Source organism: Xanthomonas sp. D-99 (genome assembly GCF_017746145.1).
Classification (GTDB): Bacteria; Pseudomonadota; Gammaproteobacteria; order Xanthomonadales; family Xanthomonadaceae; genus Xanthomonas; species Xanthomonas cissicola.
On sequence record NZ_JAGHWU010000024.1, the window covers coordinates 1 to 57671 of the forward strand.

Genomic DNA, 57671 nt, shown 5'->3' on the forward strand with positions numbered 1-57671 from the left:
CCGGCCGCGCGCGCGGCATCGGTCGTCATCGGCGATGTGCGCTCTTCAGCTGCGAAGGGTGTGATGTTTTCAGAGACGATCGGCGCCACCATCCCGCGCGCGGTCACGCGCCCGAACCGTGGCAAAGCGTGGTCAGCGCGTTGGCATCGATGATGCCGGTCGCTTCGCGTGCCGCAGCGCCCAGCAGCGTGCGCTGCATGTCGCCCTTGGCGGGCACGCTTTCGATACACCGCAGTTCGTCGTTGCGTCCGTACAGGCGCAATTCGTGCACCTGCCTGGCCACGGCGGCGTCCTTGGGCTGCAGGGTCAGCTGCCAGGCCTGTGGCTGGCCCTGCCCACTGACGCGGTAGTGCTGCTCCAGCAGCGCGCGGTCGCCGGACAGCAACGCGCCGAAACCGGACTTCAAGCCAGCCAGCTCGGGCACCCGGCTCAACGAGAAACGGCGTGGCGACTTGCCTTCGCGTTCCAGCACGCCTTCGTCGCCGGTCAGCGTGGTGGTTTCGCGGTATGGCGCACTGACCTCGCGCACCAGCGTCTGCGCGTCCGGGCGACGGTAGTGGCCCTCCACGCGCAACGGCGTCTTCAGCAAGGCCGAGCCGCGCAATTCGACGAAGTCGGTGCTGACCGGTGCGGGGCGCGCCAGGCGCTGCAGCACCCGCCCGACGTCCAGCGTCTCAGGCGGTGCGGCGCATAGCGGTGCGGCGCTGAACAGCAGTATCAGCATCCACGGCAGGGTGCGGCACATCGGCATGGTGGGTGTTCCAGAAATCGTAGAAGTTGAACCAGTTGTACGGCGCGTAGCAGGTGTAATGTTCCAGCCTGGCAGCGTAATCGCGCATGAGTACCGCCAGCACCGGGGCGCGCTGACGACGCGGCACGTCCAGGCCTTCGCTGAAGGTTTCGAACGCCAGCTCGTAGTGATTGCCGCCGTGATACAGGCCGAACGCCAGTACCACCGGCACCTTGAGCGCCGCGGCGATCAGCCACGGCGAGGTCGGGAACATCGCATTGCGGCCAAGGAACATCGCCGGCAGCGCCGGGTCGCCTTCGCTCGGGCGATCGATCAGCAGCGCCACCAGCGCACCGGCATCGGTGGCTTCCTTGATCGCCATGACGATCGAGGTCGCATCCATGCCGGCGTCGATGATGTTGGCGGCCAGCTGCGGGTTGAGCGCCCCCAGCAGGTCGGTCATGGCGCGGTTGTGCGCCTTGTCCAGCACCACCTTGACCTGCACGTCCGGGCGCTCGGTGGCCAGCACGCGCAGCGCATCGAAGCTGCCCAGGTGCGAGCCGAAGATCAGCACGCCGCGGCCGCGATCCATTTGCGTGTGCAGTTGATCCAGGCCGGTGATGTCCACGCGGAAGCGCTGCATCTGCCCGCACAGCATGTACACCCGGTCCAGGATGGTCGAGGCGAAGGTATGGATGTGCCGCGCCACATCGCGCAGCGAAGCCGGGCGGCCCAGCACCCGCGCCAGATAGGCACGCGAGGCGGCGCGCTCCGGGCCACGCACCAGCAGGAAGTACAGCGTGATCGGATACAGCAGCGCACGCCCCACCGCACGCCCGGCGTGCCGTGCAATGCCGCGGATCAGCCACAACGCAAAGCGCCCGCCACCTTCCGGACGCTGTTTCCAATGCTTGCTCATGGCGCTGCCTCGGCCACCAGTTCGCCGCTGACCAGCAACGCCTCGGCGCGCTGCACGCGGAAGCGCCAGCGCGGGCCATCGCCTTCCAGCGTGACCGAGGCGGTCTGGCCGGGCAGCAACGGCTGCACGAACTTCACCTGCGGCAGGCGCATGGCCGCGCGCGGACCATGCAGGGCTTCCACTGCCTGCAGCACATGGTCGAGCACGACCACGCCAGGCACCACGGGATGGCCCGGGAAATGTCCGGGCAGGCAGGGATGATCATGCGGCACAACGAAATCCATAAGCGTGGAACTCAGATCCTGGGTTGAAGCATTGCAGCCACGGCCTTGTGTGCCTGCTCGGTCAATTGTTGGCGATCCGGCGCATCCGGCCCGGTCACCGCGATCGGCGCACCGATCCGCACGCGAATGATGCCCGGCCTCACCCTGAACAGGCCATCGACCGGCAAGACCTTGCCGCAGCCATCCAGCGCCACTGGAACCACCTGCACACCAGCATCGATAGCGGCCTGCAGTAGTCCGGCCTTGAATGGCAACAATGCGCCGGTACGGCTGCGCGTGCCTTCGGGAAACAGACACAACTGTTTGCCCTCGCGCAGCAGTGCGGCAGCCTGGCGCCGCACCAGCGCCCCGGCCCTGCGGCTGTCGCGGTCCAGAAACAGCATGCCGGCGGCATGCGCATACCAGTTCACGAACGGCACCTTGCGCATTTCTTGCTTGAGCAAAAAGCGCAGCGGTACCGGCAAGGCATGGAACAGCGCACAGATGTCGATGATCGACTGGTGGTTGCTCACGAACAGATAGTTCTTGGACCAATCCACCCGCTCGCGCCCTTCCACGATGACGGTGGCGCCCGCACCACGGAACAGCACCGGCGACCACATCCAGCTGCCCATGCGCAGCAGACGGTCGGCATCGCGGGTGATCGCCAGCACGACCAATGCATAGACGATTCCGCCAGCGGTAAAGGCCAGCGTGAACGCCAATTGCAACAGGTTGAACACAGCCCACGCCAGGCGCGACGGCATCCTTGCCAACGGCATTTTTGTCTTGTCCCCGAAAATATGCACGTCCGTCGCTGCCCCAGGCCACGCACTCAGCGCAGCAGATCGCGCCAGAAATCCGGCCCGAGCCGCGCCATCTGACGCAAGAAGTCTGGCAGATTACGATAGGGGCGCTGTGGAAACCAGCGACCGCGCAATAGATATTCCCCAACGAAGAAGCCGCCAATCACCCCATAGGCGAGCAGATTGGCGAACAACGAGGCGCGCGCGTCGCTGATCGGCAGCGGCGAGGCATGACCCAGCTGCGCGAGCACGCCGCTGGGCTCGGCGCACAGCCCCAGCACCAGATTGGCCAGGGTCAGGCCGCACAGCAGCAGCGCCCAGGCCAGCGTGAGGCGGCGCGTGTAGCGGCGTTGTTCGGGCGTGATCGGCATGCCGGCCTGGCCGTACAGGCCTTCGACAATGCGCGTGATCAGCGGCGTGCGCCCGGCCCGCAGGCTGCGCCCGAAAAACCAGGCCACCCACCCGGTAAACACCACCGGCGGCGCCGCCAGCACCAACATCGCATACGGCGAATGCCACAGCGCGCCCAGCCCGGCAAGCAGCAGCAGCGCCAACGCCCAGGCCCAGGGCCGGCGCGCAACCATCGGTTCGATCAACACCATCAGCACCAGCAAACCACCGGCGATGACGGCCAATTCCGGGCGGTGACTGGCATTGGCCCAATGCGCCAGCGGCGAATACGCCACCGCCAGCAGAACGCCCAGCCCCAGCACCCACGCGGGTGCGTCGGGGGATGGCGCAGTTGGCAGATCAGACGGTCTTGTTGGCTTGGACATGCGCCGACAGTGCGCGCAGCGACGCGAAGATGCGACGGTTTTCGTCGTTGTCCGAGCGCAGCTGGAAGCCGTAGCGCTTGCTGATCGCCAGCGCCAGTTCCAGTGCGTCGATCGAGTCCAGCCCCAGCCCGGTATTGAACAACGGCGCCTCCGGATCGATGTCGGCGGGTTGGACGTCTTCCAGGTTCAGACTTTCGACCAGGAGTTCGGCCAGTTCACGTTCGGCAGCGGTTTGCGAGGACATCCAGGATTTCCACAGGTCAGGGTCGGGCAACAAGAGTGAGAACAAGCAAGAGCAGCGCGGGCGACCATCGGCAGGCATGGGCGTCGCGTCGGGCCGTAGTGTACGTTGCCGCCGCTGCCAATCCGAGCATCTGCCGCGCGGCTGGCCGGTGCCTGCCTGCTGCCGTCGTTCTTCACATATGGATCGGCGGGCCACAGCTGGCCGGGCCGCCGGGCAGGCTATCATGACTGCATGACGCTCGCCCGCCGCAGGTTCGTTCCAGGATGACTTCCACCGCTGTTCGCCTCACCCCGACCGCCATGCCGGCAGCCGGGCCGGCTCCCGGACCGGAGTGTCCGGATGTCCTGATCGTCGGCGGCGGCCCGGCTGGCTGCACCGCGGCCATCGCACTTGCCGAGCTCGGTTGGTCCGTTACCCTGCTTGAGAAGGCGCAGCACCCGCGCTTTCATATCGGCGAATCCTTGCTGCCGATGAACATGCCGATTCTTGAACGCCTCGGCGTGCTGGAAGACGTGCGTGCCATCGGCGTGCTGAAGCGTGGGGCGGATTTTCCCAACGACAGCGGCGGCTACAACACGTTCCGTTTTTCGCACGCGCTCGATGCCAAGGCCGATTTCGCCTTCCAGGTGCCGCGTGCGCAATTCGACCATGTGCTGTTCCAACGTGCGCGTGCGATGGGCGTGGATGCACGCGAGCAGGTCTGCGTGGAGCAGGTCGCCTTCGACGGCGAGCACCCGGTGCTGCAGGCACGCACGACAGATGGTGGCGTGCAGCAGTTCCGCCCGCGCTATCTGCTCGATGCCAGCGGCCGCGACACCTTTCTGGGCAACCGCCTCAAGCTCAAACGCGCCAATGCAACGCATCAGTCGGCCGCCTTGTTCAGCCATTTCCGCGGCGTGGCACGACGCCCGGGCGAAGATGCCGGCAACATCAGCATCTACCGGCATGCGCATGGCTGGATGTGGCTGATTCCGCTGCCGGAGGACATCATGAGCGTGGGCGCGGTCTGCTACCCGGACTACATGAAGACCCGCCAGGGCGACAGCGAGGGCTTCTTGATGCGCACGCTGGCGCTCAATGCCGAACTCAACGCGCGCATGCTCGGCGCCGAGCGCGTGGCGCCGGTGCATGCCACCGGCAATTACGCCTACGAATGCACGCGCATGGCCGGGCCGCGCTGGTTGATGCTGGGCGATGCCTACACCTTCGTCGACCCGATGTTCTCCTCTGGCGTGTTCCTGGCCATGCACGGCGCCGAACGTGGCGCAGCGATGGTGGATGCGGCACTGCGCGCACCGCAGTCGGAGGCGAAACTGCAGCGCGCGCTGCAGCGCGAACTGACGCGCGGCGTGGATGAATTCAAGTGGTTCATCTACCGCTTCACCTCGCCCACCATGCGCGCCTTGTTCGCGCAGCCGCAAAACACCTGGCAGGTGGAACAGGCGGTGGTCGCGATGCTGGCCGGCGACGTGTTCGATGCCCCCAAAGTCCGCATCCGCCTGCGCGCCTTTCGCGCCTTGTACGCACTCACCACCTTGTCGATGATGCCGCGCGCCTGGCAGTCGTGGCGCCATCGCCGGCGTCAGGCCAAGCTCGGCTTCGACGGCGACACCTTGCAACGCGACACGCAACAACGAGACGCTCAATGACCGCTTCCCAGGCCCAGACCACGCACGCCGTGCGCCATCCCCGGCTGCAGGTCGACTATGTCGACCAGACCGACCCTGCCGTGCTGCTGACCGATCCGCAGGTGCTGGCCGTGTTCGGCTTCGGCGATGCGGCGCCGCGCCTGCACGACTCGCGCTATCTGCGCGTGCCGCTGCAGCCGTACCAGGCCAGCGTGCTGGAAGTGTGGCGCACCGATGCGCCGGTGAGCAGCGGCCGCGATGGCAACATCGCCTGGTCCAGCGATGGGCACCTGCAGTTCGGCGTGATCGAGATCGACGAGCAGGATGTCGATATCGAAGAAGCCGCCGCCAGGGCGTATGCGGAAATCACCGCCTTCGTCAGCAACAGCCAGACGCCACGGTTGCTGCGGATCTGGAATTACCTGGACGCCATCACCCTGGGTAGCGGCGACCGCGAACGTTACCGGCAGTTCTGCGTTGGCCGTGCACGCGGGTTGGGCGCATTCGACACCGCGCAGTTACCGGCCGCCACCGCCGTGGGCCGTTGCGATGCCGAGCGCATCATCCAGATCTACTGGCTGGCCGCCGCCAATGCCGGCACGCCGCTGGAAAACCCGCGTCAGGTCAGTGCCTACCACTACCCGCGTCAGTACGGTCCGCAGTCACCGAGTTTCGCCCGTGCCATGCTGCCGCCGGCCGGCAGCGACATGCCGTTGCTGCTGTCAGGCACCGCTGCCGTGGTCGGCCACGCCTCGATGCACACCGGCCAATTGCTGGCGCAGCTGGAAGAAACCTTCGCCAACTTCGACGCCCTGCTCGGCGCCGCGCGTCAGCAGGCACCTGCGTTACCCGCGCAGTTCGGCGCCGGCACCCGCCTGAAGGTCTATGTACGCGAGCGCGAGGACCTGCCCAGGGTTGCGCAGGCACTGGACGCCCGCTTCGGCGATGCGGTCCCGCGCCTGCTGCTGCACGCGGTGATCTGCCGCGATGAGCTGGCGGTGGAGATCGATGGGGTGCATGGGTGATGCCACCTGCCGCGGAGGCCATCTGCGGCGATCGCTTGAGCAGTGCCAACGGATGGCGCGATGCGGGCGACGTGACGCAGGCACTCCTGCGCTGTGCGTGTTCAACACCGCTTGTCGAAAGCGTTAGACAGCCGCTGACAAATGCCGGCACACCGCTGCTTCTAAGCTGGCCTCTCAGCATTGCGCGCAGAGGCCGACCATGTTGTTGCTTGCGATCGTATTGGCGGCGTCCGTTCCAGCCGCCCCCCAATTGCTAGTCGGCCAGTCGTTCGAAACCTTCGCGACGCAGACCGACAGCCTGTGCCCTGGCAGACAGGCCAGGTCGGTCACGCCCGGCGATCTGGATTTTGCGCAAGAAACCTTTGAAGCGCAGTTGCGCCCACGCACCCGCACACGGCTGGAGGCGGCGAATACTGCGGCAACTCGCTGCGCCGACCGCAATGGCCTGAGCTGCCAGGTGGAAGCAACGCTCGAAGCCCTGCAGCAAACGCGCTTGCTGGCACGTTTTTCGCGCTATGTCTGCAGCCATCCATCGCCAAGCTGATCCTGACAGAGGCAGCGCCCGACGACGCGCGCACGCGGCTGTTCACGCTCAGCCGTTGAGCAATCCCAGCACCACATCGCGCGGCAGCTTGCCGGTTTCGTTGCGCGGCAGGGCGGCGAGTTTGCGCAGGCGGCGCGGCAGGAACACCGGGTCCACGCTGACGCGCAGTGCGGCCAGCACCTGCGCTTCGTCGAGGGTGGGGGCGACCACCAGCGCGGCGATCCGCCCGACCGCCTGGCCGGGATCGGGCGCGAGCTGCACGATGGTCCCGTCGATGACACCGGGAATGGCGAGCAGGCGCCGGGTGAGATCGGCCAGCGATGCGCGTTTTCCGGCGATTTCCAGCAGGTCGGCCTGGCGGCCGCGCACCTGGAAGCGGCCGTCGTCGGCCACGTCCATCATGTCGGCCAGCAGCACCGGCGTGGCCAGATGCGGCGCATGCACCAGCGTGCCCGCAGCCTGGGTTTCCAGGCGCACGCCGGGCAAGGGCGTCCACGCCGCTTCCAGCGCCGTACGGCGCACGGCGAACACGCAGGTTTCGGTGGAGCCGAACATCTCGCGCACCTCGCCGCCGAAACGCGCTTCGGCGGCAGCGGCGATCTCCGGCGCCAGCGGCGCGGTGGCCGACACGATACCGGCCAGCGGCGGCAGCGCCACGCCGGATTCGACCAACGCACGCAGATGCACCGGCGTGGTCACCAAGACACGCGGCGCGGGAATATCGGCCAGCGCACGTGCCACATCGTCCGGGAAGAACGGGCGCCCTGCGTGCACTGCCAGCGTGGTCACCATCGGCAGCAGCACCGACAACTCCATGCCGTACATGTGCTGCGGCGGCACCGTGGCGACCACGTGCGGGACGGCATCGGTGTGCGTCCACAGGCTTTGCAGCGCGACCAGATCCTGGCGCGTGCTGGTCAAAAAACTGCCCCATGTCTTGGGGTTGGGTTGCGGGCTGCCCGTGCTGCCGGAGGTGAAACCGATCGCCACCAGCGCATCGTCGGCCAGCTGCGGAATCGGACCCTGGGCCTGCGGCAACTCGGCCGGCAGCTGCCAATACCGCGGCGGCGCCAGCTCCAGCGTCAGATCGCCCAGACAATAGGTATCGGCGTAACGCGCCTGCACTTCGCCCACGACCGCCGGCGCGCGCGAAGACGGCAGCAGCGAGACCTGCCCGCGCAGCGCACACGCATAGAACGCCACCATGAAACGGTAGCGGTCTTCGCACAGATTCACCGCATGGCTGCCCTCGGGCAGCTGCTGCGCCAGGCCGTGCACGTGTGCGATGAAGGTCGCCAGATCGACCGACTGCCCCGCGCGCCAGGCCAGCGGACGGGCGGGCGCACCAACAGCCATCGGATGGGAAACAGCGGGAGCAGGCAGGCTGGACATGGAAACCGACGGTCGCAAAAGCGCGCTAGCTTGGCCGCCACCTGCGCTGCTGGCAAGTCGGGGGTTTTCCTCTGCGGCACGCGGAGTTGATCGCCACCAGGGCGTGGCATGTGGGGACGGGCAAGTTGCGTGTACCGCGCGCCTTGTGCGGCACGGCAACCATCCTCTCTGCGCTCGGCGGGTCTTCACCCGTGTTTGCTTGCGCTGGGCGTTGCGATATGCCGGTGGCTGCAGGTGTGGATGGCAGTCGTGCGGCGCGGCGGCGCAGGTGGGTTTTCCACGCGAGATTTTCGCTACGCTCGTCTGCGCTTGTCAGTCGCGCGCGGCTTTACCGGTGCCGTGGAGTTGAAGTATTCATTTTGCTGTCGCGTCCTACCTTGCTGCGCTTGCTCTGCAACTGCATGCCTTGCGCAGCGCTCGATCATGGTCGCGCCCGCTCATCGCGCGCTAGCAGATGCGATCGGAGGCTGCATGCAGCCACGCACGCATGACCTGTGGCCCAAGCCTGCTGCGCAGGCGAACTGCTAGGCTTGCGCGCTCTCCTTTGCGTCCCGCCGTGTCCGATGCCTAGATTGTTGCCGTTGACCCTTCTGCTGGTGGCCACCGCTGCACATGCACAGTCCGCCGCCCCGCTCACCATCGAACAGGCGATGGCCGACCCGGACTGGATCGGGCCGGCGGTGGACCAGGCCTGGTGGCAATGGGACGGCAAACAGGTGCAATACCTGCTCAAGCGCGATGGCAGCCCGGTGCGCGACACCTATCGCCAGGGCACCGGCGGTGGCACTGCCGAACGTGTGGCAGACACCGCACGCGCCGGCCTGGATGCGGCAAACCCCAGTTACGATGCCACCCGCCAGCGCATGCTGTTCGCACGTAACGGCGACATCTTCCTGCGCGATCTGCGCACAGGTGCACTGACCCAGCTGACCCGCAGCAACGAGATCGAATCGCGTCCGCAGTTCGCCAGCGACGGCGGTGCGATCTGGCGCGCGGGCAACAACTGGTACCACTGGCGTGCCGATGGCGGCACCGCGCAGGTGGCGGTGGTCAAGGCCGAGCGCGACCCCAACGCCGCCCCCAAGGCCGATGTGCTGCGCGAGCAGCAACTGGCGACGCTGGCCACCTTGCGCCGCGACAAGGAGCAACGCGACGCGCTACGCACGCAGGAAGATGCCTGGCGCCGCGCCGATGCCACGCGTGCGGCAGCGCCGGTGTATCTGGGCGATGAGGTGGAGATCGTCGACAGCGCGTTGTCGCCGGACGGCCGCCATCTGCTGGTGGTCACACAGGCCAAGAGCGCCGACGAAGGTCAGGCCGGCAAGATGCCCAAATACGTGACCGAATCCGGTTACGAAGAATTCCAGGAAGTGCGTACACGTGTCGGCCGCAATGCACCGGCAGCGCATGCGCTGTGGCTGGTGGATGTCGGCGCGGGCACGGCCAAAACGCTGTCTTTCGACCCACTGCCAGGCATTTCCACCGACCCGCTGGCCGCATTGCGCAAGACGGCCAAGCGCGACGCCCTCAAGGGTAACCGCGCGGTGCGTGTGGAAAGCGATGGCGACGGCAGCGGCCCGGCCGTGCATTGGAGCGATGACGGCCGTAACGTGGCGGTGGAAATTCGCGCGGTGGACAACAAGGACCGCTGGATCGCCAGCGTGGACCTGGACAACGCCAGGCTGCAGCCACGTCACCGCCTCAGCGATAGCGCCTGGATCAATTGGGACTTCAACGATTTCGGATGGCTGCCCGACAATCGCACGCTGTGGCTGCTGTCGGAAGAATCCGGCTATTCGCAGCTGTACACCGTGGAAGGCGACGGCAAGCCGCGTCAGCGCACGCGCGGCAAGTGGGAAGTGTCGATGCCGGTGCCCAGCGCCGATGGCAGCGGCATGTTCTTCCTGTGCAATCAGAAATGGCCGGGCGATTACGAAGTCTGCAAGCTCGATCTGCGCAACGATCAACTCACCGAGATCACTGCGTTGAACGGCGTGGAAGGCTACAGCCTGTCGCCCAACGGGCAGCAGTTGCTGGTGCGCTACTCCGGCAGTTATCTGCCGACGCAACTGGCGGTGGTGCCGGCCGCAGGTGGCCAGGCCACCGTGCTCACCGACACGCGCACGCCGGCCTTCAAGGCGCAGCCGTGGATTGCGCCGCAGTACGTGCAGGTGCCTTCCAAACATGGTGCCGGCACGGTGTGGGGCAAGTATTACGGCCCCAAGACGCCGGAGCCGGGCAAGCAGTATCCGATCGTGATGTTCGTGCACGGCGCCGGGTATCTGCAGAATGTCTCCGAACGCTACACCCCGTATTTCCGCGAGCAGATGTTCCACAACCTGCTGGTGCAGCAGGGCTACATCGTGCTGGACCTGGACTATCGCGCCTCCGAAGGCTACGGCCGCGATTGGCGCACGGCGATCTATCGCAACATGGGCCACCCCGAGCTGGAAGATTATCTGGATGGCCTGGACTGGCTGGTCGCCACCAAGCAGGGCGATCGCGCACGCGTCGGCATCTATGGCGGCTCGTACGGCGGCTTCATGACCTACATGGCGCTGTTCCGCAGCCCTGGCACGTTCAAGGCCGGGGCGGCGCTGCGTCCGGTCGGCGACTGGATGCAGTACAACCACGAGTACACCTCCAACATCCTCAACACGCCCGAGCTCGATCCGGAGGCCTACAAGACGTCCTCGCCGATCAACTACGCCCAGGGCTTGCGCGACCATCTGCTCATCGCGCACGGCATGATCGACGACAACGTGTTCTTCAAGGATTCGGTGGACATGACGCAGAAGTTGATGGAGCTGCACAAGGACAACTGGCAGGTGGCGCCTTATCCACTGGAACGCCACGGCTTTACGCGTGCCGATTCATGGCTGGACGAGTACAAGCGCATCCTCAAACTGTTCAACGAGCAGGTGAAACCCTAAAGCCGGCGAAACTGCGCGTGTCTGTCCCTGGATGAAAGCGGACGACACGCGCAGGGCTCGTGCTTTGCGCGTGTTGCACACAGACGTCGGGGTCAGGCCAGCTCGCAGTCACGATCCGCCCCGACCAACGGCGCACAACGTTCCTGATGCAGCCATCCGCAGCGACGACGCTGCGAGCGGGATCGACAACGCAGCACGTGCGCAGGCACACCACACCGGCGCGTCGGTTGGTTCGCACTCACCTGTTGCTACGCAAGTGGCTCTAAGCTTGGCGCAGGACCGGTAACGCGCCATCGCTGCGCGCGCGTTGCTGCACCGGTCCGCCGCATGACCGGTGCGCCGCCGGCATGATGGCGCTTCCACTCACCACGGGCGCGGGGAAGGAAGAAGCGATGGGCCTGTGGGACCGTTTGTTTGGACGCAAGAGCACTGCGGCAAACACGCCGCGCACAGCACCGACGGCAGCGCCTGCCGCTGCCGCAGACGCCTCGGAAGCGGGGGCCGAGATCGACCCCGCACTGCAGCCGTCGCTAAGCGCGTTTCAGCGCGGCGACCATGTCGGCGCCTACAACGCTGCGCAGACCCAGCTCCACCTTGGCGCCGATGCGCAGCGCCTGTGCGCGCTGTCGTTGAGCGCGCTGGACCGCTATCGCGAAGCCTATCCGTACTGGCTGGCGCTGTACGAGCTGGAGCCCAGCGCACACAACGCACTGCAGTTGGCAACCACCTCGGTGATGTGCAACGAGATCGCGCAGGGCGAGCAGTGGTTGCTGACCTTCGACGATCTCAACGCGCAGGAGCGGTCCACCTCGCCCGCGACCGCGCGTACCAGCTTCCTCACCGCGCTCACCCGCGCCGGCCATGGGGCGCACGCGCTGCCGCATCTGGAATGGTTGCGCGAGGCATACGCCGGCATGTCCATCACCGACAGCCACTTCCTGTACGTGCGCGGGCTGCCGTTTCTCGAAGCCTTTCTTGAGCGCAGCACGCCGCTGTTGCGCCAATGCCTGCCAGCCGATGCAGTGCCCGAGTGGTACGCGCAACTGCAACCGGCGCTGGATCCCCCCGGGCAGGCGATGGTGGCTGCCCACATCGCATCGCTGCAATGAGCACCGTCCAGCCAGCATCGGCGCGGCAGCGCGGTGGCTTCGTCACTCCGTTGGCGTGGGTTTCCCTGTTGCTGGGGGTGGTCAGCGTGCTGGCCAATCTGGTGCAGATCGCAATGATCGCACTGACGCCAGGTGCGGCATCGCTAGGGCTGCCCGCAGGCATCACCCTGCCCCACTCCTGGCAATGGCTGATCGATCACGCGCTGTCCTTATCCCTCGCCGGCGCGGTGCTCTCGGCTGCGTTCTGCTGGTTGAGTTGGGCGCTGCTGCAGCGGCGCGAGTGGGCGCGGCTTGGCTTCGTGGCGGTGTTGCTGGGGACCGGAGTGCTCAATTTCGGCGGACTGGCGTTGATCGGGCCATTGTTCGACGGCGTGCAGACGCTGCTGCCCGCCGATGTGCTGCAAAGCCCGGAATGGCCGCAGATGCAGGCACGTTTGCAGGCCACCCAGCAGATGGCATTGGTCCTCACCGGCCTGGGTGCGCTGGCGATCGGCTGCGTGCATGCGGTCCTGGCATGGCGGTTGTGCACGCCCGCTGTCCGCGCGGAGTTTTTGCAACCGTAGTGACTTGGGAGCAGGCAGGGATGCTGCAGCCTGCAGCAGATCAGCTGCCTTGCGACGAGATACGCCTCGCTCGCCAGTTGCCCATCAAAAACTGAGCGCTTGCGTGGGCGGTGGCCTGGCTATCTTCAAGCCCGGGTCGACTGTACGGCGCCCGCATCGCTCGCGGCACACGCAGTGCACCCATCCTTGCGGCGAGGACACTTGAGGGAGCCGCGCTCTCGCCAGACAGTTTGCTGGTGGTCTTGTTGAGAAACGAAAACACCACCTCGCACGGTGGGCGGATTGTTGGTTGCCGCGCTGGAATGTTGCGCACCGACCAACTCGACTGTCACTGCCCAGCAGTGATCACTGCGCCCTCATCCCCGCATCGCACTGCGACAAACGGGCGCGCTTGCGCGGGATGCACCGCGCGGAGTGCACGGCTTAGAATTGGGACATGAACGAATTCGACCGTGTACGCGATTATCTGACCGACCTGCAGGACCGGATCTGCGCCGCTGTGGAAGCTGCCGACGGCAAGGCACGATTCGCCGAGGATCTTTGGAAGCGCGAAGAAGGCGGCGGTGGCCGGACCCGCATCCTGCGCGATGGCGCGGTGTTCGAGCAGGCCGGCATCGGTTTTTCGGACGTGTCCGGTACGCGCCTGCCGCCGTCGGCCAGTGCGCACCGGCCCGAGCTTGCCGGTGCGACCTGGCGTGCATGCGGCGTCTCGTTGGTGTTTCATCCGCACAATCCGTCTATCCCGACCACGCACATGAACGTGCGCTACTTCCGCGCCGAGCGCGATGGCGAGGTGGTAGCCGCCTGGTTTGGTGGTGGCTTCGACCTGACCCCGTTCTATCCCTTCGATGAAGACGTGCAGCACTGGCATCGCGTTGCGCAGGCGCTGTGCGTGCCGTTTGGCCAAGAGCGCTATGCCGCGCACAAGCGTTGGTGCGACGAATATTTTTTCCTGCGCCACCGCAACGAAACGCGTGGCGTGGGCGGGCTGTTCTTCGACGATCTGGGTCAGGACTTCGAGCGCGACTTTGCCTACCAGCGTGCCGTGGGCGATGGCTTTCTGGACGCCTACCTGCCGATCGTCGAGCGCCGCAAGGACACACCCTACGGCGAGCGCGAACGCGAGTTTCAGCTGTACCGTCGTGGGCGCTACGTGGAATTCAATCTGGTCTACGACCGCGGCACCCTGTTCGGTCTGCAAAGCGGTGGGCGTGCCGAGAGCATCCTGATGAGTCTGCCGCCGCGGGTGCGCTGGGAGTACGGCTTTACGCCGGAGCCAGGCAGCGCCGAAGCGCGCCTGGCCGATTACCTGATCCCGCGGGACTGGCTGGGTTGAACGAAACGCCGCTGTAAGGCGCGGCGTCCAGGCGGACGTCCAGGCAGACGGCGGCACTGTCGGACACGTTACAGCGCATCGCGAGCAGGTGCGTTGCCTGCTGACGGTTCGATCGACTGCGTGTCATCGGTGCGCCATGCCGCCCGGCGACAGCGGCCGCACAGGCGCGGATTGCGCGACGCGACGGCGGCCGGTCCCTCAGCAGAATGAAACTCGCCAACCATTGGCGGTATCGGCAGCGTGCATGGCAAGCGCGCACATGCAGCAATCGCAAACCGATAAATGAATACCCGCGCGGCCCGTCTATAAACTGAATGGGCAGCATGGCCTCGTCCCGAGGTCGCAGCATGCCCTCTGCATCGCCGCACCTGACGATTGAGCGGGCATTTACGCTGCAATGCGGCATGCATTGGAGCTCGACGCCAAGCGAATGCGTTGCCTGCACGGGGCTCTGACTGGTGTAGCTACAAGCCACGCACCTGCACGAACCGAGGCACCTGCCGCATCGCAGTTAACGCTGCAGCGCTTGCGCATAGTGGGAAAACACAAATAAAAAAGCCCCGCAGACCAGGGGGAGGTCGGCGGGGCCAGGGAACGGAAACTTGGGGAGGAGTTTCCGCTCCGAGATCTGCTCCAGGGGATGGGAGAGATCTGCCGACAGGCGTTGCGCCCGTCGAGGGATATAACAACATTTTCCACATTGATGGATCGTGAAGATGACTGTTAAAAAAATGTAGAATTTAGGGGGTATTCATTCCATTAACTCAGCTGAATTCACATTATGTTTGGAACGGATTATTGCTGATCTGCGTATTCAGCATATCCGCCATTCACCGCATCAATGCGCCTGGTCCCAATTATCGCCAACGCCCGAATCGACCACGAGCGGCACGCGTAATTCAGCAGCGCCCGTCATGCGCGTGGTGACCTCGCTCAGCAGCGTGTCGACGAAATCGACGTCGGCTTCGAACACCAGTTCGTCGTGCACCTGCAAAATCATCTTCGCGCGTTGCGCGTGGTCGGCGATCCAGCCATCCACGTTGACCATCGCGCGCTTGATGATGTCCGCAGCGGTGCCCTGCATCGGCGCGTTGATGGCGGCGCGCTCGGCACCGGCACGCTGGCCCTGACTGCCGGCATTGATGAAATCCAGGTACAACCTGCGGCCGAACACGGTTTCCACATAGCCCTTGTCGCGCGCCTGCTGGCGGGTGGTTTCCATGAAGTCGCGCACGCCCGGGTAACGGCTGAAGTACAGCGCAATGTAATCCTGCGCCTCGCCGCGGCCGATACCGAGCTGGCGGGCCAGGCCAAAGGCGCTCATGCCATACATCAGGCCGAAGTTGATCGCCTTGGCAGCGCGGCGTTCGTCAGCGCTGACGGTGTCGATGGTGCGGCCGAATACTTCGGCGGCCGTGGCGCGATGCACGTCGGCGCCGGACTCGAACGCACCCACCAGCCCGGGGTCGCCGGACAGGTGCGCCATGATGCGCAGCTCGATCTGCGAATAGTCGCAGGCGATCAGCTTGCGTCCGGGCGGTGCGACGAAGGCGCGGCGAATGCGGCGGCCGTCTTCGGTGCGGATCGGGATGTTCTGCAGGTTCGGATCCGAGGAGGACAGCCGCCCGGTGGCGGCACCGGCCTGGTGGTAGCTGGTGTGCACGCGCCCGGACTGCGGGTGGATCATCTCCGGCAGCTTGTCGGTGTAGGTGCTGCGCAGCTTGGTCAGGCCACGGTATTCCAGGATGACCCGCGGCAGCTCGTGCTGGTCGGCGATGGCTTCCAGCGCCTCTTCGTTGGTCGAGGGCTGGCCCTTGGGCGTCTTGACCACGGCAGGGAGCTTGAGCTCGTCGAACAGCAGGGCCTGCAGCTGCTTGGGCGAATCCAGGTTGAAGGTGCGCCCGGCCAGCTCGGTGGCTTTCTGCTGGGCGGCGAGCATGCGCTTGGACAGGTCCGCGCTCTGGCGGCGCAGTTCGGCCGCATCCACGCACACTCCGTTGGCTTCGATGCGGGCCAGCACGTCCACCAGCGGCATTTCGATGTCGCGGTAGACGCGCTCCAGGCCCGGTTCGCTGGTCAGGCGGGGGCCGAGCACGCGATGCAGGCGCAAGGTGATGTCGGCGTCTTCGGCGGCGTAGCGGGTGGCGTCTTCCAGGCTGATCTGGGCGAACGGGATCTGCTTGGCGCCCTTGCCGCAGACGTCTTCGTACTTGACGGTGTCGTAGCCGAGATAGCGCTTGGCCAGGCTGTCCATGTCGTGGCGGGCGCTGCCGGAATTGAGCACGAAGCTCTCCAGCAAGGTGTCGTCGGCGTAGCCGGCCAGCTCCACGCCATGCCGGCGCATCACGTGCAGGTCGTACTTGCCGTGCTGGCCGAGCTTGCGCACCGCAGGGTCGGTCAGCAGCGGGGCCAGTTGCGCCAGCGCCTGGGTGCGGTCGAGCTGGACCGGGGCACCGGGGAAGTTGTGGCCGAACGGCAGGTACGCCGCCTGGCCGGGCTCGGCGGCCACGCTCAGGCCGATCAAATCGGCTTGCAGCGGGTCCAGGCTGTCGGTTTCGGTATCGAAGGCGAACTGGCCGGCGGCACGCAGCCGCGCGATCCAGCTGTCGAGCTGCTCCTGGGTCAGGATGGTGTCGTACTGGCCGGGCGCCGACAGCGACGGATCCAGATCCACCGCGGCGTTGACGGGGCCGGAGACGAAGCCGGTGCCGCGCGCGCGGCCCGGCTCGGTGCGCGCAGTGGCAGCAGCAGCGCCCAGCGCCACCGGCTCGGCCAGCAGGCCCGCCTGGGCGGCGGCCGCACCACCGAGTTCGCGCAGCGCCTGGGTGAAACCGTAGCGGGCGTACAGCACCGCCAGCGCCTCGGCGTTGGGCTCGCGCAGGTCCAGCGCGCGCGGGCCGCTGGCCAGGGTGACATCGGTCTTGATGGTGACCAGCGCGCGGTTGAGCGGCAGCCGTGGCAACGCGGCGCGCAGGTTGTCGCCGATCTTGCCCTTGATCTTGTCGGCATTGGCGATGACGCCATCGAGCGAGTCGTATTCGGCCAGCCATTTGGCGGCGGTCTTGGGGCCGCACTTTTCCACGCCGGGCACGTTGTCGACGGTGTCGCCCATCAGCGCCAGCAGGTCGACGATCTGCTCGGGCCGCACGCCGAACTTGGCGACCACCGCCGCGTCCGAATCCATGCGGCTGCCGCTCATGGTGTTGACCAGTTCGATGCCCGGGCGCACCAGCTGGGCGAAGTCCTTGTCGCCGGTGGAGATGGTGACGGCCAGGCCATCGGCGGCGCCCTGCAGGGCCAGCGTGCCGATCACATCGTCGGCTTCCACGCCGTCGATACGCAGGATGTCGATGCCCAGCGCATGCACGATGTCGCACATCGGCTGCACCTGCGCGCGCAGGTCGTCGGGCATCGACGGTCGGTTGGCCTTGTAGTCGGCATACAAGTCATCACGGAAGGTTTTACCGGGCGCATCCACCACGAAGGCGATGTAGGCCGGGCGCTCCTTCAAGGTGGCGCGCAGCATGTTGACCACGCCGAACAAGGCGCCGGTGGGCTCGCCCTGCGCATTGGTCAGCGGCGGAAGCGCGTGGAACGCGCGATACAGGTAACTGGACCCGTCGATCAGGACTAATCTGCTCATGACCCAATTCTACGCTGCACGCCCAGGGCACACCGCGCCAGCGCATACTTGCCGACGCTCAATACGGATCACGACAATGAACAAAGCACGTCTTTTGCTGCTGCCGTTCTTGCTGCTCGGCGGCTGTGCCACCAGCGGCGGCGACCGCGCCGGTGGCGATATCCCGGCTGGTGCCGATGTCACCAGCAAGACCATGGGCAACGGCGACAAGGTCGACGAATACCGCGTCAACGGTCAGCTGGAAATGGTGCGGGTGACGCCGGCGCGCGGGGCGCCCTACTTCCTGTACGACCGCGACCACGACGGGCATACCGACGCGGAAAGGGACAAGGTCAACAAGGTGTATTGGCAGCTGTATAGCTGGTGATTCGGGATTGAGGATTGGGGATTCGTAAAGCAGGGGCCGCGGGTCGGAGACGTTGCGTGGCTCTGTTTTTGATCTCTGCCTTGGTGGGTTAGGTGCGTTGCGGCGTTGCTTGTCGAGATGGCTGACAGAGGCCTGGGTACCGTTCTTCGCATGCCGGCGTCGTGCGCCGCCAGTTCTGCTGTTTTGCGGTGACGGCACGGCTGGGCGTGTGGCTCAGCGTTCTTCCTGTTGGCGCACCGCTCGGCTTTCTCCGCCCGGTCCGGTGCACCAGCTGGTCAGCTTGCTCGGCCTGCCGGGCGCTTGCGCAGCGTCAGCTGTCTTCCAGCGGGCCGGTGACGCGTTGCAGTTCGTCGATGCCGGCCGGGGCCAGCTCCTTCATCAGGGCCAGGAAATCGGCGCCGACCAGGCGTTGCGCGCGGCGCAGCAGCATCGGTACCGGGCTGGATGGTTCGTGCCGGGCGTAATAGGCGCAGATCTCTTCCAGCCGCCGCTTCACATCATCGGGGCCGGCGATCTCGTCGTTGCGGCGCGTGGCGTTGGTTGCCGTGGCGACGGCATGGCCTTCGCCGGCAGCCTGCTCGCCGTCTTCGGTGACCGCCAAGATGCCCTGCCACGCTTGCCAGTGCGGCAGCACGAAGCGCTCCAGATCGCGCAGGTCGGTCAGTAGCGGGCGCAAGTCGGGGGCGGCCGTGCCGACGCGCTCGCTCAGCAGCGCATCGATCGCCCGCGCCTGCCGCAGCGCTTCGGTAATGGCCTGGGCAGAGGTGGCCAGCGTTTCCGGCGTGCAGTCCTGGCAGCAGGCTTCGATCTCGGCCAGGCTGGGGCCGCTCTGGCCGTCGGGCAGCCTGATGCTGCCATTGGCCACGCGCAGATCGCGCAGACTGAAGCGGCCCAGCCGCGGCGACTGCACGAACGCGGTGGTGCGCAGCGCGCCGAGCAGGCCCATCGGGTCGCTGAGGCCAACCAGCGCATTGATGCGCGAGGTCGGGTCGTTGTCGTCGTCGGCATCCAGCTGCGGATGCACGCTGTCCCAATGGCGCTCAAGCAGGCCATGGATCAACGCCAGCGCATCGGCCCAGCCCGGCAGGCCGCGCAGGCGCAGCCAGGCGGCGCCGAGCCTGCCGGCCACGCGCAGGTCGCGGCTACGCCGGCACAGGTCCAGCGCCAGCGCCTGTACCTTGTCCCAGTCCGGTTCTTCGGCGGCGATGACGCTCTCGCCCAGCGCGCGCTCGGCGCGGACCGCCGATTCGCGCTCCAGGCGCAGGAACTCCGGGTCGTATTCCAGATCCGGTCCGGCCGGGGCGTCGTCGCCGAGCGGCGTCAGCAGGGTCTCCAGGGAACTGTCGTCTTGCATGGCACGGCCTCCATCGGGGGAGCCGCCGCGGTAAGCGGCGGCAGGCAGATCACTCGGGGCTGCAGACTGCGTCCGGATCGCCGGCATCGCAGGCCGGCTGCTGGTCGTCGGGCAGACGCAGGCCGGGGCGGACCAGGCCGAAGGCGCGGTACGGGGTACCGCTGGCCGACAGGTCCACGAAGGCCACGGTGCGGCTGGCCGAACTCTGCGCACGGCCCGCAAACGCCGAGGCCGGCACATTGAAGCCGGAGGCGCCGGCCAGATCGAGCAGGCTGCCGTCCACCGCCGTGGCGTTGAAATACGCCGGCGGCGCGCCGATCGCCGCCACGGTCTGGGTGCCGGTGCCGGTCACATAGATCGGGTTCTGCTGCGTACCGATCTGGCCGGTGGCGGCAAAGGTGCCGGTGCCGTTGCGCAACGGCGCGCGGCCGTCCTGGAACAGATTGCCGCGTACCGACAGGAACATCGCGCTGTTGCCGGCATCCACGCTGTAGCTGCTGCCATTGGCCAGCACCAGCAGCAGGTCTCCGCCGTTGGTGAAGCTGAAACCGTTGCTGGCGGTGACCTCGCCCAGGCGCACCACCCGGTTGTCGATGAAGCCGGCCGCATCGCCCAGCGCCACTGGCCCGCCTGCGCTACCGCTGAGCAGGGTGGCGGCGATCGCACTGCCGGCGCGCTGACGGATGCCGGCGACGGCCTGCAACCAGCTGGTGGCACCGCTGAGCTGGCCGCTCAGCTGCAATTCGCCGCCACTGCGCAGGCGCAGCGAGGGGCCGCCGTCGACGCGGCCGCTGACCAGCAATGTGCGGTTGCTGAGCACATCCAGGCCCTGCGCGCTGAAGTCGCCGAGCACATCGATGGCGTTGCCGCTGCCGGTGAGCGCGACCGCCCCGGCGGCGTTGCCGCTGAGCTGACCGGCGCGCAGGCTGCCGGCGTCCTGGGTGATCGCCCCGCCGCTGCTCAAGGCCACGCTGGCGGGCTCAACGTCGTGGCTGAGTACGACGCCGGTGCCGCCGCGCAGGGCGATGGCGCTGGCGCTGAGCGTGCCAGCGGTGGTGAGCTGGCCACCGGCCTGCAGACGCAGGGCATCGCTGGCTTGCGCGGTCGCCGCCAGGTCGTTGCGATCGACGATGGCGATGCTGCTGCCGCGCGCCTGCACGGTGCCCTGGAAGTCGTTATCGGCCGCATCCAGCACGATCGCGCCGGTGCCGGCATCGAGCAGGCTGCTGCCGACCACCGTCAATGCGCCTTGCTGGGCGATGCCGGCAGCGGTGGCCGCAGGCACGGCGATCGCCTGGGCGACGACCGTGTTGGCGCTGGCCGTTGCTACACTCCCGCTGCGTGCCACCAGCGCACCGCCGATCCGCCCCTGGCCCAGGTCCAGGCCGGCGCCGCTGGCGACCTCCAGTGCATCGACATCCAGGTTGCCCAGGACCAGCGCATTGCGATCGCGCACGCTGGCCGTGCCGCCGCTCAGGCTCACCGCCGCCTGGAAATCGTTGTCGGCATCGGTCAATGCAATGGCGGCGCCACCGCTGTTGATGCGGGTACTGCCGGTAACGGTCAAGGCGCCGCTCTGGGTGACGGCGCCGCCGTTGCTGGCCGCATCCAGATCGCCATTGACCAGGCCAACGCCCAGATTCAACGCACCGCTGTTGCGGACCTGCAGGTCGCCGGTGTTGAGCGTGCCCAGGGTCAAGGCATTGGCATCGCGCACGCTGCTGGCACCGCCGGTCAGGGCGAGCACGCCCTGGAAGTCGTTGCCCGCCGCCTCCAGGGCAATGGCGCCGCCGCCGGCATCGACCGCGGTGTCGCCTGCGACCAGCAATGCGCCGCCGGTCTGGGTGATCGCGGCGTTGGTGCTGTTCAAGCGCAGCACGTTGCTTGCCGTGACCGTGTTGCTCAGCGCAATGCCGTTGGCGCCGGTCAATTGCACCGTGCCACCGCGCAACGCGCCGGCAGTGCGCAAGGTGCCGCCGTTGGCTGTCAGCGTCAGCGCGCCGGTGCCGGCGTCGATCTGGCTGGCCGGCAGGTTCAAGTCACCGCCCGCGACCAACGCGATCGCCGCGTTGGCACCGCTGCGCGCTGCCGCGATGCTGAGGTCGTTGCGATCCTGCACGGCGATGGCGTTGCCGGTGAGAGCAAGCGCGCCGACGAAGTCGTTATTGGCATCGGTCAAGGCGATGTCGCCGCTGCTGGCATTCAACGTGGATGCACCGCCGACCGACAACCCGCCGCTCTGGGTGATCGCTGCATTACCGCTGGTGCCGTTCAACGCACCACGCACCACGCCGCTACCGAGACTCAATGCGCCACTGCTGTTGGCGGTGAGTGCATTGGTGGACAGCGCGCCGAAACTGAGTGCGTTGCCGGCGATCTGCACATCGCCTGCCGTGAGATTGACCACGCCGTTGAAGGTGTTGCCGGCGGTGTTGAGCGTGACGTTGCCGCTGCCGGCGTTGACGGTGGTGGTGGTGCCAACGTTGAGTGCCGCCGCGGTCTGCGTCATCGCCGTGTTGTTGCTGCTCAACGACAGCGTCTCTGTGGTGGTGATGGTGTGGCCGATGGTGAGGCCGTCGCGTGCGGACAGGGTCACGTTGCGGCCACGTAAGTCGCCGCCGGTGCTCATGCTGCCACCGTTGGCGATCAGGGCAAGATCGGCGGTGCCGGTGTCCAGGGTCTGCGCGGACAGATTCAGTGCGCCGCCGGCGGTCAACGCGATGGTGCCGTTGGCGCCGGCATTCAAGGCATTGATGGTGAGGTTGCCGCTATCGGCCACCGTGATGCCGGTGCCGGTGAGGCTGATGCCAGCGCCAAAGCGGTTGCTGCCGCTGTTGAGCGCGATGCTGGCGCTACCGGCATCGACGGTGCTGGCACCCACCACGTCGAGTGCGCCGGCGTTCTGCACGATGGCGGCATCGGTGCTGTGCAGGGCGAGCGTGTTGGCGGTGACGGTGTGGCCGAGCGTCAGGCCGTCGCGTCCGAACAGCGTCACGTCGTTGCCACCCAGGTCTGCGGCCGTGCTCAGTGCGCCGCCGTTCGATGACAGGGTCAGGTTGCTGTTGCCGACCGCGATAGCCTGCGACGGCAGGCTCAAGGTACCGCCAGCCGTCACGACCACCGCGCCAGTGCCGGTGCTGGTCAATGCGGCGAGGCTGAGGTTGTCGCCGTTGGTCACGCCAATGCCGTTGCCGGTCAGGCGCACGCTGTCGAAGTTATTGCCGGCTTGCAGCAACGAAATCGCACCCGTGCCTGCATCGACCGTGGTGGCGCCGCTGACCAGCAGTGCGCCGCCGCTTTGCGTAATCGCGGCATTGCTGCTGGCGAGCGACAACGTGCGCGCGGTGATGTTCTGGCCCAAGGCCAAGCCGCTGTTGGCGCGCAGGCTCACCTCCTCGCCAAGCAACGCTGCCGACAGGCTCAGGTGGTTGGCGATCAGATTGATGTTGCCGCTGCCGTTGTTCAACGTCGTACCCGGCAGGATCAGGTTGCCGCCTGCGGTCAGCGCGATCGTGCCGCCGTTGTTGCTGGTCAACGCCGAGAGCGTGAGATCGTTGCTGTCGCGCACCGCGATGCCGGCGCCGGTCAGGCGCATGCTGCCCTGGAAATCGTTGCTGCCGTCGGTCAGCGCAATGGCGCCGCTGCCGGCATTGAGGGTGGCGGCAGCATCGACGATCAGTCCGCCGGCCTGGCCGATGGCGCCATTGCCGCTGGTGGCGGCAAGCGTGCCGGCAACGCGACCACTGCCCAGGTTCAATGCGCCGTTGCTGGTGGCGGTGAGGCTGCCGGTGTTCAGCGTGCCCAGCGTCAAAGCGCCGCTGTCGCGGATCGATACATCGTTGCCGGCCAGGCTCACTGCGCCGCCGAAGTGATTACCCGCACTGCACAGTGCGATCGCACCGGTGCCGGTGTCGAAGCTGGAGGTCGAACCGAGACGCAAGGCGCCTGCGGCCTGGTTGATCGCGCTGTTGCTGGTGGACACCGACAACGTGTTGCTGTCGATGCCGGTCGCCAGCGTGAGTGCGTTGGCGCTGAACAGCGAGACCGCATTGCCGAGGAGATCGCCGCCCAGTGTCAGCGTGCCGTTGTCTGCGCGCAGCGTCAGGTTGTCGGTACTGCTCAATCCGCTGCCAGGCAGCGTGAGCGAGTTGCGTGCAGTGAGCGCGATGGCGCCGGCGCCACCGTTGCTGAGCGAGACCACGCTGAGGTCGTTCGCATCGACCACCGCGATATTGCGGCCGGTCAGTGCAATGCCGTTCTTGAAGTCGTTATCGCCTGTCAGCGAGATGGCGCCGTTGCCGGCATCGACGGTGGCCAGACCGCCGACGTCGAGCACGCCCGCATTCTGGGTGATAGTGGCGTTGGTGGCAGTCAAGCCCAGGGTGCCGCCGGCGGTGACGTTGTGATTGAGCACCACGCCATCGCGCGCGCTCAAGCTGACGTTGCCACCGCTCAAGGCGCCGAGCGTACTCAATGCACCGCCATTGGCGGTCAGGCTGAGCGCGCCGGTGCCGGTGCTGAGGTTTTGCGTGGGCAGCGTGAGTGGGCCGCCGGCGGTCAGGGCGATGGCGCCATCGGTGCCGTTGCTGATCGAGGCGATGCGCAGATCGTCACGATCGACCACGCTGATGCCGGTGCCGGTCAGGCTGACGCCGCTACGGAAATCGTTGTTGCCGTCGGTCAGCGCGATGGCGCCGCTGCCGGCGTTGAGGGTGGCAGTGCCATCGACGATCAGTCCGGCGCCCTGACTGATGGCGCCGTTGCTACTGGTCGCAGCAAGCGTGCCGCGGACGCTGCCGCTGCCCAGGTTCAACGCCCCGTTGCTGGTGGCGATGAGGTTGCCGGTATTCAGCGCACCCAGCGTCAGCGCGCCAGTGTCGGCGATGCGGGTGTCGCCTCCGGTCAGCGTCACCACACCCTGGAAATCGTTGGTCGCTTCGTCCAGTTCGATGACGCCGGTTCCGGCACTGATAGTGCTGGTGCCGGTGGCGGTCACGCTGCGGCCGGTCTGGGTGATCGCGCTATCGGTCGTGGTCAGTGCCAGCGTGCCGCTTGCGGTGACGTCATGCGCCAGGGTAATGCCGGCGGTACCGGTGAGGTCCACGTTCGTGCCGGCCAACGCGGCGCGCGTGGTGAGGCTGCCGCCGCTGGACAGGGTGAGGTTGGCGCTGCCGGTGTTGATCGCCGCTGCCGGCAGCGTCAATGCACCGGTGGCACGCAGCGACAGTGCGCTGTTGTTGCCAAGGCTCAAGGTGCCGATCGACAGAGTACCGGCAGCGTTCAACGAGATACCGCGCCCGGTCGCGCTGACCAGATCGCCAAAGGTATTGCCGCTGTTGTTCAGCGTGATCGCGCCGGTGCCGGCAGTGAGGTTGCTGGTGCCGAGGATGGTCAAGCCGTCGGTTCCCGACTGCGTGATTGCGCCGTTGTTGCTGGTGGCGAGCAACGTACCGCCCACCCGGCCGCTGCCCAGGTTCAACGCGCCGTTGCTGGTGGCGGTGAGATCGTTGCTGGTCACCGCACCCAACGTCAGCGCGCCGCTGTCGCTGATGCGTGTGTTGCCGCCGGTCAGCGCCACCGCACCCTGGAAGTCGTTGCTCGCACCGTCCAGCGTCATGGTGCCGGTTCCGGCATTGATGGTGCTGGTGCCGGTGGCGGCCACGCTGCCGGCGGTTTGGGTGATCGCATTATTGGTGGCGGTCAATTTCAGCGCGCCGCTTGCAGTGACGTCGTGCGCCAGCGCGATGCCGCCGCTACCGGTGAGGTCCACGTTCGTCCCGGCCAACGCAGCGCGCGTGGTGAGGCCACCGCCGCTGGCCAGGGTGAGGTTGGCGCTGCCGGTGTTGATCGCCGTTGTCGGCAAGGTCAATACGCCACTGGCGCTCAACGACAGCGCGCTGTTGCTATCGAGGTTCAACGTACCGATCGAGAGATTGCCTGCCGCGTTCACGGCAATGCCGTTTCCGCTGGCGCTCAACAGGCCACCGAAGGTATTGCCGCCGTTGGTCAACGAAAGCGCACTGCCGGACTGCAGGAACTGGCTGGTGCCCGTCACCGCCAGCGAACCGGATTGAGACAACGCGACCGTGTTGGTCAGGCTGAGGTTGCCGCCTACGTCCAGGTTGCCGAGGCCGCCGATCTTGTTGGCCCCGCTGAAGGTGGCACTGCCACCGATAAAGCCACCCAGGCTGCCGGCGGTGTAGATGCCGGTCTGCTGTACGCCGCGACCGGTGCTCAGGGTGATGGCCCCGGTGCCGGCATCGATGCTGCCGCCGCCGGCGACATCCAAGCTGCCTGCGCCGGAGGCGATCAGCGACACGCTGCCGTCGGGACCATTGGACAGCGACGACGCACGAATGGTGCCGCTGTTGTTGATGAGTCGATCGAAGATGCCTTGCGCCGCGCGCGCCTGCAGCTGGATCGCGCCGCCCGGCGCGCTCAGGGTGCCGGAATTGTCCACCGCTTCGGTGGCCAGGCTCAGCTGCAGCGGCTTGTCGATCAGCACGCCGAAGCCGCCGCTTTCGAACGTCAGCGTGGCTGCGTCGGCACCGGCGAGGGTGATGTTGCCGGCGGTGGCGGTGATGGTGCCGCTGTTGGCGACCCGGCCGCCGATCAACGTGGCCGACCCGGCCGCCGCATTGATGGTGCCGCTGTTGGAGACCAGCGCCACGGTATTGCCGCCGGCGTCGAAGACGTAGTTGCCGTTCATGAACTGGGACACGCTGGTGCCCAGCGTACTGACCACCAGGCCGCCGACATTGACGTTGGCGGTGCTTCCGAGCAGCACGCCGTTGCTGTTGAGCAGGAACACCTGCCCGTTGGCAGTGAGGTTGCCGAAGATCTGCGTGGGGTTGCCCCCCTGCACCAGGTTGAGCACCACCGAGGTGGTCGTTGGCTGGTTGAAGGTCATCGTCGCCGCCGAGCCGATGTCGAACGCCGACCAAGTCAGCGCCATGCGCGCGGAGGTCTGGTCGACGACCCGGGTCGTGCCGCTGGCAGCGTTGATGGTGCCGGTGCCGCCGACGATGCTGCCGCCGGTGGGCAACTGGTTGGCCGCTACCTGGGCCAGGCCGCTGGCCGGCATGGCCATCAGCGCAGCTGCCAGCGCGAGGGCCAGCGGGCGATGACGCAACGGGAGCGTGCGCGGCGAGGTCGCGGGATGGATGGTGGCGTGCATGCGCAGATCCCTCAGAAAGTGAAGCCGAAACGCGTGTAGATGCGGGCGTCGTCGCGTCCGTCGGAGGCATCGCGCGCACCGGTCGGAAGCGCGGCGCTGATGCGCCATTCGAAATTGGCGTACTGCGGCAAGCGGAAGGTCAGGCCCACGCCGGCGGCATCGAAACTGGCCGGTGCCAGGCGGCCATTGGCGGCGAACACGCGGGCGTGGTCGGCGAAGACATCCAGCTCCAGCAATTCGCGCCAGGGCCGGCCATTGAACGGCGATGCGGCGTCGGCAAAACCGGGGGCATCGATGTGGTATTCGAGCGCGGTGTAATAGCCGCGGTCACCCAATGCTTCGGAGACCGGATAGGCGCGCACGCTGTCGGGCCCACCGACAGCGAACTGCTCCATCGGGGTCAGCGTATCGTCGCTGTATTGGCCGTTGAACTTGAAGTACAGCCGCTGCGTGCGGGTGAGGTATTGCAGGCGCGTGTAGGCCAGCCGCGCGATGGTGAAATAGCTGTCGCGACCGGGGCTGATCTGGTCCACCGGCGCCGAGCGGTCGCGCAAGGATTGGCGCACGCTCACCTGCAGCAGATCCACACCGCGCCAGCGCAGATCGGTGCGCCGCAACGACAGGCCCAGTTCGGCGACATCGAACTGCTGGTCGGACAACTGCATGCCCAGCGCACTGAGCTTGGATTGCTCGCGCAGATAGCGCGCTGAGCCCTGCAACTGCAGCACTTCGCTGTTGATGAATTTCCAGTCGGCGCCGGTGTAGACGATGGAGGTCGGCCCCTTCAGGCCAAGCCGGGCGAACACGCCGTTGCGCACTTCCAGTTCGCTGCGGCTGGCGCCGATCACCGCGCTCAGGCCGGACACGCGACCGATCGGCAGGCCATACGACAGCGCGCCGATCTGGCTCTGCCGCGGCGCCAGCGAATAGGCGTAGTTGGCGGCGAACACATCGCCCAGGCCGAGCGGGCTATTCCAGGTAATGCCGGCCTGGGCGCGATAGCGGCCGGTCAGCTCGGTGCCGTAGTTGTTGCCGCCCAGGGTGATCACATAGGGGCGGGCGGCCTCGCTGGCAACCAGCACCACGTCGGTCTCGCCTTCCTTCTGGCCGGGCTGCAGTACCGACGACACCGACACCCCGGGCAGATCGCGCGCATACAGCAGCGCGGTGTCCACGTCCTGCTTGCGCAGCGGGCGGCCCTGCAGCTGGCGCAGCGGTGCAGACAACGCGTTGCCGCGGTAGCGTGCGGCGCCCTGCACGCTGATCTGGCCGATGCGCCCTTCCAGCACGCGGATCTCGATCAGTTGATCGGGCCCCGGCGTCTGCGCCGGCAGATAGGCCGTGCTGACGATGAAGCCGGCCTGGCGATAGGCGCGGGTGACGGCGTCGGCCACCGCCTGGAGCTGGTCGAAGCGCAACGCCACCACCGGCTGGCCCTGGGCCAGTTCGGCGAAGGCAGCGTCGGCCACGGCCTGCATGCGGGCCGGGTCGATGCCGGCCTCCGGGTAGTGACCCACATCGCGCACGCGAAAGCCGCGCACCTGCAGGGTGACCGCGTCGGTCCGGTCCTTCATGGCCGGCACCGCCGCTGCGGACTGCGCAGCAGCCGTGGCATCGGCCGGGGATTGCGCCCACGCAGGTGCGGCCAGCAGAAGGCACGCGGACACCGCCGCGGCCAGACACGTCATACGCATACGTCCATTTCCCCTGAGACCATCCGTTGTTGCGCATGGCCGACGTGTCCCACTGCATAGACAGGCGCCACAGTGGCCACTGCACAGCAGTTGGCGTGCCTGACCTCGCCCTTTGCTGAACGTCGATCAAACCCTGACGTACATTTATGCAATGTTAGCAATATTATTGCTATGAACATCACAATTGCGAAGACCGCGACCACCTGACTGCGCAGTTTGCGTGTGACCCGATACCCCAACAGCGGGCTCGGCCGCGCATCAGACGAACTCGGCAGGGCGTTGCGCAGGGTCACCCCCTGGGTCTGCCGGGCGGCGTCCAGCACGCGCCGACGGCGTGCGCGGTATTGCTCACGGTCGAGTTGGCCCTGCTGATGGGCCAGCGCCAGCGCCTGCAGCTGCGCATTGGCCGGGTGCGCAGCGGCAGCGGTGGGCGACGGCGGGGCGGCGCTCATGGCAGTTCCCGCAGCAGGCGCAGGCCCACGTCCGGCTGCGCCGAGCCGTTGTCGGCACGGCTGGCCTGCACCGTGCAATCGGACCAGTAGCTGGAAAAACTTCCGCCGCGCGCCTGCACGCCTGTTCCGGTCGACACCCATTCCCAGACATTGCCGGTGAGATTGATCAGGCCCCAGGGGTTGGCATCGCGTCCGCGCGCCGACACCGGTGCGCGCGCAGCATCGCCAGCGCTGGCGTTGGGCGGCACGCAATTGCTGTCTTCGGCCTGCCGCCAGTTGCTGGCCGCCTGCGCGGCATGCAGCCATTCGGCATCGCTGGGCAGGCGGTAACGCCAGCCGCCGCTGCCGATGGTGAGCCAGCGCAGATAGGCGCGCGCCTGGGTCAGGCTGATGTTGCGCACCGGCGCGCGCGCCAGTTCCGGGGTGGCGGCGGCCTGGGCGGTGCAGCGGCCGGTGGCCTGGCAGAACAGGTTGAAATCGGCCACCGCCACTTCGCCGCGCGACAACGCATACGGCTTGCCGCCGGCGATGGCCGGGATCACCACCAGCATCGGCGCGCGGGTCTGCCCGAGTGTGTCGAAGCACGCCGCACCACGCCCGGCCAGGCCGGCGCAGGGATCCGGGCCGGTGGGCACCGGCGGCAGGCTGTCGGCATCGTCCACGTTGGCGGGCAATGCCGCAGCGGCGGCGGGGTCGCGCGCAGTGGTTGGGGTAGCGGCGGCAGGCCTGGCAGCGGATTTGTCGCGCGCCGGTTTTGCGCCAGCGGCAGGCGCAGCTGTCCCGGTGGCGCTGCCTGGCGGCACGCTGTCGTCGGCCGGCGCATCGGCGGCGGGCGCGCGTTGCAGGCGCGCCGACAACGAGCCTTCCGGCAATTGGCCGGCCGCCTTCATCTGCGCCTCCAATTGCGCCAGCGCGGTGGCATCGGTGCGATAGAGCGTCTGCAGGCGCCCGGCGAGTTGCTGGCGTTCGCTGGGCGGCAGCGCGCCAGCAGTCATCACTGCGGCGGCCACCGCATAGCGGGTTTGCGCGCTGCGCAGTTCGGCGCGCTGGCCGAGCGTCTGCAACCCTTGCCTCAGCAGGTCGGCCGCCTGGGCGTATCGCCCCTGTGCGAACGCATCGCCGGCGGTGTTGCGATACACCTGCGAGAGCAGTTGCGGGCCTTCGCTGCGCAACAGCGGATGCTCCGGTTGCAGGGTGCGAATGCGCGCCAGTGCGTCGCGGGTCTTGCCCAGATCGTTGGCGGCGGCGGCGCGGCGCAGCGATTCGATCCGCGCGGCCAGTTCGGCCTCGGCGCTTTCGCGTGCCAGCGCTTGTTCGAACTGTTGCTCCAGCGTCTGCAGGCGCGTGCGCTGGGCCAGCAGGCTGGCCGATTGCGGGGCCAGGCGCAGGCCGAAATCCACCAGCGCCTGCGCGCCAGCCAGCTGTGCGGGGTCGCTTTGTGCGGCGACCGCCGTGCTGATGGCCTCGGCCAGCGCGCTGCCCTGGCTGCTGCGCTCGGCCGCCGGCAGTGCGGCTAGTCCGGCGTCGATGCGCGCGCGCCAGGCCGGATCGGTGCTGGGGTTTGCCAGATCGGCAGCCAGCGCCGTGCGTGCGCTGTCCGCATCGCGCGGCGCGGCGGCAACCGGTGTGCGTCTGGCTTGCTGCTCGGCCACGCCGACCTCGGCGCTGCGCAACTGCAGGCGCAACGAGTCCGGGAAGGCTGCGCGCGCCTGGTCCACCTCGGTCCGCGCGGTGCTGAGTTGCCCGGCGGCCACCGCCTCGGCGATGGCCGCGTCCAGCCGTACTTCGAGCGCGGAATGGCGCAGCAGGCTGCTGCCCGGGTCGATGCGGCGCACCTGGTCGAGCGTGGCCAGTGCGTTGTCGGCCTGCGTGCGGAACAACAGCCCGGCATCGAGCTGGCGGTTGAGCGTGGTGTCGAGCGCGTTGAGGCGCTGGTTCTTTTCGCGTTCGATGGCCTGGCGGCGCGCATCCAGCGAGGGCGAATACAGCCGCAGCCGGTCGCGCAAGGCGAACACCTGCAATGCGCCGCGGTAATCGTCGCGGCCGTTGGCCGGATTCCACAGCGCGTCCAGGCGGCGCAGCAGGAAATCTTCGATGAGGTCGCTGCGGTCCATCAGCACGCGCCGGCGGTCGTCTGCGCTCAGGCTGGACAGCGCCTGCATGGCCTGGGTCTGGTCGCGGTATTGCTGCGGGTCCTGCGCACCGAAACGTGCGATGACCTCATCCAGATGGCGTTGATGCAGATAACGCGATGCGCCCCACCCGCCCACGCCCACCAATGCGAGTGCGGTGGCGCCATAGCCGATCAACGGCAGCGCGCGCTCGCGCAGCGGCACCTGGCGCAGGCCATCGAGCAACTGGTCCACGCGCGTGAGCCGCTGCGCAGCCGGGAACGCTACGGCCGTGCACAAGGTGGCGTACTGGCGACGGGTCAGGCCCGGCACCGGCGGCGGGCGGCGGCCTTCGCGCAGCGCCACTTCGGCGCTGAGTTTGTCGAACGGGTGCTTGCCGGTCAGCAATTCGAAACACACGCAGCCCAGCGCGTACAGATCGTCGGCCGGTGTGGGCGCCTGGCCGCGAATCATTTCCAGGCTGGCATAGGCCGGCGTCAATGCGCCCAGCGTTGCTGCATCGAACACGGTTTGTTCGCCCGCCACCTCGGCCGCATGTTTGCCGGCGCGCGCAATGCCGAAGTCGAACACCTTGGCCACGCCATCGCGGGTGACCATGACGTTGCCGGGCTTGAAATCCGAATGCACGATGCCGGCCGCGTGCGCGCGCATCAGCGCGCGGCCCATGCCGTCGATCAGCGGCCAGGCCTGCTTGAGCGGCATGCCGTTGTAGGCCTGCTCGCGGATCAGCGTTTTCAGATCGCAACCGTCGATGTATTCCATGGTCATGAAGACCAGGGTGCGATCCTTGTCGAAGTCGTACACGCGCACGATGTTGTCGTGCGCCAGTTTCTGCGAGCGGCGCGCTTCGCGCTGCAATGCGACCAGTGCGTCGGGATGGCGGCGGAATTCGTCGCTGAGCACTTTGACCGCCAGCCACGGGTCGCGGTCGCGCGCTTCCACCTTGCGTTCGTCGCGGGCCAGATACACCACGCCCATGCCGCCGCGGCCGAGTTCGCGTTCGAGCTGGAAGCGGCCCTTGAGCAGGCTGCCGACACCGGCATGATCGCCGCCGGCTGCTTCGGCCAGGTGCTGCCAGCTGGACAGGCTGGCGGTACCGGCCGTGCCGGTGCCGGTGCCGGTCTGCGTGCCAAGGTAGGTGGGTGCGCCCAGCCCCAGGCTGGTGAGGCTGGGTGCATCACCGGACACGGGCTGCGCCGGTTGCACGCGGGTGATGTCGTTTTCGGCCATGCGCGCCGGGCCCGGTCGTGGCATCACCACCGTGGCATCGTCGTCGACCACGGTTGGCGTGGGCGTTGGCTCCTGCGCTGCCGATGGCGCAAGCGCAGGCGCGCGATCGCGCAACGCATCCAGCCGGCTCACCAGGGTGGTCACGGTGGCATCGTCGAGCAGGTGCTGGCGTTGCAGCGTCCACAGCGTTTCCACCCCGGCGCGGTATTCGGCCTCCGGCACTGCAGCGCGCCTGCCGAGCGCGGCCAGGACCGCGTTGAGGTCGAGTGCGCCGCGGCGCATGGCGGTGACCAGTTCGGTCACGGTGGCGGTGTCTTCGTGCATGCACTTACTCCTGCAGGCGGACGACGACGGCGGTGACGTTGTCGCGTGCCGCCCTCCCCATCGCCAACTCGAACAGACGCGCCAGCAGCGCGCGTGGATCGCCGAAGCGATGGCATTCGGCATCCAGTTCCGGGTCCGGGATTTCCTTGTTGATGCCGTCGCTGCACAACAGGAATTGCGTGCCCGGCAGGCTCGGCGTCAGCACCCAATCGACGAACAGCGGCTCCTGCGCACCCACCGCGCGCGTGAGTACGCCGGCCGCCGCGGCGCTGGCGTGTGCGCTGCCGAACTGGGTGACGTCGTCGCGCACGCCGTGCACGTGGTCGCGGGTGAGCTGGCGCAGCGGGCCGCCATGTTGCGCATAGATGCGGCTGTCGCCGACCCAGCCGCACAGCATGAAATCCGGGTCGTGCACCAGCACCACCACGGTGGTGGCGATCATGTCCACGCGGCGCTCGCGCGCAACCTGCAGCAGCTCGCGATTGATCTGCGCCAGGGTGTCGTCGATGGCATCCAGGAAATCGCACAGGTCGGCCGGGCGCACCAATGCCCTTAGCCGTTGCACCAGCAACTGGCTGGCGTAGTCGCCGGCACTGTGGCCACCCAGGCCATCGGCCACCACCCACAGCCCGGCATCTTCGCGCAGCAGCAAGGCGTCTTCGTTGAGCCGGCGCACCTTGCCGGTTTCGGTGTGCCCGGCCGATTGGTAGGGCGCGTTCACCGGGTCACTTCGGTGATGTCCTGCTCGGCCAGCAACCAATCCAGATACGTCTCTGCGGTGGGCAGCCCATGCATTGCCTGTGCGACCGCACCGAGTCGCCACCACCACGATTCGCCGTGCACCGGTGCGTACGTGCTGGAAGGCGCGGCCGGCACGCCGAGCGCAAGCAGCGCCGCATCGAATCCGGCTGCATCGGTGCGCGCGCGCAAGCTGCGGCCCAGGCACGCAGCCACCGCGCCGAACCATGCCGCCGGCGGCAGGCACATGTGCGGCAAGGGCATCGCCACGGTCAGCGGAAAACAGCGCCCCACGCGGTCTTCGCCCGGGCCGAGCATGCCGGCCCAGGCCTGTGCACCACACACGCCCGGTCCCAACGCAAACGCGCGCAGACCGCTGTTGCGATACGCGCCAGGCCAGTGCTGCCCGAGCTGCTGGCGCACCGTGTCCAGGCAGCTGGCGAAGTGCAGGTCCCACGGCTGCACGAAGCTGGCCGGCAGGCGCCGCTGCACGAAGTCGCCGACGCCAGGCAACTTGCCGTGGAAGCCGAGTGGTTCGTTCGCCGGCATGCTCATCCGCCGCACACGAAGTGCTGGACGTCGCTGTCCAGAAACGGATGGCGCAGGTTGCCGGCACGCAGCGGCACCTGCACGTCGTGGCCGCCAAGCGCGAAGCTGGCGACAAAGCGCAGATCCGAGGGGTTTTCCAGGTGCCCGGCCTGCAGCGCACGAAACAATGCCCAGTCGCCCTGGTAGTCGAGCGTTCCCAGCGCCACGCCATCGGCGCCGAACGCGGCGATGGAGACATGCCCCGGCACCGGGCCGGGCCAGATCATCGGCATGCTTTGCGCCGCGCCGGGCTGGTAGTCGTAACGCTGGCCTTCGATATCCAGCGTCAGCCGGGCCACGCCCTCGCCCAGCGTGGGCGCCAGCACGGTAAAGCCGATCTGCGGCGTGGGCCCGCCGCGAAAATATTTCTGCCGGATCCGTTGCGCCAGTTGCAGTTGCACCGGCAGGCCGGGCGCGCCGATGACCGCGTCCGGGCCGTCCTTCCAGCGCCATTGCGGGGACTGGGTGTCCAGCAGCGGTTTGACGGTGCCGGTGTAGAGCGTCTCCAGACGCCCACCACTGCCGAACAACTCGCCGAAATTCTGCAGCGGAATCTCCACCTGCGCCTCCGGATCGAACGGGTAGCGGCCACGCACGAAATCCGTGCACACCTCGCCCACCGATTGCCTGACCTGCGCATCCAGTGCGGCGCGTGCACCCTGGGTCATCAAGGTGGCGCTGCTGCCGGCCAGGCTCTGCAGCCAGTCGGTCACCGGCGGTGGCAGTTGCGCCATTTCCTGCCGGGCCAATGCCAGTTGCGCGTTGGCCGCCGCGGCATCGCCGCCGCCCTGGGAGATCACCAGCAATTGCTTGCTGAGCTGATCGAGCACACTCAGCAGGTGATCCAGCGGCGTACTGCCCGGCGCGCCGGCGGCCAAGGCGTTGAGCGCGAGAAAATGCTCGCTGATCGCCGCACCCGGTGCCGGCGTGGCAGTGGCGGCACCATCGGCGGGCGTGGCCAGCGCGGCGCTCATCGCCGCCCCGCCAGGAAGTTTGGCCGCGGCGGCATTCGCCTTGGCGCCCGCCGAGCTGGCGGCAGCCGCCAGCGCGCGTTGCGCGGGGTCTGCCGGCGGTGCACGGTCCATTGCCTGGGTGTGCTCGCCCACCACGCCCAGCAGCAGCCGCAGTGGCGAACTGGGCCCGGCCAGCTTGGCGGCAGTGGCGCTGGCACCGGCCAGATCGGCCGAGGGACGCAGTTGCAGATCGGCCAGCAACGCATCCCAGAAACGGATGTAATCGGCCGTGTAGCGCTGCCCCACTTCGCGCACCAGCGTGGCTTTGGCGGACGCGTCCAGCGCGGTACCGCCGAATACCCAATCGTCGTGGCCGAAGCGTTCCACCGCCTGGCCGATGCCCTCGCGTTGCAAGGCCGCGAACACCGGCTGGGTGTACAGCGCCGGCACCGGGGTGGACAACGCCGTGCCACTGCGACGCACGAAGGTGTCGGCCAGCAGGCCCAGCGCTTTGTCCAGCCGCAACGGCGTGCCGTCCGGCGGGGTCAGCAACAGGTTGCCGTAGATCAGTGTCGACAGATCGGCGGCACGCAGGCTGGCGCGCGCCTGGGCGATGCGTTGGTTGTCCAGCGACAGTGCACGCACGTGCGTGGGCGACTCCAGCACCGCCTGCAGATGCGCACCCAGCGCCTGCTGCAAGGCAGGCTCGCGGGGGAATAATTTTTCGGCTTCGATCGCCGCCAGCGCGCTGAGTTGCGCCGGGTCCAGATGCTGCGGCTGGCCCAGCATCAGATAGCCCTTGAGCGTGTAGTACAGCGCCTGCGGCGCCTGCGCGTTATCGACCAGACCGGTGCGCAGGCGCACCGCCAAGGCCGGCAACAAGGTGGCGTTGAGCTGACGCAGATAGCCGGCCTGCACTTGCTCGCCCAACGCCTGGCCCTGGAACAACCCCATGCGCAACGCCCACGGCGCGCCAGCGTGATACTGCTGCGCCACCTTCACCACCGCCTGCGTCGCATCCGCTTGCTGCAGGGTGCGCGCAACGTACTCTGGCAGGCGGGTGGCGGCATTGGGATCGGGCACGGCCGGCCGCGCGTCCAGTGCAGCACGCACCTGCTGCAGGTACGCACGGTTGCCCAGGTAGCTGAGCCCCAACCCGGCCAGCACGGCGCCGGTCAGCAACGCCACGCCCGCGTACGCGGCGGCCTGCAGCCACGCCCTGCGGCGCTGCTGGGCGGGCGGAGTATTGGCCAGGCCGGATTCGCGCAGCACCACCTCGCGCAGCAGCCGCTCGACGAAGAAGGTGCGGCGTTGCGCGCCCGGTGCCTGCACGCGTGCTTCTTCCAGGCCGAAGGTGCGCGCCACCGCGCCCATCATGCGGTCGATCGGGGTGCCGTCCTGCGTGCCGGAGGTGAAGTACACCCCGCGCAGCAGCGGTGCCGGGCCGTACGCATTGCCGGCAAAGGTGCCTTCGACACATTGCCGTGCACGCTCGCCAAGAGCGGCAACCTGCTGCGGAAACGACAGGATCGCCGCACGCCGCAGGCGGTCGCGTTCCAGGTTCAGGCGCTCGAACAGGCGCGCACTCAGCTGCTGCTGCAGCACGCCGAATTCGTCGGCGAACCTGCGCGCCGCGTGCCCGTCCAGGGTCTGCGCCAGCGTAAATGTCATGCCCCACACCTGGTTGCGCTGCGCCGGCGTGAGATCGTCGAAGAACTCGCCGAAGCCGCCGATCAGATCGCACTTGGTGAAGATCAGATACACCGGCACGCTGGCCTGCAATTGCTCGGCCAGTTCGTCCAGGCGGCGGCGGATCGCCTGCATATGCGTGTCGCGCTCGGCATCGTCGAGCAGCAACAGGTCCGACATGCTCATCGTCACCAGCACGCCGTTGAGCGGGCGACGCGGGCGATGGCGTCGCAGCAGGCGCAGGAAATCGCGCCACGCACCCGCGTCCACCGCCTGATCCGAATCCTGGGTGGTGTAGCGCCCGGCCGTATCCAGGAACACCGCTTCGTCGGTGAACCACCATTCGCAATCGCGGGTGCCGCCGACGCCGCGCAACGCCGCATCGCCCATGCGCGCGGCCAGTGGAAACTGCAGCCCCGAATACTGCAGCAAGGTGCTCTTGCCCGAACCGGGCGGGCCGATCAGCGCATACCACGGCAACGTGTACAGATCGGCGCCACCGCGCCGCTTGCGCAACAACTGGATCGCCTGCTGAAAGCGCGCCTGCAACTGCGCGCGTTCCTGCCCGCTGCGCAGCTCGCGGTCGTCGTCGCGGCCGGGCGCCGCCAGTGCGCTGGACAAGGTCGCCGCACGCACCTGCCTGCGCCAGCGGCGCAGCGTCAGCACGCCCACCCACACCACCAGCAGCAACACGATCGCCAGCAACCGCGCCGCCACGTTGCTCAGCGGGCTCCAGCCGGCCAGCGCCACATACGGCCCACCCACCCACAGCAGCACCGACAGCAGGCATAGCGCCAGCAGGCCGACCACCACCGTTGCGCTCAGCTTGGACAACAGCGTCTTCATCGTCATTCCCCAGGCTGGAACAGGATCTCCACGCGGCGGTTGCGCGCGCGGTTGGCCGGCAATTGCACCGGCTGTGCGATCGGTTGCGAATCGCCAGCGCCAATGGCTTCCACCCGCCCCGGCGTGCTCAGCTGCGCCTGCAACACCTGCGCAAGCGCCTGCGCACGCGCTGCCGACAAGGCGTAGTTGTCCTGGAAGCGCAGCGAACGCACCGGTACGTCATCGGTGTGCCCGACCACGATCACCCGCCCCGGCAATTGTTCGATGGCCGCAGCAATCTGCGCGATCACGCCGCGTTGCTGCGGCTCCACCTCCACGCCGCCGGAGGCGAACATCGCCGCGCTGCTCAGGCGCACCCGCGTCTGCCCGTCGGCCTGTTCGTCCACGCGCAACAGGCCGGCGCGTTCCTGCGCGGAGAGCAACTGCTTGAGTCGCACCGGCGGTGGCGGCACAGGCGCGGCGTCCGGCGGTGTGGCCGGCGCAAGTCCCCATTGCGCGGCTTGCGCACTGATCGGTGCGGACAGGCTGTTCAAGCGCGCCTGCAACCAGACGAACGCCACCACCAGCACGCTCAAGCCCAGCAACGCCGCCGCCCACACCGGCAGGTAACGGCCCAGCCAGCGGCGGTCTTCCACCCCGCGCCAGCGCGGCGCCAGGCTCTCCGGTGCGGGGCCGCGTGCAGCGCGGATGCGGCGATACACATCGTCCTGGATGGCCGCCAGCGTCGCGATGCCGCCGGCCTCGATCTGGTAACGGCCCACGAAGCCCAGCGCCAGGCACAGATACATCAGCTCGATCAAGTCCAGATGCCGCGGCACATCCGCGCACAGGCGCTCCAGGATCTGGAAGAACTTGGCACCGCCGTACGATTCGCTGTGGAAGGTCACCAGCAAGGTCTTCTGCGACCAGCCGCTGCGCTCGCCCCACGGTGCGTTGAGCACCGCTTCGTCCAGCAGCGCGCACAACACGTAGCGCGCGGCGGTGACCGCCTCCACCGGGGCGCCGCCATCGCGCGCACGGTGTTCGAAGCGGCGCACCTGCGCCATCACCTGCTCGCGCAAACGCGCCACATCGGGCGATTGCGCGCTGTGGCGCAGTTGCACCGCCAACAGCAGCAACGGCGTGGCCGCCTGCACCAACGGGTTGACGCTGCGGCCCAGCAGTTCGCTGATGTCGGTGTCCTCGCTGGGCACGCCGGTGCCCTCTGCGGCCGGCAGCGGTGCGGCGTAGGCAGGCGCCAGATCGGCAACAGGTCGGCGCATGCTCAGCTCCGGATCGCCCACAGTTGCAGGTCCAGCCCGGCGAATTCGCTGCCGAAGTGGAATGCGATACCGCCGGAGGTCTTCAGCGTTCGCCACAACGCTGCGCTCTTGTCGAACTCGAAATACAGATAGCCGGCGTGATACGGAATCTGTCGCGGCGCCACCGGCATGGGCGTGGCCACGATGCCGGGCAACTGCAGATTGACCAGGTCGCGAATCTGCTCCACCGGCCCGATCTTGGCGTGCGCGGGCAATTGCCGGCGCAACTCTTCGCTGGGCATATCGGCCTTGGCCGCGAGCACGAACGCCGCGCTGTCGAGCAGGCCCGGGTCCGGCACCATCGCCACCCACACGCCGAACTTGCGCGCCTGGATCGGGAGCGGCGTGGCGGTCTGTTCGAGCACTGCGCTCAAACTGCTGCGCAAGGCGGCGATCACCGGCTCGAAGCTGTCCTGCTGCGATTCGTGCCGATACGCAGGCCATGCAGGCGGGCGTTTGCCGGCAGCGGTGAACGTGCTCAACTCACCGGCCAGCGCCACCAATGCACGGAATAGTTCTTCCGGATGCGCCAATGGCGCTGCAGCCCAATGCGCCATCTGCGGCTGCCAACGGTTGACCAGCTGCAACAGCAGAAAGTCCGCAATATCGGCAGCACCGCCGCGGTCGGTGAGCGTCACGCGCGACGCCAGCGCTTCGCCGCGCTGATGCAGCAGCCCAACCAACTCGGTCAAGAACATGGTCAAGCGCGGCGCGGCCTGGCACACCATCGCGCTGGGAATGAAATGCGGGTCCAGCACCACCTGACGGTCGGCGCGCGTCTCGATGATGCGCGCCACCGCGATGCGGTCCAGCCCCTCCAGCGGTTGCGAGTGCGGCAGCAGCCGCGTGCTCAGCCCGCCGACTTCCATCAACACCGCTTCGCTGGTGCTACCGGAGGCATCGTTGCTTTCGGTCTCGCGCACGCGGTAGCGAAACAGCTGATCGGCCGGCGATTCCGGGCGCCCGAGTTCGGGCTGCGCCGGCACCCGCAGCGGCACGGTGAGATAGACGATCTGGTCGCGGCAGTTGGGCTCGACCTCCAGCGCAACCGGCAGCGGGTCGTCGCCCGGCATCGCGAACGGCGTGCCATCGGCGAACACGCCACGCGCGCGCCGCAGGCCCAGCTTACCCACCGCCAGCAGGTCGGCCTCCCATTCCAGCTCGCTCACGCCCCAGGCATGCGGCCGCAACCGCGCGGCGCGCAGGTCGACGTAGCGCTCCAGGTAGCGCTCCTGTTGCTGTAGATGCTGCGGGCGGAGAAACAAGCCCTCGCTCCACACGACCTTGTTGTTCTGCATGATGCACTCGCTGAGAAAAGGTCGGCCACCGATGCAGCGCACAGGCATCGCACCGCGTCGCATGCGGCCTGCCAGGCGCGCCTGCAGGCACGTCTGCGCGCTGCGTTGTTGGGTGCATTGAGGTGCGTTGCATGCTGCACGCCCGGCGGTCGTTGCCGACGCAAGCCCCGCACTGCCGATGCGTGTCGGTGGAGCGATTCTGCGGCGCACCCGAGGTGCTCACCCGTCAAAATGTCTCAGCCCCCCGGCCTCGACCGCAGGCAGCGATATCATCCATCCGAAGCGGTATCAGGCTGCCGCCCAACTCACATCGGCGGAACCCTCGCCGAACCATGGAGAACGGGAAGATGTGCGGGACGACTGCCGCTCCAGCCAGCGACGCCATTGGCGTGCTCTGAAACCCGATTCGCTCAACAACATCGCCCGACGTCAGGCATCGGATCGTTTTTCTCCAAATCTGCAAGCCCGCCAGCGATGACGACACACGTTGGCGGAGGGCAACAGATCGGGCCGCGATCAATCGCGCTCGACCAAAAAGCGATCGGCGATTTGATGCAGGCCGTCGTCGACTGGTGGGCCAATCAGTGCCGCCGTGCCGATTTCAGGCGCGCCAGTTGCGCTTCGTAGGCACGCGCGAACTCATCGCCGAACAGGCGACGGAAGCAGTCGTCCGGATCGCTGCGCAGCTGCTCGAAGTTGTCGCGGTAGCGTTCCCAATAACGCCCTTTGCCACCGAAACCCAGGCGCTTACCGCCGGCGTCGGCTTCCTGCTCCAGGCGGTCCGGGCTGAAGTGGAACAGCATGGCGTCGAAGGCCGCGCGCATGCCGGCCAGCATCGCCATCTGATGGCAGCGGATATCGTCGAAGGCATCTTCGAACGCTGGCACCCCGGACAGAAACGACGCGCTTGGCGGTGCGAGCAACTTCTGCAGCGCATCGTCGGCGGTGGCGGCGAACTTGAGCGGGTTGTTCTCCGAGCGTTGGATCACCGTGACCGGCAAGCGAAAGGTGTTCTTGATCTCTGCGCGTGCACGCAGCACATCCATGACGCCATCGACCACGATGGCGAAGATGCGATCCAGCTCCGGCGGCACTGTTGTTGCCGCCGATGATGCGGTTGCAACCGACACGGCCGCCGCCGGCGGCGCGAATGGCGAGGCCACCGGCGCGGCCATGGGCGATGGCGCGGATGGCGCAAAATCGCCCAGCGTCATGTCCCAGTTTTCCGGCAGGGTGGCGCGCGCATCGGGACTGGCCGGTGGACGGAAATGGTCGTGGCTGGGGTTGCTCTGATTCCACGCGCTGGGGCTGGCATCGGGTGCCGGTGCAGGCAACGGGTCGAGCAGGCGCAACGGATCCAGCTCGCGAGGTGCGCCGCTCAGCAACACATCGTCCAACAACGGGTCCACTGCAGGCCGCGCAGAAGGCGGCGTGCCGAACTCCAGCAGATCCAGGTCCGCGGTGGCGGAGGTGGCACGCCGCGTCGACGGCAGCGGCGCAACCTGGGTGCGGTCGTCCATCGCATCTGGCAGCGGGTCGAATGCCGGCGCCGGCGTCGGGGACGCAGCCAGCGATTGCACCTGCACCTGGATCTCGAAGCTGTCCAGCTGCAGGCGGTCGCCATCGCTGAGCGCGGACGGGTCCGCACGCGTCAACGCAGTGCCGTTGAGCGACATGCCGTTGGTGCTGCGGTCTTCGATGAAATACATCCCGTTGAGGAAGCGCACCACCGCATGCGTGCGCGAGACACCGGGCGCGGCCAGCACCCAATCGCTCTCGTCGGAGCGGCCGATGCTGCCGCCGGTGCCGGCAAAGCGCTTCTGCGCGCTGGCGCCGAATTGCGCGGCATGCGCCCCGCTGACGGTGAGGATCAACTGCGAACTGGACACGCCATGGGCTCCTGAAGACGGTCATCGAGGGTTGCGGCCGGCAAGCGTGTATGCCGGCAGCAAAGGCTGGGTGCACCGGTGGCTGCCGCATGCATGCGGCAAGCAGACAGCGGATGCACAGACCTGTGTCCGCCGATACGGATCGGCGCGCGCGCCCAGAGCAATCGGCCTGCGCAAGATGGTCTGCTGGCGCCGTCTCCGAGCGCGGATAGCACACCCACACGCGCAGCCAAACGCCAGCGGCAATTGGCGCAGTCGACGTCGCCCGTTCGGCGAGGCGACTTCATGGCGCCCCCACACTGGTCAGCAACTCCATGGCATGCGCTGCATAGCCGCTGCGCCGCGCTTCCAGCTGCGCCGGCTCGCGCGCGGCCAGCAAGGTGATGGCGGCGGCCACCGCGCGCGCCGTGAGATGGTCGGCCGGCGGCACGGGCGTGGTCTGATGCGGCGGCGCCAGACTGCCGCCGGACCAGGCCACTGCCGCCGCCAGCCACGCACCCAGGGAGACATAGCCGCCGGCATGCGCAAATGCCTGCGCGGCGCGACGATGCGCCTCGCTTGGCTCGCGCACCCACTTCTCGGCCAGTGCCGCGCCGGCACGGTCTTCCTCGTCCAGGGTTTCGCCGCGCACGCATTGGCACAGCCAGGCTACCGCGTAGCGCTTGGGCAGCAGGCGCGCGAGCAGCTTGATGGCATCTTCGCCATGACCGCTGGCCAGCAGCGCGCTGACCGCCGCCTGCGGCGCGATCGGCGTGCGCAGCTGCGCGCGGGCGGGCGCAGACAACTGCATCTGCGCACAGGCCTGCGCCAGCGAGAGCGTGGGCGCGCTCATCCGATCATGATCAGGCCGCCGGCGACCTGCACCAAGGCGTCGGCCTTGATGCTGACCAACGGGCCCTTGAGCGTGGCCGAGGCACCGGCGTCGGCACTGAGCATGCCGCCGGAGGTCAGTTTGAGCGTGGCATCGCCAGCCACCTCGGTGGCCGGCGATTTGGCCTGCAGCTGTGCATTGGCAAGGAGTTTGATGGCGGTGGAGGTGATCTTGGCTTCCGAACTGGCATCGACCAGGATCTTGATGCCGCTCAACACGATCTCGCCGTTCTGTTTCATCACCAGGCGCGCGCTGCCGGTCACCAATTCGATCTCTTCGCCGGCTTTCAGCAGCAGCTTCTTGCCGACATCCACGCTGTCGTTGTTGTCGATCTGCGCACGACGGTCGTGCTTGACCGTCAGCACCCGATCGTTGTCGATGGTGCTGGTGTGATCGTGCTGCACTTCTTCGCGCAGATCGCGTTGCGCACGCAGGTAGAGCTCTTCTGCGCCAGCCTTGTCTTCGAAACGCAGCTCGTTGAAATCGGCAGTGCCGCCCAGCAGGCTGCGGCTGCGCACGCCGCTTTGGGTCTTGTTGTCGGGCAAGGAAAACGGCGGCGCATGGTCGCCGTTGTAGACGCTGCCCACGATCAGCGGGCGGTCCGGGTCGCCTTCCAGAAAGCTCACCACCACTTCCTGCCCCACGCGCGGCAGGCTCATCGCGCCCCAGCCCTTGCCCGCCCACATCGAGGCCACACGCACCCAGCACGACGGCGCGGCATGCGGGCGTGCCGCAGCGGCCCAGTGAAAGGTCACCTGCACGCGGCCATGCGCGTCCAACGCAATGTCCTCGTCGGTGTCGCCGGTCACCACCGCCGTCTGCAGGCCGGCAATGATCGGCGTTGCGGTGCGTTGCAGGCTACGGAACGGCAGCCGGCTTTCCATCACCTGCACCCTGCTGGAAAACGGCGGCTCGCCGCCAGCATGTTCGGGCGCGGCCAGCGTGGTGTGCGCCGACAGCACCAGATATTCCTGATTGAGTTCGGCACGCGGAAACCCGCGCAAGCGAAACAAGGCACCGACCATCAGGCCGCAGGCATTGGTGGTGGCTGCATGGCTGGCGCGCTGGACGTTGTGCGCCTCGGTGCGCACCTGCATGTAGCGGTTACCGTCGGCCTGCACGGTATGCGCGCCGGGGTAGTCGAAGGCGATCAGACCATCGACGGTGTGCAACTGTTCGCCGCTGGCGTCGGCCTCGGCGGCCAGCGATGCACGCGGCTGCAGCGGGTCATAGTCGGTGCTGCCATGCTGGCTGGAATGTACGCCGCGCGCACTGCGCCAATGGCTCACCACCGAGCGCATCAGGCGCCGGTCGTCGGTGCCCGGCGGCACATAGGGCAAGCTGTCCACGCCATTCTTCGCTGCATGCGCACCCAGCGCATCGGCCAGCACCAAGGTATGCGCGCTGCGGGTATGGGTGAAGTAGTAGTAGATGCCTTCGCGTTCCAGCAGCCGGCTGATGAAGCTGAAATCGTCCTCGCGGTATTGCACGCAGTAGGTGCGCTTGGCGTACTGCGCGCTCAACTGCTGCTGCACATCGCCGTAGCCGATCTCGCCCAGCACGCTGGCGACGATCTCCGGCACGCTCATGTCCTGATAGATGCGGCAGTCGCGGCGCTGGGTCAGCAGCCAGGGTTTGGGCACCACCTGCAGCTCCAGCACGGCGTAATCGAGCGCATCGACCACGGCGTAGCCGTTGTGCGCGCAACTGGCCACCATGCCGTGATACCAGCGCTGTTCGCCCTCGCCATCGGCCAGTTGCACCGCCACTGGCGTGCCAAGCAGATCACGCAGGTTGGGCTGCAACTCGGTGCACAGCGCATCGATGCGGTAGTCGAATAGCTGCCCCAACGCTTCGCTGGCCTGCATGCGATGCAGCAACAGGCGCTCGCCAAGGTCGGAGTGGAGCGTGATGGTGCGCGGCATCGAAGCATCCACAGGTGATGGGGCAACGCACGTTGCGCTGACCGACGGCGCCGCGTTGCGCCCGCGCGTGCAACGGCAGGCGGCTAAAGGCACGGCAACCGTCACGCACATGCTCACATGCGTGCATGCGGCAAAGCCGACATTTCGTCTCAGGCCGGCCCAGGCGTGCGCGCGGTCACGACACAGCCGTGCACCGGCTGGCCGCGTTCGCTGCGCAGCACGTCCAATTCCAAAGCGATCGGCTGCAGACCAGCGCCTTGCAATGCGGCGCGCACATGCGCATGGCTGTGCCGATAGCGCCCGCTGGCATCGAGTTCGACCCGGTCGCTACGCTCCTCCAGCGCTTCGACCGTGAAGCCCAGCACGCCCCCTGGCGTGAGCGCGCCAGCAGCGGCAGCGAGCACCGGCTGCAGCACACCGAAGTACACCAACGTGTCGGCCGAACCGATCACATCCCACCGCGCGTTCTGCAATTGCAGGTATGCGGTAAGTTCGGCCACCTCGAGGCGATCGTAGCCACCGCGTTGGCGTGCCTTGGCGACCATGCCCGGCGACAGGTCCACACCCACCAGTTCACGTGCATACGGGCGCCACAGCGGCGCACACAGCCCGGTGCCGCAGCCGGCATCGAGCATGCGCAGGCCTGCATGCGGTGGCGCAAGGCAGGCCGCCAATGCCTCGGTCAGCCGTTGCGGCGCGCGGTACTCCAGGTGATGGAGCAACTGTTCGTCGAAACTGTCGGCAAAGCCATCGAACAGTTCACGCACATAGGTATCGCCGGCACGCGGCGGCGGTTCGGCGCCGCCGCAGGCCGCCAGCATATGCGTCGCCACCGCGTTGCCCGGCTCACGCGTGAGCCAGTCGCGGTACACCGTCTGCGCCTGCGCCTGCTCGCCCAACAGGTAGAGCCCGGTGCCCAGCGCCTCGCGGGCGTGCAGGTTGTCCGGTGCCAACGTGCAGGCCTGCTGCAGGCACTGCACCGATTGCTGCAAATGTTCGGCGACCTGCGCGTTGTTGCGCAGGAACAGGCCGAGCAGGTAATGCGCATGCGCGGACTGTGGATAGGTGTGCAACAAGGCCGCATAGGTGACGAAGGCTTCTTCGCCGCGCCGCTGCGCTTCCAGTACCGCTGCCAGATTCGCCAGTGCATCGGTATGTGCAGGCGCCAGCGCCAGTGCGCGGCGATAGCAGTGTTCGGCATCGCGCAGGCGGCCGCATTCGCGATGCACGTTGCCCAGGTTATTGCAGGCATCCGGTTGCGCGGGCGCCAGCGTCAACGCCCGGGTGATGGAGGCCACTGCTGCGTCGCTGTTGCCGCGCTGATGCAGCAGGATGCCCTGGTAATGCAGCGCGTCGGCATGTCCGGGCTGATCGTCCAGCAGCTGCGTATACAGCTGCGCGGCATGTTCGAGCTGGCCACGACGGTGCGCGGCGATCGCCTGCTGCAGTGCCTCGGGGTGTGACTGGGTCGCAGTTTGCATGAGCTTCTCCAAAGACACGGCAACCGGTGGTGCGGGTACGAACCTGAGCGCGGAGCGGCACGGCATTACGCCTGCAACGATCAGCCGACACCACGACCGTGGTGCTGACGCGCCGGGGCAGCCACTGCCTGGAATCGCTGCGGACACTGGCAGGCTTGAGTAACTGCGCATCGGCGCGATCGGCGGACAACTGGCGGCAGCCTGCCACCGCCCCGCCCCACCGCACCACTCACCCGATCAGCACGGTGAAGCAGCCCAGGGTGATCACCCCGCAATGCGCGGTACTGTCGCCCAGCCGCGCAGCAGGCTGGCCTGCGATCAACACGGTCGGTGCGCCCGCCACGATGCTGTCCGGCGAGCCGACGCATACCGCCATGTCGCCCAGCCGCGCCGCCGGCAGGCCGCCAATCAATACCGTCGGCGCGCCGGGGCTGACGATCGGCCCGCCCACATGCGGCACCACCCCGGTCACCATGGGGCAGACATGCAAATCGGTCAGGCGCGCGGCAGGTTGCATCGGCACGCTTGGGTAGTGGCCATGCACGGCACTATCCCGCCAGGCCGCGCCGGTCACCCGACAATTCGTCTCAGCGCTGCGCCACCGAGGTCGTGGTCTCTGCCTCACGGCTGTCCGCCGGCGGCGTCGCCGAGGCCAGGGTCTGGCGCGCGGCACGCAGTGGCGCGTCTGCATCGCCGAAAATGCCGGTAAGAATCTGCAATGCCTGCTGTGCATGGTCGCGCGCCGCCACGGTCTGGCCCAGCCTGCGCTCGGCTTCGGACATGCCGCGCAGGATCTCGGCCGTTTGCGGATGCGCGCGCCCCAGCACACGCTCCGATGCGGTGAGCGCGGCGCGCTGTTCGGCCAGCGATGCTTCCACCTGGCCGTCGTCCAGCAGCCAGAACGCATGGTTGCTGCGATAGGCGATGGTGGCCGGTGCATCGTTGCCGAAGGCCGCCCGCGCGCGCTCCAGCGCCCTGCGGTAGTACGGCCCGGCTTCGGCCACCTTGCCCTGCTGCCGCAATGCGCCGGCCAGGTTGCCTTCGATCATCAAGGTGTCGGCGGCGCTCTCGCCATACAACCTGCGTGTGACCCGCAGCAGCGGGACGAGTTCGGCTTCGGCACCGGCAAAGTCGCGCTGCATCAGCAGGAACACTGCCAGGCTGTTGCGCATCGACACCACCAGTGGATGCTCGGGCCCGCGCATGGCCATGCGCTCGCGCAACAGGCTGCGCTGCAAGGCGATCGCCGGCACCAGCTGGCCGTTATCGGCCAGCATGGCGGCGTAGCTGTTGCCGGCGTCGATACGCTGGTCCGCGCTGCTGGAGGCATTGGCCAGCGCAGCGACATAGGCATGCCGGCTCTGTGCCAACGCATCGCGCATGCGGCCCTGTTCGCGCAGGGCCCATGCCAACCACGCACGCAGCTCGTTGCCCATGGCCTGTTGTTGCGCATCGCCATGTGCTGCCTGTGCAATGCCCTGGCGCAAGACGCGCTCGGCGTCGCCGGGTTTGCCGTCACCGGTGAGCGCCTGTCCCAGCATGGAAGCGGCCTTCAACGCCGGCAGGCTGCCCGCGCCGGCGGTCTGCTGCGCCAGGGTCTGTGCGATGCGCAGATGCTCTACGGCCTGCGGGAAATTAGCCAGCGCAATGAGCGTGCGGCCCAGCGTCAGTTCCACCTGGGTGCGCGCATCGGGCTGGTCGGCCAGCTCGCGCGCCGCACGCTGCGAGGCCTGCTGCATCACGCGCAGCATCAGGGTCTTGTCCAGGTCGCGCGCCACCCCGGGGTCCACGCTGGACAACACCGAACTCATGAAATCGCCGGTGACCTGCGCGCGTTGCGCATCGCGCGCGGCCTGCTGCAGCGATCACAGCGTGGCCCCCAGGCCGGCGACCACGGCGATCGCAGCCAGGCCGGCGGCGACGACGCCGCTGCGATGACGCTGAGTGAACTTGCGCAGCCGCAGCCAGCGGCTCGCCTGCAGGGCGCGCGGCGGGTAACCGTCCAGCCAGCGATGCAGATCGTCCAGGAGCGCAGATACCGATGCGTAGCGCGCACCCGGTTGCGGTTCCAGGGCGCGCAGCACGATCGCATCCAGCCCGTCGCGCAGTTGCTCGTGTAATTTTTGGTAGGTGGTCGCGCGCGCCGCGCAGATGCGCGCACTCGCATCGGCCGGCACTGCTGCCACCCGCTGCGACGGCGGCTGCGGCACCCCGTCGCGTCCGGCCACTGGCGCCAGCCCGCAACTCAATTCGTAAAACATCGCTCCCAGCGCATAGATATCGCTGCGTGCGTCCACATCCTGCGCGCCGCGTGCCTGCTCCGGGCTCATGTAGCCCGGCGTGCCGCGATCATGCGCGTAGGTCATGGCCGGGTTGGTCGCATCGACGGCGATGCCGAAGTCGATCACCCCTGGCATCGGCCGCCCGTCGATCTCGCTGACCAGCACGTTGCTGGGTTTGAGGTCGCGGTGGATCACGCCCTTCTGATGCGCGTGCTGGACTGCCTCGCTGACACGCAGCATCAGCAATACGCGCGCATGCAGCGACAGGCGGTGTTCGTCACACCACCAGGTGATCGGCTCGCCGCGCAGGTATTCCATCACCAGGTACGGCTGGCCGTGGGCATCGGTGCCCACGTCGTGTATCTGCGCGATCGCCGGGTGCACCATCTGCGCCAGCAGCCGGCACTCGAATTCGAACAGTGCACGGCCCTGCGCATCCAGCGCATCGGCAGCCACCAGCTTGATCGCCACCTCGCGCTCGTACGCGCCATCGGCACGGTGGCCCAGATACACCTGGCCCATGCCGCCAGCGCCGATCAGGCGGTCGATCGCCCACGCACCGAAGCGTGTGCCGGCCGGCAGTTCCGGTAATGGCGCAGGCAATGCGGCGGCGGCCTGTTTCAATGGCGCCCGCACGCGCAAGGTGGCCTGCGATTCCACCGCCAGCATCGCCAGCAGTTCGTCACGCAAGCTGGCGTCGTCGCCGGCCTGCGCGCGCGCGAATGCCTCGCGCTCAGCCGCAGGCAGCTGGCAGGCCCGGTGAAACAAGGCTTCCAGGCGTTGCCACGCGGTGGCCGCCAGGCTCACAGCTGCGCCGCCAGCCACACCCTGGCAAAACGCAGATCGCGCTCCAGCGTCGGCACCGACACCTCCAGCTGTTCGGCGGCCTCGGCCACGCTGAAACCCACCAGCTCGGTCAACGCGAATGCCTTGGCTTTGCGCTCGTCCACCTGGGCCAGCTTGTCGAAGGCATCGGCCACCAGCATCAATGCCTCCGGCCGTGCGGCGCCGTCGGACAGGCTGATGGTCAGCGTCACCGCCTGCCCCAACCGCTTGGCGCTGGCCTGCTGGCGCGCCAGATCCACCAACAGGTGGCGCATCTGCAGCGCAGCCACCGAATAGAAATGCGCCCGCGAACGAAAACCCTGCTGGCCCTGTTCCAGCCGCATCCACGCCTCGTGCACCAGCTCGGTCGCCTGCAGGCCGGCGCGCCCGTCGCGACGCAGTTCGCGCATGGCGGTGGCGCGCAGCACGTCATAGACCTGGCGCGCCAATGCGTCGCCCGCGCCGGGTTCGTCGCGCTGCCAGGCCTGTAACAATTCGGTGATCGGCAGCTCGGACATCCAAGCCCATCTCGCCTGCGTGGACACGCAGTATCCCGCATTGGCGCCAACGCGGAACGCGCAGCCGGTAACCGATTGGATTCCCGATCGCCGCGCCCCCGACAGCGCGGAGGCGCCCAGGCAGGCGACGAGGTGTCGCTGGCAGCCGGGTCCGCCTCAGGCACGCCCAGCCTGCCCCACGGCAAAGCGCGACCTCCGGACGCCGCGGTATCGGGTAGCGGCGGCGGCGTGAGCAAGCACAGGCCTGTGCCCGCCTGCGTGCCTGCCGCCAAGTCATGGGCAGCAACCGCGTCACCGCGACGTCATACGACGCCGCTAGCCTGCGCCCCTGCAATCGGCCGGAGGTTGGGGTGTCGGCACATCCAAAGCGCGCCTGGGCACGTCTGTTCACCGAGCATGGCCCGGTGCTGCGCGGCTTCTTCGTGCGCCGCGGAGCAAACGAGGACGCCGAAGACCTGGTCCAGGAAACCTATCTGCGCCTGCTGCGTGCACATCAGCAGCCGGGCCAGACCATCGCCAACCCGGAAGCGTATCTCTATACCGTGGCGGTCAATCTGGCGCGCGAGCAGGCAGCGCGGCGCAAGCAGGCGCCGCTGCGTATCGAGGACATGGAACAGTTCGCGCAACGGCTGGTGGCCGGTGACGATGTCGAAGACAGCGCCCAGCGGCGACAGCGCCAGCAACGCCTGCAGACCGTCCTGGCCGGGCTGCCCGAGCGCGTGCGTGCGGTGCTGGTGATGCAGTACCGCGACGGCCTGAGCTACAGACAGATCGCCGAACGCCTGGGTGTGTCCTCGCATATGGTCAAGAAATACGTGGTGCGCGGCCTGTCGGCCTGTCGATCGGCGCTGGCCGACGAGGGAGCGCAGTGGTGGTGAGCGTCGCGTCGCAGGCGGCGCGCCGCCTGACCGAGGAAGCGGCACACTGGCATGCGCTGCAGCGCATGCAGCCGCTGGATGCCGACCAGCAGGCGCGTTTCATGGAGTGGCTGACCGCCTCGCCGGCGCATGTGCGCGAATACCTGGCGGTGACGCGGGTGGCCGGTGCGCTCGGCGAGGCGTTGGATGCGATGGCGCTGGATGTCGAGGCGCTGCTGCAGGCCGAGCGCCAACGCGATACCGGGCCGGCGCGCAACGTGGTGGCGCTACCATTGCCGCCGCGGCGTCCCGTCGCCGCAGGGGGAACCGCGCGATCGCGGTCGGCGGCACGCCGGTCGCACTGGCATGTCGGTCTGGCCGCCATGCTCGGTCTGCTGACGGTGCTCGGCGGCTGGGCCTGGCCGCGCACCACGACCTATGCGACGGCACATGGCGAACAACGCCGCGTGCAACTGGCCGACCGCAGCGTGGTGTTCCTCAATGCAGACACGCGCATCCAGGCCACCATAACGCCGTGGTCGCGCCACCTGCAGTTGCTGCAGGGCCAGGCGAGCTTCGATGTCGCCCCGGATCGGCGTCCGTTGCAGGTCCGGGCGCTGGACCTGCGCGTGGAAGACATCGGCACCGCGTTCGACATTGCGCTGCATGGGCAGCAGGCACGCATTGACGTGTCTGCCGGTCGCGTGCATGTCTGGCGCGCCGACCGCCCGGCGCAGCCGATGCTGGCCAACCTGGGTGCAGGACAAAGCGCGCGCATCGATGGCGCCGGCCAGGTCCAATTGAGCAATGAAGATGTCGCCACCATGCATGCGTGGCAGCAGCAACGCATCGTCTTCCGCGACGAGCCGTTGCGCAACGTGGCCGAAGACTTCAATCGCCTCAACCGCATCCAGCTGCATATCGACGATCCGCGCGCCGGCGCGATGCGCCTGACCGGCAATCTGCGGAGCGACGATCTCGCCGGCCTGCACGCGTTTCTCGCACGGCAGCCCGGCCTGCGGCTCGAACAGCAAGCCAGTGCGCTGCACATCGTCAGCCGTGCACCACCGGCGACCGCCAACCGGTAAGGCCCGCCGCCAAGGCGACCGACACGCTGGCGCTCACGTGCGTGCAGAAGTCAGCACTGCAGGCACCGCCGCATTGCCCGGCGTGTGCCTGCCGTGGGTCGGCACGCCGCGGCGTCGCACTTTCATGCCTGTTCCCATCGCAGATTCGCGCTGACGTATCTGCGCACCGAACCGCTGGCACCCGGAGTGACGCAATGCGATCTAGGCGTGCGCATCGCGCTGCATGGCGCCGCGCAACGCAACGATCGACGCAATCGGCGATCGAACCGCCAAGCTGCTTTTCGCCGGGCAACACGGGCCTGCATGCCCTCCACGGCACGCGCACGCCTGCGCCCCTGCACGTGTCACAGAAAATTCATGGAAACACGGTGCCCGACTCGGCTTGTCGCGCCTCGTAGATGGGGTAGTCGCCGCATCGCCCCATGCGCGTGTGCGGCGCCCCTCTCCCTCTGCCTGGAAGTGACGATGCGCCGCTGCCTGTTCCTGTCCGTTGCCCTTGCCCTGCATGCCGGTGCTGCCGGCGCCCAGACGCCACCCGTCGCGGTCACTGCCATTCCCGCACAACCGCTGGCACGCGCGCTCAATACGCTGTCGCGCCAGACCGGTCTGCAATTCGTCTACGCGGCCAGCGTCGGCGCCGAGCGTCAGAGCCGTGGCACCACCGACGGCGCAGCACCCGAGCAGGCATTGCAACAACTGCTCGATGGCACCGGCCTGCGCTACCGCTATCTCACGCCCACCACGGTGACCATCGAACCGGACACCGCCACCAGCCAGGCGCCGGCTGCAACGGTGCCGGCTGCGCCAAGCAGCACGCCGATCGCCGCCGGTGCACCGGTGCGCGAACTGGACAGCATCCAGGTGCTGGGCAGCTATGCCGGCAGCCTCAGCGCCGCGCTGCGCGAGAAGCGCTATGCCGACAGCGTGGTGGACGTGATCGCCGCCGAAGACATCGGCAAGCTGCCGGCGCAGAACGTGGCCGAAGCCCTGCAGCGCGTGCCGGGCGTGTCGATCGTGCGCGACCGCGGCGAAGGCGTGTACGTGCGTGTACGCGGCCTGGGACCGAATTTCCAGGTGACCACGCTCAACGGCCAGACCATGGCAGTCAACGAAAACGTGCGCACCTCCGGCCAGACCGGCCGCCAGTTTCGCTACGACACCTTGCCGGCGGAACTGGTCTCCGGCCTGGACGTGATCAAGAGTCCCACCGCCGATCTGGACGAAGGCGCCATCGGCGGCATCGTCAACGTACGCACCTTCCGCCCGCTGGAACTGGGCAAGACCTTGCTCAACACCTCGCTGGAATCCAGCCAGGCGCAACGCACGCATGCCAACGACCCGCGCGTGTCCGGCCTGTTCAACTGGGTCAATGCCGAGGGCACCTTCGGCATGCTGGTGTCCGGCGCATATGCCCAGCGCAGTCTGCGCCAGGACCGCGTCAACGAAGTGAGCTGGGATTACTACCCCAGCGGCGTGCCGGGTGCGCCAGGTGCGTATTACCTGCCCACCGGCCTGCGCCCGACGCTGGAACTGGAGCAGCGCGAACGCACCGGCGTGGCCGCCTCGTTGCAATGGCGCCCCAGTGCCGCCTGGGAAACCAATCTGGACCTGCTGTATGCCAAGCAGACGGTGCACTACGACGAATACAGCCTGGGCGTTGGCTTCGACGGTGTGTCCAAGATGAGCAACCTGCAAGTGGACCACGGCGGCGTGACCGGCTTCGACTATCGCAATGGCCAGGTGCAGGTCTCGCGCGAGACCTCCGGTATCACCGACGACAATCGCAGCGCGCGCCTGTCCAGTACCTGGAATGGCGATCTGTGGACGCTTGGCGCAGTGGCGTTCCACTCGCAGGCACACAGCGACGACTCCGACCCGATCCGCCGCACGCGCCTGCGCAGCGCCAGCAACCTGTCGATGCGCGTGGAGATGCCGCAGGCCGACGACGACAACGTGCCGAACTGGAGTTTCACCAATGGTTTCGATCCGACCAACCCGGCCAGCGTCAGCGGACGCCGGCTGGAATGGCGGCAGATCGATGCGCGCGACAAGGAAGACGCGCTGCAGCTGGACGCCAAGCGCACGCTCGGCGATGGCTGGCTGCGCGACATCAAGTTCGGCGCCAAGTACCGCGAGCGCTCGCGCACCTATGATCGTGTCGACCTGCTGCTCAACCGCATCGCCGGTGTGCGCTTTCCGGGCAGCTATTTCACCGCGCTGCCGGTGAGCGACATGCTGGTCGACGGCAAGGGCACGCTGCCACGGCAGTGGCTGGCGCCGATCGAAGCGCCGTTCTGGAACGACTGGCCCACAGCCGCCGACCTGAGCGGCACGCCCAACAGCGCCGACCTGCAGAATTCCTACGAGGTGCGCGAGACGATCGGCTCGGCGTATGCGATGACCGACGTCGGCGGCACCCTGGCCGGGCGCGATGTACGCGGCAATCTCGGCGTGCGCTTGGTGCGTACCGAGCAGACCACCGACGGCCATGCCGACCTCGACGGCGCCGCCCAGCCGGTGCATTTCGCGCGCAGCTACACCAACGCGTTGCCCTCGCTCAACGCCGCCTGGGACGTGCGCGATGACATGGTGCTGCGGACCTCCGCGGCCAAGGTGATCACCCGCCCGGATCTCACCGACCTGTCGTCCAAGCTGACCTTCAATTCCAGTGGCGAAGTGCTGACCGCCAGCGGTGGCAATCCGGCGCTGCGTCCGTTCGAAGCCTGGCAGTACGACCTGACCTTCGAGTGGTACATCGACGGCACCTCCGCGCTGACTGGCGGTGTGTTCTACAAGGACATCTCCAGTTTCATCCAGACCCAGCTGTCGTATCTGGATTACCAGGGCCAGACCTACCTGCTTTCGTCCAAGACCAACGGCAGCCAGGCCAGCGTCAAGGGCGTGGAGCTGGCCTACCAACAGGTGTTCACCGGCCTGCCGGCGCCGCTGGACGGTTTGGGCATGCAGCTCAACTACACCTTTACCGACAGCCAGGCGACCTACCGCGACGGCACGCGCCGCTTCACCGACAGCCTGGAAGGCGTGGCCAGGAACACCTACAACGCCGTGCTGTTCTACGAGAAGGGCCCGCTGATGGCGCGCGCCAGCTACAGCTGGAGCGACAACATCGTCAACGCGGTGGGCACCGCCAACGTGGCCACGCTCAACAGCGATGCCTTCGGCAGCCTGGATGCCAATGTCGCCTGGAAGGTCAACGACACCCTGTCGGTGTTCGTCAACGCCATCAATCTCACCGGCCAGGTGCAGCGGCAGTACGTCGGCGACCACCTGTTCGGCGGCTACACCAACTACGGCCGGACCTGGTCGCTGGGTCTGCGCGCGCGCTTCTGAGCGCGTTTGCATGCGCAGCCAGCGGTCGTCGCGCTCGCGCACGGCCGCCACCGCACTGCGCCGATTGTTTCGCCTCTCCGCTTCACTCGTCATGGATCTGCCGATGCTTCTGCGTTTTTGCCGCCGCGCTACCGCCCTGCTCGGGCTCGCGCTCGTGCCGCTCACCCCTGCCCACGCCACCGATGCGACGCCGGACACCCTGGAAAAAGTGGTGATCCTCAAACGCCACGGCGTGCGTGCGGCGATGTCCAGCCCCGAACGGCTGGGTCGCTATTCGTTGCACGCATGGCCGCATTTCGGCGTGCCGGCCGGTCACCTCACCGCCAACGGCGCGCAGCTGGAACGCCTGTTCGGCGACTACTACCGCGCGCGCTACACCGCGCTCGGTCTGTTGAACGGCGATGGCTGCAACCAGGCCTATTACTGGGCCAACCGCACCCAGCGCACCATTGCCTCGGCGCAGGCGCTGGCCAGCACACTGACGCCCGGCTGCGCCGACCCCGTGCATCACGTGCCGACCGGCAGTTCCGATGTGTTGTTCGATGGCACCGCTGCGCTGCGTCAGCCCCAGGCGCGTGCGCGCATGCAGGCGGCCATTGCCGGCCGCATCGGTGGCGATGCGCGGGCCTGGAACGCGACCCAGAGCGATGCGCTCGACACGCTCGAACACCTGCTGCTGCAATGTGCGCAACGGCCGTGCCCCGCGCAGGCCGCGCCCGGCAAGCTACGCCTGACCACGGTGCCGGCCGGGCTGGACGATGCCGGGCCGTCGATTCCCGGTCTCGACGGCCCCGCCGCGGCTGCCTCGGGCATCACCGAAAGCCTGCTGATGGGCTGGGCCGATGGACAGGACTTCGCAGCACTCGGTTGGCAAGGCCTGGATGAAGCCACGCTGCTGCGTGTGTTCGCCCCGCACCAGGCCGAATTCGCGCTGCGTTTGCGCGCACCGACCGTCGCCCGCCTGGCCAGCACGCCGCTGGCCACACGCCTGCTGGCCACGCTGCAGCAAGGCAGCGATGCACACGCCGCGGCCGACGCCATCGGCGGCGATGCGCGCCTGGTGGTGGTGTCCGGCCATGACGGCACCCTAACCTTGCTGGCCGGCATGTTCGATCTGCACTGGCAGTTGCCCGGCTATCAATCCGACCAGACCGTCCCCGGTGGCGCGCTGGTGTTCGAACGCTGGCGGCGCGCCGACGGCCAGCGCGTCATTCGCCTGCGCTACACCGCGCAGAGCCTGACGCAGCTGCGCAAACGCGTGCCATTGACGCTGCAGGCACCGCCGCCGAGCGCAGCCATCTTCATTCCCGGCTGCAGCACCGCCACGCCGGCATACGACTGCCCGCTGCCGCAGTTCGCCCGCATCGTCCAGGCCGCACTCGACCCGCTCGCCTTGGACCACTGACCCCTCCACGCGACGCGCCGGGCCCGACGCGCCGCGTCCATCCGCTGTTCCCCAACCGCACGAGGTCATCATGCTTCAGCATCTGCGTTCTCTGCTCAGCGTCGGAATCGGTGTGACCCTGGCCTGCGCCGGTGTCGCCCACGCACAATCCAGCGTCGGCGTGCTCGACGTGCTCACCTATAACGTCGCCGGCCTGCCGGAGGGCATCTCCAGCAGCAACCCCGCCACCAATACGCCGCTGCTGGCACCGAAACTGGCGCCGTATGGGCTGGTTCACGTGCAGGAAGACTTCAACTACCACGCTGCGCTCTACGCCGGCGACAACCACCCGTACCGCACACCCACCAGCGGCGGTGCCGCCATCGGCGACGGTCTCAACACGCTGAGCAACTATCCCTTCAACGACTTCACCCGGGTCAAGTGGGACAAGTGCAACGGCACGGACTGCCTCACGCCGAAGGGCTTCAGCTACATGCAGGTGCGGCTGGACAACGGGGTGCTGCTGGACGTCTACAACGCCCACCCCAATGCCGGTACCGAAACCGCCGACCTGGCCGCCCGCCGCGCCAACATCAGCCAGTTGTCGCAATTCATCGGCACCTGGTCGGCCGGCAACGCGGTGCTGGTGATGATGGACTCCAACACCCGCTACACCCGCAGCGAAGACAACATCCGCGAGCTCATCGCCAGCAACAACCTGATCGATGCGTGGGTGGAACTGATCAAGGGCACCGCCCCGGCAGCCGGCGCCGCACCGCTGCTGTGCGGCACGCCGCCGACCAACACCTGCGAGGTGGTGGACAAGATCCTGTACCGCGCCGCGCCGCAGCTGACCCTGGCCGCCAACCGTTACCAGCTCGACCCAGGCAACTTCTACGACAGCGCCGGCAAGCCGCTGTCGGATCACTATCCGCTGTACACGCAATTCGGTTGGGCGGTGGGCACCGATGTGCGCACCAGCGACAGCTTTGGCGGACCGCATGGCGTGCCGTTCAACGACGTGGCCGGCGGCGCCCACCAGCGCCAACTGCGCAGCGTCACCCTGCGCGGCGCCGAACGCCTGGATGCGGTGGCCGCCAGCCTGGACAACGGCGCCACCCTGGCCCACGGCGGCAGCGGCGGAAC

General features: G+C 67.7%; 37 protein-coding genes and 1 pseudogene (1 of these 38 running past the window's edge). 13 read left to right on the top strand and 25 right to left on the bottom strand.

From position 1 onward, the window contains the following. Positions 1-103: 103 nt before the first annotated feature. The 6 genes from J7360_RS11515 to xanC form a co-directional block, all read right to left on the bottom strand. Positions 104-751 (bottom strand): LolA-related protein, encoded by a 648-nt coding sequence (locus J7360_RS11515; RefSeq protein WP_057661050.1) that lies wholly within the window; start codon positions 749-751, stop codon positions 104-106. Further along, complete coding sequence (locus tag J7360_RS11520) at positions 675-1649, bottom strand: acyltransferase (RefSeq protein WP_057661039.1); 975 nt, start codon at positions 1647-1649, stop codon at positions 675-677. The genes J7360_RS11515 and J7360_RS11520 overlap by 77 nt, the downstream gene beginning before the upstream one ends. Then, a complete protein-coding gene (locus tag J7360_RS11525; RefSeq protein WP_202988577.1) occupies positions 1646-1873 on the bottom strand; it encodes a hypothetical protein in 228 nt (75 codons plus the stop codon). Before J7360_RS11525 ends, J7360_RS11520 begins: the two co-directional genes overlap by 4 nt. A 71-nt stretch (positions 1874-1944) precedes the next feature. Further along, complete coding sequence (locus tag J7360_RS11530; protein WP_005914786.1) at positions 1945-2694, bottom strand: lysophospholipid acyltransferase family protein; 750 nt, start codon at positions 2692-2694, stop codon at positions 1945-1947. A 53-nt stretch (positions 2695-2747) separates the two neighbouring features. Continuing rightward, positions 2748-3431 carry a ketosynthase gene (locus tag J7360_RS11535; RefSeq protein WP_161797554.1) on the bottom strand — a complete coding sequence of 228 codons (684 nt, stop codon included), beginning with the start codon at positions 3429-3431 and terminating at the stop codon, positions 2748-2750. Between the two features lie 37 nt (positions 3432-3468). After that, positions 3469-3738 (bottom strand): xanthomonadin biosynthesis acyl carrier protein XanC, encoded by a 270-nt coding sequence (gene xanC, locus J7360_RS11540; RefSeq protein ID WP_005914783.1) that lies wholly within the window; start codon positions 3736-3738, stop codon positions 3469-3471. A 299-nt stretch (positions 3739-4037) separates the two neighbouring features. Here xanC and J7360_RS11545 point away from each other — a divergent pair, with 299 nt between their 5' ends. The 3 genes from J7360_RS11545 to J7360_RS11555 all read left to right on the top strand — a co-directional run bounded on the left by J7360_RS11545 (position 4038) and on the right by J7360_RS11555 (position 6935). Next, positions 4038-5387 (top strand): NAD(P)/FAD-dependent oxidoreductase, encoded by a 1350-nt coding sequence (locus J7360_RS11545; protein WP_033481140.1) that lies wholly within the window; start codon positions 4038-4040, stop codon positions 5385-5387. Further along, positions 5384-6391, top strand: coding sequence for a pteridine-dependent dioxygenase (locus J7360_RS11550; protein ID WP_022560288.1), 1008 nt, complete (start codon positions 5384-5386; stop codon positions 6389-6391). Before J7360_RS11545 ends, J7360_RS11550 begins: the two co-directional genes overlap by 4 nt. 199 nt (positions 6392-6590) lie before the next feature. Beyond that, the gene (locus J7360_RS11555) at positions 6591-6935 is read left to right on the top strand and encodes a hypothetical protein (protein ID WP_057661036.1); all 345 of its coding nucleotides are present in this window, start codon (positions 6591-6593) and stop codon (positions 6933-6935) included. Positions 6936-6983: 48 nt separating this feature from the next. Here J7360_RS11555 and J7360_RS11560 read toward each other — a convergent pair whose 3' ends face one another. Continuing rightward, complete coding sequence (locus J7360_RS11560) at positions 6984-8327, bottom strand: AMP-binding protein (RefSeq protein ID WP_007967068.1); 1344 nt, start codon at positions 8325-8327, stop codon at positions 6984-6986. 572 nt (positions 8328-8899) lie between these two features. Here J7360_RS11560 and J7360_RS11565 point away from each other — a divergent pair. From J7360_RS11565 to hemF, 4 genes are all read left to right on the top strand, one after another. Further along, positions 8900-11260: a S9 family peptidase gene (locus J7360_RS11565; RefSeq protein ID WP_057661034.1), complete on the top strand. Its 2361-nt coding sequence runs from the start codon at positions 8900-8902 to the stop codon at positions 11258-11260. 392 nt (positions 11261-11652) lie between these two features. Continuing rightward, complete coding sequence (locus J7360_RS11570; protein ID WP_042676029.1) at positions 11653-12369, top strand: hypothetical protein; 717 nt, start codon at positions 11653-11655, stop codon at positions 12367-12369. Beyond that, positions 12366-12932: a hypothetical protein gene (locus tag J7360_RS11575; RefSeq protein WP_057661030.1), complete on the top strand. Its 567-nt coding sequence runs from the start codon at positions 12366-12368 to the stop codon at positions 12930-12932. The genes J7360_RS11570 and J7360_RS11575 overlap by 4 nt, the downstream gene beginning before the upstream one ends. Positions 12933-13368: 436 nt before the next feature. Then, positions 13369-14268: an oxygen-dependent coproporphyrinogen oxidase gene (gene hemF, locus J7360_RS11580; protein WP_022560294.1), complete on the top strand. Its 900-nt coding sequence runs from the start codon at positions 13369-13371 to the stop codon at positions 14266-14268. 838 nt (positions 14269-15106) lie between these two features. On the opposite strand, the gene polA is transcribed toward hemF, so the two are convergent. Beyond that, positions 15107-17911: a DNA polymerase I gene (gene polA, locus J7360_RS11585; protein ID WP_057661028.1), complete on the bottom strand. Its 2805-nt coding sequence runs from the start codon at positions 17909-17911 to the stop codon at positions 15107-15109. A 76-nt stretch (positions 17912-17987) separates the two neighbouring features. Here polA and J7360_RS11590 point away from each other — a divergent pair, with 76 nt between their 5' ends. Continuing rightward, positions 17988-18278: a DUF2782 domain-containing protein gene (locus J7360_RS11590; protein ID WP_003487371.1), complete on the top strand. Its 291-nt coding sequence runs from the start codon at positions 17988-17990 to the stop codon at positions 18276-18278. A 310-nt stretch (positions 18279-18588) separates the two neighbouring features. Here the strand turns inward: J7360_RS11590 and tssA are convergent, their stop codons facing one another. The 17 genes and pseudogenes from tssA to ecfK all read right to left on the bottom strand — a co-directional run bounded on the left by tssA (position 18589) and on the right by ecfK (position 49845). Then, positions 18589-19632, bottom strand: coding sequence for a type VI secretion system protein TssA (gene tssA, locus J7360_RS11595; RefSeq protein WP_057661048.1), 1044 nt, complete (start codon positions 19630-19632; stop codon positions 18589-18591). Positions 19633-19681: 49 nt separating this feature from the next. Then, on the bottom strand, positions 19682-26809 hold the full coding sequence (locus tag J7360_RS11600; protein ID WP_209033879.1) for a filamentous hemagglutinin N-terminal domain-containing protein: 7128 nt from the start codon (positions 26807-26809) through the stop codon (positions 19682-19684). An 11-nt stretch (positions 26810-26820) separates the two neighbouring features. Next, positions 26821-28497 carry a ShlB/FhaC/HecB family hemolysin secretion/activation protein gene (locus J7360_RS11605; RefSeq protein ID WP_033481383.1) on the bottom strand — a complete coding sequence of 559 codons (1677 nt, stop codon included), beginning with the start codon at positions 28495-28497 and terminating at the stop codon, positions 26821-26823. After that, on the bottom strand, positions 28494-28955 hold the full coding sequence (locus tag J7360_RS11610; protein ID WP_057661022.1) for a hypothetical protein: 462 nt from the start codon (positions 28953-28955) through the stop codon (positions 28494-28496). Before J7360_RS11610 ends, J7360_RS11605 begins: the two co-directional genes overlap by 4 nt. Continuing rightward, positions 28952-32641: a protein kinase gene (locus J7360_RS11615; protein ID WP_209033881.1), complete on the bottom strand. Its 3690-nt coding sequence runs from the start codon at positions 32639-32641 to the stop codon at positions 28952-28954. The genes J7360_RS11610 and J7360_RS11615 overlap by 4 nt, the downstream gene beginning before the upstream one ends. Before the next feature lie 4 nt (positions 32642-32645). Beyond that, complete coding sequence (locus tag J7360_RS11620) at positions 32646-33362, bottom strand: PP2C family serine/threonine-protein phosphatase (protein ID WP_042676014.1); 717 nt, start codon at positions 33360-33362, stop codon at positions 32646-32648. Then, on the bottom strand, positions 33359-33934 hold the full coding sequence (gene tagF, locus J7360_RS11625; protein ID WP_057661021.1) for a type VI secretion system-associated protein TagF: 576 nt from the start codon (positions 33932-33934) through the stop codon (positions 33359-33361). Before tagF ends, J7360_RS11620 begins: the two co-directional genes overlap by 4 nt. Beyond that, positions 33931-37461, bottom strand: a complete 3531-nt coding sequence (tssM, locus tag J7360_RS11630) for a type VI secretion system membrane subunit TssM (protein WP_209033883.1) — start codon at positions 37459-37461, stop codon at positions 33931-33933. Before tssM ends, tagF begins: the two co-directional genes overlap by 4 nt. Beyond that, positions 37458-38738, bottom strand: coding sequence for a type IVB secretion system protein IcmH/DotU (gene icmH / locus J7360_RS11635; RefSeq protein ID WP_209033885.1), 1281 nt, complete (start codon positions 38736-38738; stop codon positions 37458-37460). Before icmH ends, tssM begins: the two co-directional genes overlap by 4 nt. Further along, the gene (gene tssK / locus J7360_RS11640) at positions 38720-40054 is read right to left on the bottom strand and encodes a type VI secretion system baseplate subunit TssK (protein ID WP_209033887.1); all 1335 of its coding nucleotides are present in this window, start codon (positions 40052-40054) and stop codon (positions 38720-38722) included. Before tssK ends, icmH begins: the two co-directional genes overlap by 19 nt. A gap of 581 nt (positions 40055-40635) precedes the next feature. Then, positions 40636-41943, bottom strand: a complete 1308-nt coding sequence (gene tagH, locus J7360_RS11645) for a type VI secretion system-associated FHA domain protein TagH (RefSeq protein WP_057661013.1) — start codon at positions 41941-41943, stop codon at positions 40636-40638. 283 nt (positions 41944-42226) lie between these two features. Next, positions 42227-42775, bottom strand: a complete 549-nt coding sequence (locus tag J7360_RS11650; protein ID WP_057661011.1) for a hypothetical protein — start codon at positions 42773-42775, stop codon at positions 42227-42229. After that, positions 42772-44739: a type VI secretion system tip protein VgrG gene (locus J7360_RS11655; protein WP_209033889.1), complete on the bottom strand. Its 1968-nt coding sequence runs from the start codon at positions 44737-44739 to the stop codon at positions 42772-42774. The genes J7360_RS11650 and J7360_RS11655 overlap by 4 nt, the downstream gene beginning before the upstream one ends. A 149-nt stretch (positions 44740-44888) precedes the next feature. After that, a complete protein-coding gene (locus J7360_RS11660) occupies positions 44889-46220 on the bottom strand; it encodes a tetratricopeptide repeat protein (protein WP_209033891.1) in 1332 nt (443 codons plus the stop codon). Positions 46221-46449: 229 nt separating this feature from the next. Continuing rightward, complete coding sequence (locus J7360_RS11665) at positions 46450-46764, bottom strand: PAAR domain-containing protein (protein WP_139792760.1); 315 nt, start codon at positions 46762-46764, stop codon at positions 46450-46452. Positions 46765-46807: 43 nt separating this feature from the next. Continuing rightward, positions 46808-49327 (bottom strand): annotated as a pseudogene (locus tag J7360_RS21645) (serine/threonine-protein kinase). Next, complete coding sequence (gene ecfK / locus J7360_RS11675; RefSeq protein WP_007967112.1) at positions 49306-49845, bottom strand: ECF-type sigma factor EcfK; 540 nt, start codon at positions 49843-49845, stop codon at positions 49306-49308. The pseudogene J7360_RS21645 and the gene ecfK overlap by 22 nt, the downstream one beginning before the upstream one ends. A gap of 350 nt (positions 49846-50195) precedes the next feature. Between ecfK and J7360_RS11680 the strand changes: the two genes are divergently transcribed. The 5 genes from J7360_RS11680 to J7360_RS11700 form a co-directional block, all read left to right on the top strand. Next, on the top strand, positions 50196-50723 hold the full coding sequence (locus J7360_RS11680; protein ID WP_022560311.1) for an RNA polymerase sigma factor: 528 nt from the start codon (positions 50196-50198) through the stop codon (positions 50721-50723). After that, entirely contained in the window at positions 50720-51790 is a 1071-nt protein-coding gene (locus tag J7360_RS11685) for a FecR domain-containing protein (RefSeq protein WP_057661044.1), read from the top strand. Before J7360_RS11680 ends, J7360_RS11685 begins: the two co-directional genes overlap by 4 nt. Before the next feature lie 465 nt (positions 51791-52255). Continuing rightward, positions 52256-55141 carry a TonB-dependent receptor gene (locus J7360_RS11690; protein WP_209033893.1) on the top strand — a complete coding sequence of 962 codons (2886 nt, stop codon included), beginning with the start codon at positions 52256-52258 and terminating at the stop codon, positions 55139-55141. Between the two features lie 103 nt (positions 55142-55244). Continuing rightward, the gene (locus tag J7360_RS11695; RefSeq protein WP_057661042.1) at positions 55245-56546 is read left to right on the top strand and encodes a histidine-type phosphatase; all 1302 of its coding nucleotides are present in this window, start codon (positions 55245-55247) and stop codon (positions 56544-56546) included. A gap of 70 nt (positions 56547-56616) precedes the next feature. Continuing rightward, a protein-coding gene (locus J7360_RS11700; RefSeq protein WP_007967121.1) for a jacalin-like lectin crosses the window boundary here: on the top strand, positions 56617-57671 show its 5' portion. It continues 250 nt past the right edge of the window; 1055 of the gene's 1305 nt are visible here — the first part of the coding sequence; the start codon lies at positions 56617-56619; the stop codon falls past the right edge of the window.

Bases quoted from the DNA above. Each gene is read 5' to 3' on its own strand.
- J7360_RS11695 (WP_057661042.1), top strand. From the start codon at position 55,245: ATGCTTCTGCGTTTTTGCCGCCGCGCTACCGCCCTGCTCGGGCTCGCG.
- J7360_RS11555 (WP_057661036.1), top strand. From the start codon at position 6,591: ATGTTGTTGCTTGCGATCGTATTGGCGGCGTCCGTTCCAGCCGCCCCC.
- J7360_RS11520 (WP_057661039.1), bottom strand. From the start codon at position 1,649: ATGAGCAAGCATTGGAAACAGCGTCCGGAAGGTGGCGGGCGCTTTGCG.
- J7360_RS11575 (WP_057661030.1), top strand. From the start codon at position 12,366: ATGAGCACCGTCCAGCCAGCATCGGCGCGGCAGCGCGGTGGCTTCGTC.
- J7360_RS11600 (WP_209033879.1), bottom strand. From the start codon at position 26,809: ATGCACGCCACCATCCATCCCGCGACCTCGCCGCGCACGCTCCCGTTG.
- J7360_RS11590 (WP_003487371.1), top strand. From the start codon at position 17,988: ATGAACAAAGCACGTCTTTTGCTGCTGCCGTTCTTGCTGCTCGGCGGC.
- tssM (WP_209033883.1), bottom strand. From the start codon at position 37,461: ATGACGATGAAGACGCTGTTGTCCAAGCTGAGCGCAACGGTGGTGGTC.
- J7360_RS11515 (WP_057661050.1), bottom strand. From the start codon at position 751: ATGCCGATGTGCCGCACCCTGCCGTGGATGCTGATACTGCTGTTCAGC.
- ecfK (WP_007967112.1), bottom strand. From the start codon at position 49,845: ATGTCCGAGCTGCCGATCACCGAATTGTTACAGGCCTGGCAGCGCGAC.
- J7360_RS11570 (WP_042676029.1), top strand. From the start codon at position 11,653: ATGGGCCTGTGGGACCGTTTGTTTGGACGCAAGAGCACTGCGGCAAAC.
- tssK (WP_209033887.1), bottom strand. From the start codon at position 40,054: ATGCAGAACAACAAGGTCGTGTGGAGCGAGGGCTTGTTTCTCCGCCCG.
- J7360_RS11660 (WP_209033891.1), bottom strand. From the start codon at position 46,220: ATGCAAACTGCGACCCAGTCACACCCCGAGGCACTGCAGCAGGCGATC.
- J7360_RS11550 (WP_022560288.1), top strand. From the start codon at position 5,384: ATGACCGCTTCCCAGGCCCAGACCACGCACGCCGTGCGCCATCCCCGG.
- tssA (WP_057661048.1), bottom strand. From the start codon at position 19,632: ATGCAAGACGACAGTTCCCTGGAGACCCTGCTGACGCCGCTCGGCGAC.
- J7360_RS11655 (WP_209033889.1), bottom strand. From the start codon at position 44,739: ATGCCGCGCACCATCACGCTCCACTCCGACCTTGGCGAGCGCCTGTTG.
- hemF (WP_022560294.1), top strand. From the start codon at position 13,369: ATGAACGAATTCGACCGTGTACGCGATTATCTGACCGACCTGCAGGAC.
- J7360_RS11615 (WP_209033881.1), bottom strand. From the start codon at position 32,641: ATGCACGAAGACACCGCCACCGTGACCGAACTGGTCACCGCCATGCGC.
- polA (WP_057661028.1), bottom strand. From the start codon at position 17,911: ATGAGCAGATTAGTCCTGATCGACGGGTCCAGTTACCTGTATCGCGCG.
- J7360_RS11690 (WP_209033893.1), top strand. From the start codon at position 52,256: ATGCGCCGCTGCCTGTTCCTGTCCGTTGCCCTTGCCCTGCATGCCGGT.
- J7360_RS11560 (WP_007967068.1), bottom strand. From the start codon at position 8,327: ATGTCCAGCCTGCCTGCTCCCGCTGTTTCCCATCCGATGGCTGTTGGT.
- J7360_RS11650 (WP_057661011.1), bottom strand. From the start codon at position 42,775: ATGAGCGCGCCCACGCTCTCGCTGGCGCAGGCCTGTGCGCAGATGCAG.
- J7360_RS11605 (WP_033481383.1), bottom strand. From the start codon at position 28,497: ATGACGTGTCTGGCCGCGGCGGTGTCCGCGTGCCTTCTGCTGGCCGCA.
- xanC (WP_005914783.1), bottom strand. From the start codon at position 3,738: ATGTCCTCGCAAACCGCTGCCGAACGTGAACTGGCCGAACTCCTGGTC.
- J7360_RS11530 (WP_005914786.1), bottom strand. From the start codon at position 2,694: ATGCCGTTGGCAAGGATGCCGTCGCGCCTGGCGTGGGCTGTGTTCAAC.
- J7360_RS11610 (WP_057661022.1), bottom strand. From the start codon at position 28,955: ATGAGCGCCGCCCCGCCGTCGCCCACCGCTGCCGCTGCGCACCCGGCC.
- J7360_RS11545 (WP_033481140.1), top strand. From the start codon at position 4,038: ATGCCGGCAGCCGGGCCGGCTCCCGGACCGGAGTGTCCGGATGTCCTG.
- tagF (WP_057661021.1), bottom strand. From the start codon at position 33,934: ATGAGCATGCCGGCGAACGAACCACTCGGCTTCCACGGCAAGTTGCCT.